The 56940-nt window shown below is 33.2% G+C and carries 67 protein-coding genes, 3 tRNA genes, 2 rRNA genes and 2 other annotated features (1 of these 74 only partly in view); of the genes, 65 read left to right on the plus strand and 7 right to left on the minus strand.

The features are described 5' to 3' along the window. The 4 genes from ACSYT2_RS14695 to ACSYT2_RS14710 all read left to right on the plus strand — a co-directional run. A 23S ribosomal RNA gene (locus ACSYT2_RS14695) occupies positions 1–80 on the plus strand; the annotation flags it as partial. 62 nt (positions 81–142) lie between these two features. Next, a 5S ribosomal RNA gene (rrf, locus tag ACSYT2_RS14700) occupies positions 143–259 on the plus strand. A gap of 5 nt (positions 260–264) precedes the next feature. Further along, a tRNA-Phe gene (locus tag ACSYT2_RS14705) sits at positions 265–340 on the plus strand. 5 nt (positions 341–345) lie between these two features. Then, positions 346–419 (plus strand) — tRNA-Cys (locus ACSYT2_RS14710). Between the two features lie 120 nt (positions 420–539). On the opposite strand, the gene ACSYT2_RS14715 is transcribed toward ACSYT2_RS14710, so the two are convergent. Together ACSYT2_RS14715 and ACSYT2_RS14720 are read right to left on the minus strand one after the other, a co-directional pair. Next, complete coding sequence (locus ACSYT2_RS14715; protein WP_430857810.1) at positions 540–1457, minus strand: S66 peptidase family protein; 918 nt, start codon at positions 1455–1457, stop codon at positions 540–542. 75 nt (positions 1458–1532) lie between these two features. Further along, positions 1533–2477 (minus strand): magnesium transporter CorA family protein, encoded by a 945-nt coding sequence (locus ACSYT2_RS14720; RefSeq protein ID WP_430857809.1) that lies wholly within the window; start codon positions 2475–2477, stop codon positions 1533–1535. 281 nt (positions 2478–2758) lie between these two features. Between ACSYT2_RS14720 and ACSYT2_RS14725 the strand changes: the two genes are divergently transcribed. Then, positions 2759–3256 (plus strand): hypothetical protein, encoded by a 498-nt coding sequence (locus tag ACSYT2_RS14725; protein WP_430857808.1) that lies wholly within the window; start codon positions 2759–2761, stop codon positions 3254–3256. A 21-nt stretch (positions 3257–3277) separates the two neighbouring features. Here the strand turns inward: ACSYT2_RS14725 and ACSYT2_RS14730 are convergent, their stop codons facing one another. Continuing rightward, entirely contained in the window at positions 3278–4432 is a 1155-nt protein-coding gene (locus ACSYT2_RS14730; protein ID WP_430857807.1) for a zinc-binding metallopeptidase family protein, read from the minus strand. A 279-nt stretch (positions 4433–4711) separates the two neighbouring features. On the opposite strand from ACSYT2_RS14730, the gene ACSYT2_RS14735 reads away from it, so the two are divergent. The 6 genes from ACSYT2_RS14735 (at position 4712) to fdxA (ending at position 8464) form a co-directional block, all read left to right on the plus strand. After that, positions 4712–5389, plus strand: coding sequence for a dTMP kinase (locus ACSYT2_RS14735; RefSeq protein WP_430857806.1), 678 nt, complete (start codon positions 4712–4714; stop codon positions 5387–5389). A gap of 408 nt (positions 5390–5797) precedes the next feature. Beyond that, positions 5798–6127 (plus strand): cyclic-di-AMP receptor, encoded by a 330-nt coding sequence (locus ACSYT2_RS14740; protein WP_430857805.1) that lies wholly within the window; start codon positions 5798–5800, stop codon positions 6125–6127. Positions 6128–6143: 16 nt separating this feature from the next. Beyond that, the gene (locus ACSYT2_RS14745; protein WP_430857804.1) at positions 6144–7073 is read left to right on the plus strand and encodes a DNA polymerase III subunit delta'; all 930 of its coding nucleotides are present in this window, start codon (positions 6144–6146) and stop codon (positions 7071–7073) included. Between the two features lie 3 nt (positions 7074–7076). After that, positions 7077–7982, plus strand: a complete 906-nt coding sequence (locus tag ACSYT2_RS14750) for a PSP1 domain-containing protein (RefSeq protein ID WP_430857803.1) — start codon at positions 7077–7079, stop codon at positions 7980–7982. 11 nt (positions 7983–7993) lie between these two features. Continuing rightward, positions 7994–8197, plus strand: a complete 204-nt coding sequence (locus ACSYT2_RS14755; RefSeq protein WP_438385105.1) for a heavy-metal-associated domain-containing protein — start codon at positions 7994–7996, stop codon at positions 8195–8197. A 96-nt stretch (positions 8198–8293) separates the two neighbouring features. Then, the gene (gene fdxA / locus ACSYT2_RS14760; RefSeq protein WP_430857801.1) at positions 8294–8464 is read left to right on the plus strand and encodes a 4Fe-4S ferredoxin; all 171 of its coding nucleotides are present in this window, start codon (positions 8294–8296) and stop codon (positions 8462–8464) included. A 21-nt stretch (positions 8465–8485) separates the two neighbouring features. On the opposite strand, the gene ACSYT2_RS14765 is transcribed toward fdxA, so the two are convergent. After that, positions 8486–9154: an MBL fold metallo-hydrolase gene (locus tag ACSYT2_RS14765; protein WP_438385106.1), complete on the minus strand. Its 669-nt coding sequence runs from the start codon at positions 9152–9154 to the stop codon at positions 8486–8488. Between the two features lie 157 nt (positions 9155–9311). Here ACSYT2_RS14765 and ACSYT2_RS14770 point away from each other — a divergent pair, with 157 nt between their 5' ends. The 7 genes from ACSYT2_RS14770 (at position 9312) to ACSYT2_RS14800 (ending at position 16640) form a co-directional block, all read left to right on the plus strand. After that, entirely contained in the window at positions 9312–9767 is a 456-nt protein-coding gene (locus ACSYT2_RS14770) for a CtsR family transcriptional regulator (protein ID WP_430857799.1), read from the plus strand. A 12-nt stretch (positions 9768–9779) separates the two neighbouring features. Then, a complete protein-coding gene (locus ACSYT2_RS14775; protein ID WP_430857798.1) occupies positions 9780–10325 on the plus strand; it encodes a UvrB/UvrC motif-containing protein in 546 nt (181 codons plus the stop codon). Continuing rightward, positions 10309–11331, plus strand: coding sequence for a protein arginine kinase (locus tag ACSYT2_RS14780; protein ID WP_438385107.1), 1023 nt, complete (start codon positions 10309–10311; stop codon positions 11329–11331). The genes ACSYT2_RS14775 and ACSYT2_RS14780 overlap by 17 nt, the downstream gene beginning before the upstream one ends. 18 nt (positions 11332–11349) lie before the next feature. Further along, complete coding sequence (locus ACSYT2_RS14785) at positions 11350–13803, plus strand: ATP-dependent Clp protease ATP-binding subunit (protein ID WP_438385108.1); 2454 nt, start codon at positions 11350–11352, stop codon at positions 13801–13803. 171 nt (positions 13804–13974) lie between these two features. After that, positions 13975–14916: a thioredoxin-disulfide reductase gene (gene trxB, locus ACSYT2_RS14790; protein WP_430857795.1), complete on the plus strand. Its 942-nt coding sequence runs from the start codon at positions 13975–13977 to the stop codon at positions 14914–14916. After that, positions 14916–15143: a glutaredoxin domain-containing protein gene (locus ACSYT2_RS14795; protein ID WP_430857794.1), complete on the plus strand. Its 228-nt coding sequence runs from the start codon at positions 14916–14918 to the stop codon at positions 15141–15143. Before trxB ends, ACSYT2_RS14795 begins: the two co-directional genes overlap by 1 nt. Positions 15144–15176: 33 nt before the next feature. After that, entirely contained in the window at positions 15177–16640 is a 1464-nt protein-coding gene (locus ACSYT2_RS14800; protein WP_430857793.1) for an NADP-dependent glyceraldehyde-3-phosphate dehydrogenase, read from the plus strand. Between the two features lie 41 nt (positions 16641–16681). On the opposite strand, the gene ACSYT2_RS14805 is transcribed toward ACSYT2_RS14800, so the two are convergent. Both ACSYT2_RS14805 and ACSYT2_RS14810 read right to left on the minus strand, forming a co-directional pair. Further along, on the minus strand, positions 16682–16909 hold the full coding sequence (locus tag ACSYT2_RS14805) for a glutaredoxin family protein (protein WP_430857792.1): 228 nt from the start codon (positions 16907–16909) through the stop codon (positions 16682–16684). 124 nt (positions 16910–17033) lie between these two features. Further along, complete coding sequence (locus ACSYT2_RS14810) at positions 17034–17201, minus strand: hypothetical protein (protein ID WP_430857791.1); 168 nt, start codon at positions 17199–17201, stop codon at positions 17034–17036. A gap of 132 nt (positions 17202–17333) precedes the next feature. Here ACSYT2_RS14810 and ACSYT2_RS14815 point away from each other — a divergent pair, with 132 nt between their 5' ends. The 4 genes from ACSYT2_RS14815 (at position 17334) to disA (ending at position 21555) form a co-directional block, all read left to right on the plus strand. Then, positions 17334–18056 carry a GntR family transcriptional regulator gene (locus ACSYT2_RS14815; protein WP_430857790.1) on the plus strand — a complete coding sequence of 241 codons (723 nt, stop codon included), beginning with the start codon at positions 17334–17336 and terminating at the stop codon, positions 18054–18056. Next, on the plus strand, positions 18053–18781 hold the full coding sequence (gene nagB, locus ACSYT2_RS14820; protein ID WP_430857789.1) for a glucosamine-6-phosphate deaminase: 729 nt from the start codon (positions 18053–18055) through the stop codon (positions 18779–18781). The genes ACSYT2_RS14815 and nagB overlap by 4 nt, the downstream gene beginning before the upstream one ends. Positions 18782–19106: 325 nt before the next feature. After that, entirely contained in the window at positions 19107–20474 is a 1368-nt protein-coding gene (gene radA, locus ACSYT2_RS14825) for a DNA repair protein RadA (protein ID WP_430857788.1), read from the plus strand. 16 nt (positions 20475–20490) lie between these two features. After that, on the plus strand, positions 20491–21555 hold the full coding sequence (gene disA, locus ACSYT2_RS14830; protein WP_430857787.1) for a DNA integrity scanning diadenylate cyclase DisA: 1065 nt from the start codon (positions 20491–20493) through the stop codon (positions 21553–21555). A gap of 191 nt (positions 21556–21746) precedes the next feature. Here the strand turns inward: disA and ACSYT2_RS14835 are convergent, their stop codons facing one another. Then, positions 21747–22142, minus strand: coding sequence for a nucleoside triphosphate pyrophosphohydrolase family protein (locus ACSYT2_RS14835; protein WP_430857786.1), 396 nt, complete (start codon positions 22140–22142; stop codon positions 21747–21749). Between the two features lie 295 nt (positions 22143–22437). Between ACSYT2_RS14835 and ACSYT2_RS14840 the strand changes: the two genes are divergently transcribed. The 43 genes from ACSYT2_RS14840 to rpsE all read left to right on the plus strand — a co-directional run. Next, positions 22438–23532, plus strand: coding sequence for a PIN/TRAM domain-containing protein (locus tag ACSYT2_RS14840; RefSeq protein ID WP_430857785.1), 1095 nt, complete (start codon positions 22438–22440; stop codon positions 23530–23532). A 16-nt stretch (positions 23533–23548) separates the two neighbouring features. Then, positions 23549–24220, plus strand: coding sequence for a 2-C-methyl-D-erythritol 4-phosphate cytidylyltransferase (gene ispD / locus ACSYT2_RS14845; protein ID WP_430857814.1), 672 nt, complete (start codon positions 23549–23551; stop codon positions 24218–24220). 77 nt (positions 24221–24297) lie between these two features. Beyond that, positions 24298–24478 (plus strand) — a binding site (T-box leader). Between the two features lie 82 nt (positions 24479–24560). After that, positions 24561–26276: a proline--tRNA ligase gene (locus ACSYT2_RS14850; protein WP_438385109.1), complete on the plus strand. Its 1716-nt coding sequence runs from the start codon at positions 24561–24563 to the stop codon at positions 26274–26276. 15 nt (positions 26277–26291) lie between these two features. Further along, on the plus strand, positions 26292–27692 hold the full coding sequence (cysS, locus tag ACSYT2_RS14855; RefSeq protein ID WP_430857783.1) for a cysteine--tRNA ligase: 1401 nt from the start codon (positions 26292–26294) through the stop codon (positions 27690–27692). Between the two features lie 47 nt (positions 27693–27739). Next, entirely contained in the window at positions 27740–28156 is a 417-nt protein-coding gene (locus ACSYT2_RS14860) for a Mini-ribonuclease 3 (RefSeq protein WP_430857782.1), read from the plus strand. 20 nt (positions 28157–28176) lie between these two features. Continuing rightward, the gene (gene rlmB / locus ACSYT2_RS14865) at positions 28177–29058 is read left to right on the plus strand and encodes a 23S rRNA (guanosine(2251)-2'-O)-methyltransferase RlmB (RefSeq protein ID WP_430857780.1); all 882 of its coding nucleotides are present in this window, start codon (positions 28177–28179) and stop codon (positions 29056–29058) included. Positions 29059–29072: 14 nt separating this feature from the next. Next, on the plus strand, positions 29073–29585 hold the full coding sequence (locus ACSYT2_RS14870; protein WP_430857779.1) for an NYN domain-containing protein: 513 nt from the start codon (positions 29073–29075) through the stop codon (positions 29583–29585). A gap of 73 nt (positions 29586–29658) precedes the next feature. After that, entirely contained in the window at positions 29659–30300 is a 642-nt protein-coding gene (gene sigH, locus ACSYT2_RS14875; protein WP_430857778.1) for an RNA polymerase sporulation sigma factor SigH, read from the plus strand. A 78-nt stretch (positions 30301–30378) separates the two neighbouring features. After that, positions 30379–30454, plus strand: a tRNA-Thr gene (locus ACSYT2_RS14880). 61 nt (positions 30455–30515) lie between these two features. Then, a complete protein-coding gene (gene tuf, locus ACSYT2_RS14885; RefSeq protein WP_430857764.1) occupies positions 30516–31709 on the plus strand; it encodes an elongation factor Tu in 1194 nt (397 codons plus the stop codon). 177 nt (positions 31710–31886) lie between these two features. Continuing rightward, the gene (rpmG, locus tag ACSYT2_RS14890; protein WP_430857777.1) at positions 31887–32036 is read left to right on the plus strand and encodes a 50S ribosomal protein L33; all 150 of its coding nucleotides are present in this window, start codon (positions 31887–31889) and stop codon (positions 32034–32036) included. Positions 32037–32087: 51 nt separating this feature from the next. After that, positions 32088–32309: a preprotein translocase subunit SecE gene (secE, locus tag ACSYT2_RS14895; RefSeq protein WP_430857776.1), complete on the plus strand. Its 222-nt coding sequence runs from the start codon at positions 32088–32090 to the stop codon at positions 32307–32309. 31 nt (positions 32310–32340) lie between these two features. Next, positions 32341–32862, plus strand: coding sequence for a transcription termination/antitermination protein NusG (gene nusG, locus ACSYT2_RS14900; protein WP_430857775.1), 522 nt, complete (start codon positions 32341–32343; stop codon positions 32860–32862). An 84-nt stretch (positions 32863–32946) separates the two neighbouring features. Further along, positions 32947–33372, plus strand: coding sequence for a 50S ribosomal protein L11 (gene rplK, locus ACSYT2_RS14905; protein WP_430857774.1), 426 nt, complete (start codon positions 32947–32949; stop codon positions 33370–33372). 52 nt (positions 33373–33424) lie between these two features. Further along, complete coding sequence (gene rplA, locus ACSYT2_RS14910) at positions 33425–34114, plus strand: 50S ribosomal protein L1 (protein ID WP_430857773.1); 690 nt, start codon at positions 33425–33427, stop codon at positions 34112–34114. 42 nt (positions 34115–34156) lie between these two features. Further along, positions 34157–34284, plus strand: a sequence feature (ribosomal protein L10 leader region). 37 nt (positions 34285–34321) lie between these two features. Further along, complete coding sequence (rplJ, locus tag ACSYT2_RS14915) at positions 34322–34825, plus strand: 50S ribosomal protein L10 (RefSeq protein ID WP_430857772.1); 504 nt, start codon at positions 34322–34324, stop codon at positions 34823–34825. A gap of 38 nt (positions 34826–34863) precedes the next feature. Further along, positions 34864–35229 (plus strand): 50S ribosomal protein L7/L12, encoded by a 366-nt coding sequence (rplL, locus tag ACSYT2_RS14920; RefSeq protein ID WP_430857771.1) that lies wholly within the window; start codon positions 34864–34866, stop codon positions 35227–35229. Between the two features lie 282 nt (positions 35230–35511). Beyond that, positions 35512–39228 carry a DNA-directed RNA polymerase subunit beta gene (gene rpoB, locus ACSYT2_RS14925; RefSeq protein WP_430857770.1) on the plus strand — a complete coding sequence of 1239 codons (3717 nt, stop codon included), beginning with the start codon at positions 35512–35514 and terminating at the stop codon, positions 39226–39228. A gap of 21 nt (positions 39229–39249) precedes the next feature. Next, positions 39250–42783 (plus strand): DNA-directed RNA polymerase subunit beta', encoded by a 3534-nt coding sequence (rpoC, locus tag ACSYT2_RS14930; RefSeq protein ID WP_430857769.1) that lies wholly within the window; start codon positions 39250–39252, stop codon positions 42781–42783. A 152-nt stretch (positions 42784–42935) separates the two neighbouring features. After that, entirely contained in the window at positions 42936–43172 is a 237-nt protein-coding gene (locus tag ACSYT2_RS14935) for a L7Ae/L30e/S12e/Gadd45 family ribosomal protein (protein ID WP_430857768.1), read from the plus strand. A gap of 60 nt (positions 43173–43232) precedes the next feature. Continuing rightward, a complete protein-coding gene (gene rpsL, locus ACSYT2_RS14940; protein ID WP_430857767.1) occupies positions 43233–43610 on the plus strand; it encodes a 30S ribosomal protein S12 in 378 nt (125 codons plus the stop codon). Positions 43611–43756: 146 nt separating this feature from the next. Then, complete coding sequence (gene rpsG, locus ACSYT2_RS14945; protein WP_430857766.1) at positions 43757–44227, plus strand: 30S ribosomal protein S7; 471 nt, start codon at positions 43757–43759, stop codon at positions 44225–44227. A 77-nt stretch (positions 44228–44304) separates the two neighbouring features. After that, on the plus strand, positions 44305–46371 hold the full coding sequence (gene fusA, locus ACSYT2_RS14950) for an elongation factor G (protein ID WP_430857765.1): 2067 nt from the start codon (positions 44305–44307) through the stop codon (positions 46369–46371). 188 nt (positions 46372–46559) lie between these two features. After that, positions 46560–47753 (plus strand): elongation factor Tu, encoded by a 1194-nt coding sequence (gene tuf, locus ACSYT2_RS14955; protein ID WP_430857764.1) that lies wholly within the window; start codon positions 46560–46562, stop codon positions 47751–47753. Positions 47754–48457: 704 nt separating this feature from the next. Continuing rightward, complete coding sequence (rpsJ, locus tag ACSYT2_RS14960) at positions 48458–48766, plus strand: 30S ribosomal protein S10 (protein WP_021876938.1); 309 nt, start codon at positions 48458–48460, stop codon at positions 48764–48766. Positions 48767–48846: 80 nt separating this feature from the next. Continuing rightward, a complete protein-coding gene (gene rplC, locus ACSYT2_RS14965) occupies positions 48847–49476 on the plus strand; it encodes a 50S ribosomal protein L3 (protein WP_430857763.1) in 630 nt (209 codons plus the stop codon). A gap of 25 nt (positions 49477–49501) precedes the next feature. After that, complete coding sequence (gene rplD, locus ACSYT2_RS14970) at positions 49502–50122, plus strand: 50S ribosomal protein L4 (RefSeq protein WP_430857762.1); 621 nt, start codon at positions 49502–49504, stop codon at positions 50120–50122. Next, positions 50122–50418, plus strand: coding sequence for a 50S ribosomal protein L23 (gene rplW / locus ACSYT2_RS14975; protein WP_430857761.1), 297 nt, complete (start codon positions 50122–50124; stop codon positions 50416–50418). The genes rplD and rplW overlap by 1 nt, the downstream gene beginning before the upstream one ends. 61 nt (positions 50419–50479) lie before the next feature. Further along, entirely contained in the window at positions 50480–51313 is an 834-nt protein-coding gene (gene rplB, locus ACSYT2_RS14980) for a 50S ribosomal protein L2 (protein WP_438385110.1), read from the plus strand. 66 nt (positions 51314–51379) lie between these two features. Then, the gene (gene rpsS / locus ACSYT2_RS14985) at positions 51380–51658 is read left to right on the plus strand and encodes a 30S ribosomal protein S19 (protein ID WP_430857759.1); all 279 of its coding nucleotides are present in this window, start codon (positions 51380–51382) and stop codon (positions 51656–51658) included. 28 nt (positions 51659–51686) lie between these two features. After that, positions 51687–52022, plus strand: coding sequence for a 50S ribosomal protein L22 (rplV, locus tag ACSYT2_RS14990; protein WP_430857758.1), 336 nt, complete (start codon positions 51687–51689; stop codon positions 52020–52022). A 17-nt stretch (positions 52023–52039) separates the two neighbouring features. Beyond that, the gene (rpsC, locus tag ACSYT2_RS14995; RefSeq protein ID WP_430857757.1) at positions 52040–52705 is read left to right on the plus strand and encodes a 30S ribosomal protein S3; all 666 of its coding nucleotides are present in this window, start codon (positions 52040–52042) and stop codon (positions 52703–52705) included. A gap of 17 nt (positions 52706–52722) precedes the next feature. Beyond that, positions 52723–53157 (plus strand): 50S ribosomal protein L16, encoded by a 435-nt coding sequence (gene rplP / locus ACSYT2_RS15000; RefSeq protein WP_430857756.1) that lies wholly within the window; start codon positions 52723–52725, stop codon positions 53155–53157. After that, positions 53157–53366 carry a 50S ribosomal protein L29 gene (rpmC, locus tag ACSYT2_RS15005; protein ID WP_430857755.1) on the plus strand — a complete coding sequence of 70 codons (210 nt, stop codon included), beginning with the start codon at positions 53157–53159 and terminating at the stop codon, positions 53364–53366. Before rplP ends, rpmC begins: the two co-directional genes overlap by 1 nt. A gap of 21 nt (positions 53367–53387) precedes the next feature. After that, positions 53388–53645, plus strand: a complete 258-nt coding sequence (rpsQ, locus tag ACSYT2_RS15010) for a 30S ribosomal protein S17 (protein ID WP_430857754.1) — start codon at positions 53388–53390, stop codon at positions 53643–53645. A 29-nt stretch (positions 53646–53674) separates the two neighbouring features. Next, a complete protein-coding gene (gene rplN, locus ACSYT2_RS15015; RefSeq protein ID WP_430857753.1) occupies positions 53675–54043 on the plus strand; it encodes a 50S ribosomal protein L14 in 369 nt (122 codons plus the stop codon). Positions 54044–54060: 17 nt separating this feature from the next. Next, complete coding sequence (gene rplX, locus ACSYT2_RS15020) at positions 54061–54375, plus strand: 50S ribosomal protein L24 (RefSeq protein ID WP_430857752.1); 315 nt, start codon at positions 54061–54063, stop codon at positions 54373–54375. Between the two features lie 23 nt (positions 54376–54398). Beyond that, positions 54399–54938, plus strand: a complete 540-nt coding sequence (gene rplE, locus ACSYT2_RS15025; RefSeq protein ID WP_430857751.1) for a 50S ribosomal protein L5 — start codon at positions 54399–54401, stop codon at positions 54936–54938. A gap of 15 nt (positions 54939–54953) precedes the next feature. Then, positions 54954–55139, plus strand: a complete 186-nt coding sequence (locus ACSYT2_RS15030) for a type Z 30S ribosomal protein S14 (RefSeq protein WP_430857750.1) — start codon at positions 54954–54956, stop codon at positions 55137–55139. Between the two features lie 32 nt (positions 55140–55171). Next, positions 55172–55570, plus strand: a complete 399-nt coding sequence (gene rpsH, locus ACSYT2_RS15035; protein WP_430857749.1) for a 30S ribosomal protein S8 — start codon at positions 55172–55174, stop codon at positions 55568–55570. 71 nt (positions 55571–55641) lie between these two features. Continuing rightward, complete coding sequence (gene rplF / locus ACSYT2_RS15040; RefSeq protein WP_430857748.1) at positions 55642–56184, plus strand: 50S ribosomal protein L6; 543 nt, start codon at positions 55642–55644, stop codon at positions 56182–56184. An 18-nt stretch (positions 56185–56202) separates the two neighbouring features. Then, on the plus strand, positions 56203–56562 hold the full coding sequence (gene rplR / locus ACSYT2_RS15045; protein WP_430857747.1) for a 50S ribosomal protein L18: 360 nt from the start codon (positions 56203–56205) through the stop codon (positions 56560–56562). A 19-nt stretch (positions 56563–56581) separates the two neighbouring features. Then, on the plus strand, positions 56582–56940 hold the 5' portion of the coding sequence (gene rpsE, locus ACSYT2_RS15050; RefSeq protein WP_430857746.1) for a 30S ribosomal protein S5. Its footprint extends 139 nt past the window's final position; 359 of the gene's 498 nt are visible here — the first part of the coding sequence; its start codon is at positions 56582–56584; its stop codon lies beyond the right edge, outside the window.

The raw sequence follows: 56940 nt of genomic DNA on the forward strand, positions 1-56940 counted from the left end.
ACACGAGGTTGATAGGTCAGAGGTGTAAGTGCAGTAATGTATTGAGCTGACTGATACTAATAGGTCGAGGGCTTGACCAAACAAATAACGAGAATACTTGATATATACTATGTGCAATTTTCAGAGAGCAATCTTTGATAAATCTAGTGATGATGGCGTAGAGGAAACACTCCTTTCCATTCCGAACAGGAAAGTTAAGCTCTACAGCGCCGATGGTACTGCATGGGAGACTGTGTGGGAGAGTAGGACGTTGCTAGGTAATGTGGCTCGATAGCTCAGTCGGTAGAGCAGAGGACTGAAAATCCTCGTGTCCCTGGTTCGATTCCTGGTCGAGCCACCAGGTATGGCGCTATAGCCAAGTGGTAAGGCAGAGGTCTGCAAAACCTTTATCCCCGGTTCAAATCCGGGTGGCGCCTCCAAACAAAAAGTCTGTAAACAAAAGTTTACAGACTTTTATTTTTTAAAAGAATTTTCAAAGAAAACTATCCACAGAAAATGTTTATAAAATAATTTTTTCAACATTTTCTGTGGATTAATTTTTATAATAAAAAACTATCTTTAATTGTAAGTTTCATATCCTCATGAGAAAAATAAGCCTTAGATCCAATTGGAATTGTTATATTGGGATAACTATGTCCAAATGGAAATCCTATTATTAAAGGAATTTTAAGTGGCTTTAATCTATCATAGATAACTTGTTCCAATGTGAAACTACGGCTATAATTTGATAGTTCACATCCAGTTAAATGGCCAATAATTATTCCATTGCACCTATGAAATTTATTACTATTTATTAGTTGGGTAAGCATTCTATCAATTGCATAAGGCGATTCATTTACTTCTTCTATTAATAATATAGAGTCACGTGTATCAATTTCATATGGGGTACCAATGGAAGAGCATATAATAGACAGATTACCACCTACTATTCGTCCAGAGAAAGAAGATGGGTGAACAAATGATATGTTATTAAAATTAATAAGATTATAGCAATAGTCTCTTTTAGAATGAGATGAAATATCTAAAAAGCTCTTCAATGTGACTTCATCATTAAAATCTGAATTAATCATTGGTCCATGGAAGGTAATTAATCCAAGGGATGAAAAGTGATTAAGTAACAAAGTAATATCGCTAAAGCCACAAAAAAATTTAGGATTTTTTTTAATAATTTTAGAATCTATATAAGGTAATGTTCTAATAGATCCATAACCACCCCTAAAAGCAATAATCCCGTCAACTGAATCATCCAAGAACATATTAGTCAGATCATTCCCCCTATTAGAATCACTTCCGGCAAGATGACCGTATCTATCGTAAAGATGATCACCTAGCTTTACTTTAAAGCCTAAGTTTGTAAAAACCTCCACTTTTTTATCGATAATAGATCTATCTTCAGGCGATGCAGGAGCAATAATTCCTATAGTAGATCCATATTTAAGACTTCGTCCTTTCAACATAAAAATACCTCCAAAAAAAGAGAGCTATAAGCTCTCTTTAGTTTTAGTATATACTATGAATTTAATATGATGTTGTTAACTGAACATATCCTTTTTAAATAGTAATAATGCCACAAGGCCACAGATTCCAATAGTAATCCCCATAACTATAAAGAATGCATATGGATTATCTGCAAATGGTAAAGCTACGTTCATACCATATATACCTGACATAATAGTTGGTATAGCCATTAATATTGTAACTGATGCAAGTACCTTCATAACTATATTTAAGTTATTTGATATAACAGAAGCAAAAAAGTCCATTGTACTTGCTAGTATGTTACTATAAATTTCAGTCATCTCAATAGCCTGCTTATTTTCTATAATTACATCTTCCAATACATCTTTATCATCTTCATACTTTTGCATTATCTCAAGCTTAAGCATTTTTTCCAATGTAATTTCATTTGCTTTTAATGATGTTGAAAAGTAAACTAATGATTTTTCAAGAGAATGCAATTGGATTAATTCTCTATTTTTCATAGATTTATGAAGTCTTTTTTCAATCATAACACTCTTCTTATCAATTTGACGTAAGTAAAGCAGATAATATGTAGATATTCTATTTAATATTTGAAGTATAAATCTGGATTTCTTAAATGTGAAGAAGGATTTAATTTTACCATTAATAAAATCAGTTAGAACCTTACTATTTTTTAAACAAACAGTTATTAGCTGCGTTTCAGTATGGATAATTGCTAATGGATAAGTATCATAGGTTAGTGAATTATCTTCCATTTCAGTAAAGGGAATATCCACTATAACTATAATATTACCATCTTCTATATCAATACGTGAAGTTTCTTCATCATCCAGAGGAGCCTTTAAGAATTCAAGGGGTACACCAGTTTTTTTGGATATTAATATAAGTTCTTCATCGGAAGGAGCAACTACATTTATCCAAGAACCATTTTCTATGTTATCTGAAAGTGTTAAGGTTGGATTATTCTCACCTACACTTTTATAAATTTGAATCATATCTTATCCTCCTATACAGTACAATATAATTATACTATTTTATAAAGGTTTGTAAAATATAAAGAAAGAATAGATATGAAAAGGTTATTATTTTGCAAACTAACAATAAGTAAAGAAATAACAAAGATTTCTTTAAAATAAGGATGTAAATCACTGTAAACAGTAAATATGGAGGTTTTATAAGGATTATTATAATATATAGACATAGCTAAAAAATAGAAATCTATGTATAATCACAAATATCGTCTGTAAAAATTCTTATAATATTTGGGGGATATGATATGATGCACAAAGAAGTTGTTGTAAGAAAGAGAACTCATGTTATTGCAATAACCTTATTACTAATTACTGTTATGTTATATATTTGCGAAGGGATAGATGCTTTAAAGATAAATAACTTATTTTTATTACAGTTAGCTAATACCTTTGTTATAGTAGTTACAGCAGCTTTTATATTAAGAGAATATATGAGTTGTAAGATATCATATAAATACTCAATAATAGCAAATAAACTTATAATAAATAAGCTATATAGAAAGCATGAAAAGAATTTAGAGAGTATAAGAATAGACGAAATAGTCTATATTGGGAAAAAGAATAAGTTACCTAAAGAATACAAGGTAAAATGTATGGGAAAATATACTTGTGATATTTTAGGTACAGAATCGTTATGTTGTGTTTATAAAAGAAATGGTAAATTATCAATGTTTAATTTTGAACCAAGTAAAGATTTGATTAATGGAATAAAGAGATATCATAAAAAGTTAAATATAGAATAGAACAAGAGAATATCTCTTGTTCTATTTTTTGCTGTAAAATTCGCTTTTAACTTCTTTTAACAGGTTTTCACTTTCTATTAAATCAACTCCTGTAAAAGCTAATGCAAGTGAAGCCTTTCTAATTTGTGAAAGTGCAAATTCTGATAGTGTAGAATTTGCAAATTCCCTTGTTCCATATTCTATACCAGAATCATCTACTATAGATATATATGGATGAATGCAAGGAAGCTTTTTACTAAGAATCCCTATACTTAAACCTGCATAAATATTTTTAGGAGCACCAATGTTTATGATTCCATTTTCTTTTAGATTATGACTAAACAGCCTATTTAAAGTTCTATTAGTTAATAGCTCTTCATTTGGTGTTTCATATAGGCAAACAGTACTTTCAATATGTGTTAGGCAAGAAACATATTTAGCGATCTCTCGTAATTTATTTTCAGCAAGTTCAGCCATTTCAGTTTCTTGTGCGCGTATATAAAACTTCGCCTCTGCTTCAAGTGGGAGTAATAGAGGTGTGTATCCACCCTTTGATAAAATAGAGTTAACTTCAACACCTTCAGGAAATCCTTTTAGTAATGAGTTAAGTATATTGAATGTTAAAAGTATAGCATCAAGTGATGTATAGCTCCCTTTATTTAAAAAACTTAAACCGCTATTGCCAATGTATTTAATACTAAGAGGAATAATAGCAGAAGACGTTCCACTTTCAGAGGTAGTTATATCAGGGTGACATTCAAGAACTACATCAATATCATCAAATGTACCTTGTTTAGTCATAGTTGCTTTTGTGCCACCGAGATATTCACCAGGACAGCCAATAAGTACTACAGATCCACCTATATTATTTATAACTTCCCCTAAAGCAATAGAAGCTGATACTGACATTGTAGTAAGAGCATTATGACCTGTTATATGTCCTTCATTTATAATAGAGTCATATTCACAGAGATAGCATATCTTTGGATAACCAGAGCCCTTTATAGCATAAAAAGAGTTAGGAATATCAAGATAGTTATCAGTTACATTAAAGTTATATTTCTTTAAAAGCTTTGAAATATAATTTGAAGACTTTTCTTCTTTATAACTTTCTTCGGGATTTTCATATAAAAATTTACATAAGTTATTTATTTCATCTTCTATGTTAGATAAGAATGAGATCATTTTTTGTTTCATTAATTAGCCCTCCATATCTGTATTTATTATTATTTTGAGCTATTATAGTGAAAAATATTTATAAAGATTGGAATGAATGTAGAAATATATATAATATTAGAATTTTTAAGAGTTAACTTTGATGTAGATATATGAGATGATATAATAAGGTAGTAAAAATTTTTGATAGTAAGTTATAATTAAAAAATATATAGAAAATAGGGGATTAGAAGTTAACTAGGTAAGATTTCAAAAGATAAATATAAAATAGATTCTTAATTTAGAAAAGGTGGTATAGGAATGCAACAAGGAAAGCTAATAATTATTGAAAGTGGTACGGATGCAAGTGGAAAAGCTACTCAAACACAAAGATTGTATGATAGGTTAGTATCAGAAGGATATAAGGTAAGAAAGATAACCTATCCTAATTATGAAAGTCCAGCATGTATGCCAGTTAAAATGTATCTAAATGGTGACTTTGGAAGCAAGCCAGATGACGTAAATGCATATGCTGCATCAACATTTTATGCAATAGATAGATTTGCGTCATATAAAACTGATTGGAAGGAATTTTATGATAATGGAGGTGTAATATTATCTGATAGATATACAACTTCAAATATGGTTCACCAAGCAGTTAAGATGGAAAAAGAAGATAGGGATCAGTATTTAGAATGGTTATATAATTTAGAGTTTGATCTGTATGGATTACCAAAACCAGACTGTGTAATATTCCTTGATATGTCTCCTGAAATGAGCCAAAAATTAATGGCAAAGAGAAAAAATAAATTTACTGGTGAAGATGAAAAAGATATACACGAAAGTAATAAAGACTATTTAGTGAATTGCTATAATAATGCTTTAGAGATAGCTAGTAGATATGAATGGCAGAGGGTTTGTTGTAATGATGGAGATACATTAAGAACAATTGAAGATATTAATGATGAAATATATACAACTATTAAAAAGTATATTTAATAGAAAGCACGGAATACCCGTGCTTTTTCTTATATATTAGGAAAATAATTAAAGGCATTATAAATTTTAAATTAATATCTTTCTCTAGAAATAGGGGCAAACTAGTATTTAGTCTAAAAGAATTAATTAAAAATAGGTATGTAGTAGTATTATAGTATTTATCTAGTGTATAATTATGAAAAAAGGTAATAATCATATATAAATGCTCTATAGAAATGGACATATTTAATTATATATATCAGAAATCATTATAATAAGGAAAATTATGCTATAAAGATTAGAGTCTTAGATAAAAGATATACCATAATGAGACATTAAGATTAAATTTACTAGGGTTTTATATAAAATATCATAATGTTTATGATAAAATGTAAATTAAGGGAAGTATTTATAGTGGAGGTTAATATTATGAAGATGGTTATAGCTATAGTTCAAGATGATGATGCCTTAGATTTATTAGATGCATTAACAGAAAAGAATTTTAGGGTTACAAAACTTGCTACAACTGGTGGTTTTTTAAAGGCAGGAAATACAACACTTATGATAGGTGTTGAAAAAGAGAAGACTGAGGAAGTAGTTAATATAATAAAGGACATATGCAAGAAAAGAACTGAGGTAGTTCCCTCTACCACACCTTTTTCAGGGAATACAGGGATTTACATGCAATCATCTATGGAGGTTGAGGTTGGAGGAGCTAATATTTTTGTAATAGATGTAGATCAGTTTATAAGAATATAAAATTGGAGGGTGAATAGTGAAAGACTTTATAGGTTTTAAAGATATAATTGACGGATTTATGAAAAGAGCTGATAAAAACACTCTTTCACATGCCCACCTTATTGTTGGTCCAGATGGGATAGGCAAGAGCATAATGGCAAGAATTTTTGCACTGAAAATTTTAGGTAAAGAAATAGATCATAATTATGTGGATATGATTCATTATAGACCTAAAAAAGCTTCATTTGGGGTAGATGAAGTAAGAGAAATAATAGAAGAAGTTACTAAGAAGCCATATGAGGGAGATAAAAAGGTAATTATTATTCATGAAGGAAGCAAATTAACAGTTCAAGCTCAGAATGCGTTACTAAAGACAATTGAAGAACCACCAACAGGGGTATATATAATTTTATTAAGTGAAAGCTTGGAAATAATGTTAGATACAATTAAATCTAGATGTCAAATATATAAATTAACTCCAATAGAGAAAGATGATATGATTAGATATATAAGTAGACTAGGGGAGTTAAATGAGGATAAAATACTAGCAGCTTTAGCATATGGTGAAGGTATACCAGGTAGAGCTGAGAAAATGCTGAAAGATGAGAATTTAGAAAAATTAAGAAGTACTATTGTGGACTTGCTCAAGGATATAGAAAAACGAAATAGTAGTACTGTATTAGATTATGAAAATAAATTTACCAGTTATAAAACTGAGAAGGAAGAATTACTAAACTTACTTGCTTCCTTTATAAGAGATATAATGGTTTATAAAGAGTTAGAAAACAAAAATATAATTATTAATGTTGATAGATTTGAAGATATATGCGAATTAGCAAATTCACTATCTTATAAAAAGTTAAATTCAATGTTAGAACATGTTAAAGAAGCGAGAGTTAATTTAATGAGTAACACAAATTATTCAATGACTATAAGTGTAATGCTTATAGGCTTTTTGGAGGGTTAATTAATGATAAAAGTTGTAGGAATAAGATTTAAAAAGGCCGGTAAAATATATTACTTCGGACCGAATGAATTAAATATAAACAAAGGTGACTATGTAGTAGTTGAAACTGCTAGAGGGATAGAATTTGGAGAATGTGTTATAGGTATCAAGGAGATTAGTGAAGAAGATATAATATCACCTCTAAAGAGTGTTTTAAGAGTTGCAGATGAAAAAGATATAGCTAAGCATAAGGAGAATAAGAGCAAAGAAGAGAATGCTCTTGAAGTATGCTTAAAGAAAATAGAAGAACATAATCTACATATGAAGCTTATAGATGTAGAGTATACATTCGATAATAATAAGGTAATATTCTATTTTACAGCAGATGGAAGAGTAGATTTTAGAGAGTTGGTTAAGGATTTAGCCACAATATTCAAGACAAGGATAGAACTTAGACAAATTGGCGTAAGAGATGAAGCAAAAATGATTGGTGGTCTAGGACCTTGTGGTAGGCCTATGTGCTGTTCATCATTCCTAGGAGACTTTGCCTCAGTATCAATTAAGATGGCAAAGGAGCAAAACTTATCTTTAAATCCAACTAAGATATCAGGTATATGTGGTAGATTAATGTGCTGTTTAAATTATGAGCAAAGCACATACGAAGATATAAGAAAGAGGTTGCCTAAGGTTGGTTCAATAGTTACAACAGAAGAAGGTAATGGAGAAGTAATAGGAAATAATACCGTTAAAGAGTCTGTTAAGGTTAAATATAAGAGAGGCGATGAAGAAATAATTCAAGAGTTTAAAATTGAAAATATAGAATTGGTTTCTGGAAGCTATGAAGACTCTGTTGATGAAAAGGATATAAGACTAGAAATTGAATCAGAAGAGGATAAGAAGCTTATAAAAAATCTTATAAATGAAAAGTAGGAGGAGATTTCATGAAATCTATAATTAGAGTTTGTGATATTAGTAAATCAGGGGATGTTGGAAATATTCAAAGGGCAATTGCCAGCAATGAGGGGGTTATTGCTTGTGAAATATCTCTTGAGAAAAAGGAAGTACAAATCATTTATAATGAAAGCTTTTTAAGCTTGGATAAGATAATTGAATCTATAGAAAATATAGGTTATATGGTAATATAGGCGAAATGTAAAATTTTATAAAGTGCTTTAAAAACAATAAAAAACGTGTTAAAATAATTATGGTGTAATTACCATAAAATTTAGGAGGTGTTTTTAATGGCATTTGTAATTAATGATTCATGTGTAAACTGCGGAGCATGTGCAGCTGAATGTCCAGTAGATGCTATAAGCCAAGGAGATACTCAATTTGTTATAGACGCAGATACTTGTATCGATTGTGGAAACTGTGCTAATGTTTGCCCAGTAGGAGCACCAGAACAAGAGTAATAATACTTAAAAAGATCGTCCTTAGACGGTCTTTTTTTCTATGCAATTTAAGCTACTTTTTTTCATTAAAATTGTTTTAGAATGTATATTAAAGTCAATATTATTTGTATCTAAAAGAGTTTCTTTTAAATTACTTATGTATTTCATAGAAGTTAAGAAGTCTTTAGGACTATCTAAGTATAATGATGAATTAGATGTTTTATAATACATAGGAATTACTACTTTGGGGTTAACTTTTTTTACTAACTTAGCTGCTTCTAGCCCGTTTAGCGTGAATTGTCCCCCTACAGGAACAAATAGAATGTCTATAGTCCCCAAAGAATTTATGGTTTCATCAGTAAGCATATGACCTAGACGCCCTAGGTGACATATATTTAAATTATCAAAAATTATTTTATATATTATATTAAAGCCTCTTTTCACTCCTAAAACCTTATCTTGATAAGAACGATAGCCTTCAATACTTGAAAAATCTAAGTTATAATCTCCAGCTTTATTAATTATTGAACACTTATTATTTTCAAGGGCTTTAGAATTTACTTCTATATGCTCATGGCTTAATGTTATTATTTGTGGATTAAGATTTAAAAGTCTTTCAGTAGGGCTTAAGTCAAAGGGATCAGTAAGTATTCTCCTACCGAGAGAATCTTGTAATAAAAATGAACATTTACCAAACCAATGAATTAACATAATAACCTCCATAAAGCTTTCTTTAAATATATTTTCCCTAAAAGTAATATAATTAAACATATGAGATATAATAAACTTGATAAAAATAAAAATAAATATTAATATATAAAGAAAAGGTCAAAGTAAGTCAAAAACAATAGTTTAAAAAGGAGATATTATGGCAAGACTTTCTGATATAATTGAGAACTTTATAAAAGATATGCTTAATGAAAATGGTGGAGATAAAGTATTGATTCAAAGAAACGAATTAGCGGATCAATTTAGATGCGCACCATCACAAATAAACTATGTATTAACAACAAGATTTACCTATGAGAAAGGGTATATTATAGAGAGTAGAAGAGGAGGAGGGGGATATATAGTAATTAAGCAAGTAAGCTATGATGGAACAGAAAGAAGAAATAGGGTGATTTATGAGGCTATAGGTGAATCTATAACTTATCATAATGCAGTTTCCTTAATTCAAAACTTATTAGATTTAAAGATGATAACGGAGAGAGAAATGGAAATCATGAAAATGGCGGTTAATGATAGAACTTTATCATCTATGGAGAATAGAAATAAATTAAGAGCAGATATATTAAAAGGAATGCTCATGGTTGTATTAGTGTAAGGGGGAATATATATGTTGTGTGAGAAGTGCAATAAAAAAGTAGCAACAATACATATAATAAAATTTATTAATAGCGAAAAAAGTAAGCTTTGGCTATGTGATGATTGTGCTAAAGAGATTTCAGACGTACCACTATTATCCTCATTAGGTAAATCAGAAAACTTATCCCTTCAAAATATTTTGGGAGGATTATTTGAATCTTTAGAGAAAAGTGGTAATAAAAGTAGCAAGATAGAAGTAGTATGTAAGAAATGTGGCCTTACCTATTCACAGTATAAGAAAAGTGGACAGCTTGGATGTAGTGAATGCTATGATAGCTTTTCAGATTCATTGAAACCAGTAATAAAAAGATTACAAGGAGATCTAGAGCATATAGGAAAGATACCAAGAAAGACAGGAAATAAATTTATAGAAAAAAAGAGAATTAATAAGTTAAGGCAAGATTTACAAAAAGCTATAATAACTGAAGAGTATGAGAAGGCAGCAATTATCAGAGATGAAATTAAACTTTTAGAAGGGGCTAAGGAAGAGGTGAATAGAAATGAGAAATTGGATTGATAGTGAAGCTTTACCAGAAGATATAGTTTTAAGTAGTAGAGTGAGGTTAGCTAGAAACTTTGAGGATTTACTATTTACAGATAAGATGGAGTTAGAGGACGCTATTAATTATGTGGATAAGGTTTATGAAATATTATCTAGAAATATGGAAGAGGAAGAATTAGAGTTAGTTAAGCTTTACGAAATGGATTATAAATCATCAAAATTCTATGTTGAAAGGGGTCTTATTAGTGAGGATCTTTTAAAAAGAAGGGATAGGAGTGCATTTGTAATTAATAGGGATGAAACTATATCAGTAATGATTAATGAAGAGGATCATCTAAGAATACAGTCTATAGCAGATGGATTAAATATTAAAGAAGCGTATATTGAATCAAATAAGATAGATGATTTTATTGAAGGGGAAATTCCATACTCATTCCATGAGGAGTATGGGTATCTTACAGCTAGACCAACAAATATGGGGACAGGAATAAAAGCATCAGTAATAATTCATTTACCAGCTATAACAATGAGTGAAGAGATTCAGAATATATCTAAGGGATTAAATCAAGTAGGTATGAATATAAGGGCTATGTACGGTGAAAGAATAAAGGCATGTGGTAATATATATCAAGTGTCTAATCAAATCACATTAGGGGTAAATGAAGAAGAAATTATTAGTAATTTAGAAGGGGTAGTATTTAATATTATTAATGAGGAGAAGAAATCTAGAGAAATCCTCATGACAAAATATAAGTATGAAATAGAAGATAAAATTTTTAGGTCTTATGGAATACTAAAAAATGCAATAATCTTAACTTATAACGAGATTTTAGATTTATCATCGAATCTAAGATTGGGTGTTGAGATGTCATTATTAAAAGTAGATAAGAAGGTTTTAAATAGGTTACTTGTAGACACAAGAGATTCAGTAATACAAAGTAAGTCAGAAAAAGTATTAAGTGATAATGAGAAGAATATAGAGAGAGCAAAGTTAGTAAAAGATATATTAGGACAAGGTTAGTTTTAGGAGGTGTTGTATATGGCATATGGGAGATTTACAGAAAGAGCTCAATTAGTTATTATGGGTGCTCAAAAAGAATCACAAAACTTTAAACATGGTTATATAGGTACAGAGCACATACTTTTAGGTATTATGGCTGAAGGTGGGTACTCTAAAGAGCTATTAAATAAATATGGAGTAGAAGCTGAAGAGATAAGAGCTTTGGTAGATGATTATTTAGGATACGGAGAAAGCGCAATGCCAAAAGGTGAGTTGTTATTGACTCCAAGAACTAAGAGGTTGTTTGATGAAAGCTTTATTGAAGCGAAAAAGTTAGGGCACAAATATGTTAGTCCAGAACACTTATTATTAGCATTAATAAGTGAAGATGAAGGGGTAGCGTATACGATACTATCTCAGCTTAAGCTTGATTTTAAGGAAATAAAGAATGACTTAGTATTATTCTTATCTGGTAAAGAGGATGATCAAGTAAAAGATAGTGGTGAAGCTATTGGAAAAGATAATAAAACACCTATGTTGGATCAATATAGTAGAGATCTAACTGATATGGCTAGAGAGGGAAGATTAGATCCTGTAATAGGAAGAGATTTAGAGAATCAAAGGGTGTTGGAGATACTATGCAGAAGAATAAAAAATAATCCGTGTTTAATAGGTGAACCAGGGGTAGGTAAAACAGCCGTGGTAGAAGGATTAGCACAAAGAATTATAGAAGGTAATATACCAGAAATATTAAGAGATAAGAGAGTAGTAAGTTTAGATTTAAGTTCTATGATTGCAGGAGCAAAGTATCGTGGAGAATTTGAGGATAGATTAAAAAAGGTTATGGAAGAAATAAGAAGTAATAAAAATATCATAGCTTTTATTGATGAAATACACACTATAATTGGAGCTGGTGGAGCTGAAGGGGCAATAGATGCATCAAATATACTAAAGCCTGCTCTTGCTAGAGGAGAAATACAATGTATAGGTGCAACTACAATAGATGAGTATAGAAAGCATATAGAGAAGGACTCAGCATTAGAAAGAAGGTTTCAACCTATTACAGTAGGAGAACCTTCAAAGGAAGAAACATTAGAAATATTAAGAGGGTTAAGAGATAAATATGAATCCCATCATAGGGTTAAAATAACTGATGAAGCATTAGAGGCATCAGTAGAATTATCTGATAGGTATATAACTGATAGATTTATGCCAGATAAGGCAATAGATTTAATGGATGAGGCAGCAGCAAAAATTCGTATAGAAAATCTAATAGCACCGCCAGACATAAAACAAATTGAAATAGATATCGAAAATTTGGTTAAAGAAAAAGAAGAGGCTATAAGAGTGCAGGAGTTCGAAAAAGCTGCAACTTTAAGGGACAATGAAAAAGAGCTTAAAGAAAAGTTAGATTATGTCAAGAGAAATTGGACTACTCAAAGTTCGGTTCAAGGACTTAAAGTAACAAGGGAGAATATAGCGAATGTGGTGTCATCTTGGACCAGAATACCTGTAGAAAAACTTACTGAAAAAGAAAGTGATAAACTTTTAAAATTAGAAGAAATTCTTCATAAAAGGGTAGTTGGCCAAACAGAAGCAGTGAAATCAGTAGCAAGAGCTGTTAGAAGAGCAAGAGTTGGTTTAAGAGATCCTAAGAGGCCAATAGGTAGCTTTATATTCTTAGGACCTACAGGAGTAGGAAAGACAGAACTTTGTAAGGCATTAGCAGAAGCTATGTTTGCTGATGAAAATAGTATTATAAGAGTAGATATGTCTGAATATATGGAAAAACACGCTGTATCTAGACTAATAGGATCCCCACCAGGATATGTAGGATATGATGAAGGCGGTCAACTAACAGAAGCTGTACGAAGAAAGCCATATTCAGTTGTATTATTAGATGAAATTGAAAAAGCTCATCCAGATGTATTTAATATTTTACTTCAAATTATGGAGGATGGAAGGCTTACTGATGGAAAGGGTAAAGTTGTAAATTTTAAAAATACAATTATAATTATGACTTCTAATGTAGGTGCGCATACTATAAAGAAACAAAAAACAATGGGCTTTGCTATTGATGATAATATAGATAATGAATATGAAAAGATGAGAGAGAATATAATGGAAGAGCTTAAGAATAAATTTAAGCCAGAATTCCTAAATAGAATCGATGATACCATAGTATTCCATAAGCTTGACAAGAAAGATATGCTATCAATTGTAGATTTAATGCTTAAGTCAATTGTAAGTAGATTAAAGGATAATAGAATTGAGTTGGAATTTAAGGATGAATGTAAGAACTATTTACTCGATAAGGGCATAGATCTTAATTATGGAGCTCGTCCGCTAAGAAGAATAATAACAAAAGAAGTAGAAGATAGGCTTAGTGAAGAATTATTAATGGGAAATGTAAATATAGGAGATAAATTATTTGTTTCTGTAGGAGAAGATAAATTAGAGTTTAGTGAATTGAAAGAACAAAGTGTAATGTGATTGTAGGTATTTTACCTTTGATTATGCTTAAAATAGATGAGTAAGGAAAGGGAATAGAAACTATAGTTACTGTCTAACAAGATATTATATAATAATTATTATTGATTAATAAGTTTATATGTGGTAGAATATAGTTAATGATTATACCCCTACCGGGTAAGGAGTGAGATTATGAGCAAAGAGATAAAAGAATTAGATTTGGTAATTTTAGGTGGAGGTCCAGCTGGATTAACCGCATCAATATATGCATCAAGGGCAAAATTAAATACTATTTTACTAGAAAATGCCATAATGGGTGGTCAAGTTAGAAATAGTTACACAATAGAAAATTATCCTGGATTTAAAAGTATAGATGGAGCTGATTTAGCTGATAAGATGCAAGAGCAGGCAGAGGAATTAGGCGCTATTATAGATGAATTTGATCCAGTAATTAGTGTTAACCTAACAGACGATGAGAAGATAGTAGAAACTGAAAGCTATATTTACAAACCTAAGTCTGTAATAATTGCTACAGGTGCAACACCTAAGAAACTACCAATTTCAAGCGAAAGTAACTTTTCTGGTAAGGGAATACATTATTGCGCAGTATGTGATGGTGCAATGTATGAAGGTAAGATAATAGGAGTTGTTGGTGGTGGTAACTCAGCACTAGAAGAAGCCATCTTTTTAACCAGATTTGCTAAAAAGGTTTATATCATAAGAAGATATGATTATTTCCGTGGAGAAAAGGCTTTAATAGAAAGTGCTACTAACAATGAAAAGATAGAAATTCTATATAATGAAGATCTTGTAGATGTAACAGGAGAAAGATTTGTAGAAAAAGCGAGATTAAAGAATACTATTACAAATGAAGAAAGAGAAATTGATATAGATGCAGTATTCGGATATATAGGTACAGAACCTAAAACTTCGGAGTTTGCAGAATACATTGATTTAACATCAAATGGTTATATTATAACTGATGAATTAATGAGAACAAAAGTGGCAGGAGTATATGCTGCAGGAGATGTTAGAAAGAAAGAATATAGACAGATTACTACAGCGGTGTCAGATGGAACAATTGCAGCGTTAGAAGCAGAAAAATTTATAGTATCAAATAGGAGTGAAGTATAATGATAAAAATATATTCAACATCATGGTGTCCAGCTTGTGTTAAAGCGAAAAAGTACTTAAATTTAAAGGGCATAGAATTTAATGAAATAAATGTTGCAGATGAACATGAAAACAGAGAAGAAGTATTCAGAGCATCAGGACAAAGAACAGTACCTGTGCTTGATATAAATGGAGAAATTATAGTTGGATTTGATAAGTCTGCTATAGATAAAGCTATCGGTAAATAAGTGGATAGATATATAAAAAAAGGGGGGATTACTATGTTTAGTAATTTGTGTTGTGAAGGAAAAGTATATAGGAACCTTATAGGTGGAAAGTGGGTTATTGCAGAAAATAGTGAGTTAATAGAAATAAATTCGCCTATTGATGGAAGCCTAGTAGGTAAAATTGGGGCCATGAGTAAAAGTGAAGTTGACAATACTCTTAAAGTTGCAAGAGAAGCTCAAAAGGAATGGAAGGGTATACCTGTCAATAAAAAGGCAGAAATTCTTCATAAGGTTGCATCTTTATTAGAGGAAAGAGTAGATGATCTTGTTGATATAATGGTTAAAGAAGTAGCTAAGGATAGGAAGAGTGCAGAGTCAGAAGTTGTAAGAACAGCAGACTTTATAAGATTTACAGCTGATACTGCTAAGAACATTACAGGAGAAAGTTTACCAGGAGAGAGTTTTCCAGGTTATAAAAGAGATAAAATATCTGTTGTAACTAGAGAACCACTAGGAGTGGTTTTAGCAATATCTCCATTTAACTATCCGGTAAATCTATCGGCATCAAAAATAGCGCCAGCGTTAATGGCAGGTAACACAGTAGTACTAAAGCCAGCGACACAAGGTAGTATATCAGCTTTATACTTAGTAAGAGTATTTGAAGAAGCAGGTTTACCAGCTGGAGTATTAAATACAATAACAGGTAGAGGTAGTGAAATAGGAGACTACGTAGTTACGAATCCAGAAGTTGACTTTGTTAACTTTACAGGTAGTACAGAAGTAGGTAAGAGAATTTCAAGTATAACTACAATGGTGCCAGTATTAATGGAGCTAGGTGGTAAGGACGCTGCTATAGTATTAGAAGATGCCGACCTAGAACTAGCAGCAAAGAATATTGTTGCTGGAGCGTTCTCATACTCTGGGCAAAGATGTACAGCAGTAAAAAGAATATTAGTAGTTGATAAGGTTGCCGATAAGTTAGTTGAAATTATTAAGACTAAGATGGAAAAGCTTAAAGTTGGAAATCCTTTAGAAGAAGATGTTGATATAGTACCTCTTATAGATGCTAAAGCAGCAGATTTCGTAGAAGAATTAATTAAGGATTCTAAGGATAAGGGAGCATCTTTAATAGTAGGTGGTAATAGAGAAGGCAATATAATATATCCTACTTTATTTGATAATGTAACTACAGATATGAGATTAGCTTGGGAGGAACCATTTGGACCAGTACTTCCAGTTATAAGAGTAAAGGATAAGGATGAGGCTATAAATATAGCAAATAATTCTGAATATGGTTTACAATCAGCGGTATTTACTAATGATATAAATGAAGCTTTCTATGTTTCAGATAGACTTGAAGTTGGTACAGTACAAGTAAACAATAAGACTGAAAGAGGCCCAGATCATTTTCCTTTCTTAGGTGTCAAAGCATCAGGATTAGGAACTCAAGGAATTCGTTATTCTATTGAGGCTATGTCAAGACCAAAGGCTGTTGTTATAAATCTAACTAAATATTAGAAAAATAAAAAACTAGAGTGTAAACTCTAGTTTTTTTTATATTATTTTGTTAATGCTGTATCTATAGCTGGTTTGTCAAAACCTACAATAACTGTACCGTTTATGTCTAAAACAGGGACACCCATTTGTTTAGATTTCTTTAGCATTTCTTCCCTAGCCATCATGTCCTCAGCAACATTAACTTCTTCAAAAGCAACGTTTTGAGATTTTAAATAATTTTTAGCCTTTACGCACCATGGGCACGCGTTTGTTGTATATACTTTAACCAATTTTGTAACCTCCTATCTGGATAATAAATATTGTTTAGTATAGATTTAATATTACAACTTTTTTAGGAAAGTTTCAATATATATCTTTAATTATAGTATATGAACAAAGGCTTCTATTTGCGCATTATTTTATTATATTTTCACTTTCGAGATTAGAATTTAATACTAGATTATCTACTTCAGTTGTCTGTGTATTAGGTACAAAGCTATCACTTATATTTTTAAGTTGTGTTTCTCTTAAAATATTTTTTCCTTGAATATTTAATGAATTAAAGGTATCTTGTGTTAACATAGAATCATCTCCTTATAAATTGTTCATAAATAGTATTTGTAAGGAAAATATTTTCTATTCTTAGAAATTAATTATATAGTGGTCTAGACAGGTTAAAATTGCTTTGATATAATTTTGATAGGAGGAGTTACCATGATAGATAAGAGCAGTCCAATTCCGGTATATTATCAATTGAAGGAAGCTATTCAAAAAAAGATAAATGCAGGAGTTTGGAAAGTTGGTCAATGTATTGATAGCGAAAGAGAACTTTCGGAAACTTATGGAGTTAGTAGAATGACGATACGTCAAGCACTAGGTGAACTCGTACAGGAAGGAATACTTGTAAGAGAGAAAGGGAAAGGAACCTTTGTTTGTGAGCCGAAAGTGAAGCAAAAAGATATGATGAGCTTCTCTGAAATAATAAAAAGAACAGGTAGAACTTTAGAAACAAAGGTTATAGAGTTTGAAAAAATAAATACACCAGAAGAGCTAAATGATACATTTTCTTTTGATGAAGTTTACAAAATAAATCGAAACAGAATTGTGGATGGTGAGTGTATAGCAAATGAGATTGTATTTATTCCAGTAGATTACTGTGGCTTTGTAGATGAAGAAAAGCTTAAAGGATCATTATATGAGGTGTTGGAGGAATTCGGATATTCGGTAGATCACTCTGAATCTTCTATAAGGGCAGTAGTAATGGATTCTTACTACAAAGAAATTTTTAGTACTGATGAAGAATTACCGCTACTACAAACTTTAAGTAAAACAATTAATAGTGATGGCAAGGTTCTCTTTATAGAGGAATCAACCTATAGATCTGATAAATATATACTAGAAGTGAATATTTCTAGACGAGAGGGGAAATTAAAGTGAAAGTAATTATAGCAAAAGATTATGAAGAAATGAGTAAATTAGCAGCAGAGGAAATGGCAAAGGTTGTAGAAGCTAAGCCAAATGCTATTTTAGGATTAGCTACTGGTGGTACTCCAGTAGGAATGTACAAAGAGTTAATTAAGATGAATAAAGAGGGTAAGATTGATTTTTCAAAGACTACAACTGTTAATCTTGATGAATATGTAGGATTAGCTGGGGATCATCCACAAAGCTATAGATTCTTTATGAATGAAAATTTATTCAATCATATAAACATAGACAAGAATAACACTTTTGTACCTAACGGTTTAGCAGCGGATATAGCTGAAGAAGGAAGAAACTACGATAAAAAGATTGATGAATTAGGTGGAACAGATATTCAATTATTAGGAATTGGTAATAATGGTCATGTTGCATTTAATGAACCAGATCAAGATTTAGTAGCAGGAACTCATTTAACTGGATTAACTCAAAGTACTATTGAAGCAAATGCTAGATTCTTTGATTCAATAGATGATGTTCCAAAGACTGCTATAACAATGGGGCTTGGACAAATAATGAAAGCTAAGAAGATATTATTAGTTGCTAGCGGAGAAGGTAAGGCTGAAGCTATCAAAGGCGTATTAAGTGGTAAGATTACTACTTCAAATCCTGCTACAATGTTACAAATGCATAGAGATGTTGTATTAATAATAGATGAAGCAGCAGCTAAGCTTGTAAAGTAATTTATTAGATTAAAGCTAACAACGGTGGGATGACTTAGATTATCCCATCTTTTTTTATATGTGAAAGTATGAAAAGAATAGATCTTATTTGTGCTAGGAAGATCTGAAGAAATATTGCAAATAAATTTTTAATTTACCATTGCTATAAAATGATTTAAGCACAACCACTTTATAGAAATTATATTATTTTAAGACATAAATTTGTTTTAGTGTAAAAATTTTTGTGATAACTATTATAAAATTGAAAATTTATGATATTATTATATAGTTAAATATATGTATATACTTGGGATAAAGAGTATATCTTCAAAGAAGAGGGGTATTTATGGCTAAAGTTAAAACAATATTTACTTGCCAAGAATGTGGATATGAATCTCCAAGATGGCTTGGGAAGTGTCCTTCTTGTAATCAATGGAATTCTTTTGTTGAAGAGATAAAGGATAATGCAACAATAGTTAAGGATAAGATAAGTAAAACAATTCTACCAGAGAATATGCCTAAGAGTATTGGTGATATTAAATCTGGTGAGAAGGAAAGATTTAAGACTGAATTAAAAGAATTAGATAGAGTTTTAGGTGGGGGATTAGTAAAAGGTTCATTAACATTAATTTCAGGAGATCCTGGGATAGGTAAATCAACCTTATTACTTCAAACTGCTAATAATATAGCCTCTAAATATGGTAAAGTACTATATGTTTCTGGAGAAGAATCAGAAGAGCAAATTAAGATTAGAGGAGATAGATTAGGTGCTAATGCAAAGGATTTATATATAGTATCAGAAACAAACTTAGATACAATAGAGGTATACATAGAGGAAATTAAGCCTGTTTTTGTAATAATTGATTCTATTCAAACTATATATAAAGAAGGGGTGACATCAGCTCCAGGAAGCGTATCACAGGTAAAAGAATGTTCAAATCAGCTAATGAGGATTGGAAAAGGAAAGAATATACCTCTATTTATAGTAGCACATGTAACTAAGCAAGGAGCTCTTGCAGGGCCAAGGGTGTTAGAGCACATGGTAGATACTGTTCTATATTTTGAAGGGGAAAGAACAGAAGAGTTTAGAATACTTAGGACTATGAAAAATCGTTTTGGAACAACTAGTGAAATTGGTGTATTCGAAATGAGGGAAGAAGGCCTTATAGAGATATATGATCCATCAAGGATGTTTTTAGAAGACACTAATTTTAATCAAGAAGGTTCTGTTGTTATAGGAATCATGGAGGGGACTAGACCTATACTAGTAGAGATACAAGGACTGGTAACTCAAACTAATGCACCTATGCCTAGAAGAACAGGAGTTGGAATTGATAATCAAAGATTAAGCTTAATTTTAGCAGTCTTAGAAAAGAAGTTACGAGTACCATTTTATAATCATGATGTATATGTTAATGTGGTTGGTGGTTTAAATATTGAGGGAACAACTGCTGACTTAGGATTAGCATTAGCATTATTATCAAGTGTAAAGAATAAGGGGATAGTACTTCCAAAGGTAGTTGTAATAGGGGAAGTAGGGCTTACTGGAGAAATTAGACCAATTAATTCAGCAGATAGATTAGTAAACGAAGCTGAAAAGATGGGATTTGAATATGCTATTGTACCATTTAGAAATAAAGATAAATTAAATAATACAAGTATTAAAATTATAGGAGTAAGTAACCTAAGAGAAGCAATAGGTAAGATATTCTAGAAGAGTGGGTGAGTGTATGAGGTTAGAAAAGGATGTAGCAATAAAAAATATATTGAAAATAATGTGCCCTGGAACAGCATTAAGAGAAGGGCTGGAAAATATTTTAAGAGCTAAGACTGGTGGATTAGTTGTGTTAGGGGATAACGAAGAAGTAATGAGGATAGTAGATGGAGGATTTTCTATTAACTCAGAGTACAATCCAGCATATGTTTATGAACTTGCCAAAATGGATGGGGCAATAGTTCTAAGTACAGATATAAAGCGTATTGTTTCTGCAAATACCCAACTATTACCTGAATCAACAATTCATACTTATGAGACTGGAACAAGACATAGAACAGCTCATAGGGTGGCTAAGCAAACAGGGACTACAGTTGTAGCTATATCTCAAAGAAGAAATATGATTACAGTTTATAAAGGTGATATTAAATATGTGTTGAGAGATAGTAGCATAATTCTAGGGAGGGCCAACCAAGCAGTGCAAACCCTTGAAAAGTATGTTGCTGTATTAGAGAGGGTAATTAACAATCTAAATTTATTAGAGTTCCAGGATCTAACAACATTATTTGATGTAGTTACCGCGATACAAAGAACTGAAATGGTAATGAGAATTGTTGAAGAAATTAATATGTACATATTAGAATTGGGGAATGAGGGTAGGCTTATTTCAATGCAATTAGAGGAATTGGTAAGGCATATAGAGAGAGATGGAATATTATTGATAAGAGATTATATAAGTGATGAATTGAATTTCAATGAGGTTTATAAAGATATACAACGATTATCACAGTCAGAGCTTTTAGATTTAGAAGTTATAGCAAAACAAATCGGGTATGGTGGAGAATCATTAGTAGATACATTAATTTCACCACAAGGGTATAGAATTCTAAGTAAGGTTCCAAGAATACCATCAACTGTAATTGAAAATTTGATAAAGCATTTTAAAAATTTCAAGAGTATCATTGAAGCTGATATAGATGAATTAGATAAGGTAGAAGGTATAGGGGAAGCCAGAGCGACTGCAATTAGAAATGGGTTAAAGAGGATAAATGAACAAGTTTCCTTAAAGAAAGAATTATAGGATGATGAGTATTCATTGTCCTTTTTTATTTTCAATATACTATACAGATTAAGCTATGTAGGAATATTAAAATATAAAAAAGATAACAATAAAGAAGGTAATATAATCTATTGGATTAAGAAAATTAAAAATAAACGAGATAATTCAATAATGAAATATCTCGCTTATTAAAAGAGTCCTAAGAAATTTGATTATCTGAAAGTGAATTTACCAAGAGTGTTAATCTTATCATTTTCTTTAATAAGGATATCATATAGATTTATATCTAAATCATTGCAGAGAGAGGTAAGATAAAAAAGATTATTACCCATTTCCCTTTCGATTATTTCACGACAAGAATTACATACTTCACCTTCTATATGAGTAGCTAAACAATCAGAAAGACCATCTATTGAATCGTTACCTAGTAGATCTTGCTTCTTTGCATTGATTTGAATACATCCACAATTCGTAACAGCTTTTACAATAGCTCTGTTGACTCTAGCACTTGATTCTGAATATTTAGTTATAATATCAAGAATACTTTTATGTCGTAATAGTGATTCGTTCACAGAGTTTTGAAACTCATCAAAAATTATATCCTTCAAGGATCTCAACTCCTTTTCATTTTAAAGGTGGACATTAAATTAAAAATAATTATAAGAATTTCCAATTTATATAGTAAACAGTTGGTAGCTACTGCTGTTTACATACTCATAATAAACAATCTTAAAATAAATTCATAGGGGGTAAAAAATTAAAAAAATCTGAATTTATTATTTATTTATGCTAGGGGTAGTTTTAATATGGTATAATTAAATAAATCCTTATAAGGCTTATTTAAAAGGATTAATGGAATGTATTATGAGAATTGTGTCAATAATCATATAAGGAGGTGAAGATATGTTAAAGAAATTAATAAGAGGTGTATTTACACTTGGTGGGGCTACTATAGGATATGTAGTTGGAGAGGCTATATTAAAAATTCCACAAGTTCAGGAGTTAAAATATCTATCTGATACTTTTGGTGCGGTATTATTTGTTATTTTTATTTGTTTGGTGTTTGGTATTATATTATATTTAGTATCTCCAGCGATATACACTGCTATAGGAAGCCTAATTGAATATGTAGAAAAGAATATGCAAAAATTAACTGTTAGTGAAATAGTTTATGGTGCGGTAGGGGCTCTAATAACATTAATAATAACTAGTTTATTAACTAGTCCATTATTAAATCTTCATAAAATATTTGGACCAATGCTAGTAATACTAATAAATATAGTAGCAGCTATTATTGGGATGGATATTATGATTAAGAAGAAGGAGGATATAACTAATATCCTGTTAAGTTTAAAAAAGAGTTCAACAGTTAAAGAGAAGAAGACTAAGAATGCATCAAAATCTATACCGAAGGTTTTAGATACATCAGTAATAATTGATGGTAGAATTTTTGATATATGTGAAACTGGATTTGTTGAAGGACCGTTAGTAATACCTAATTTTGTTTTAGATGAATTAAGACATATTTCAGATTCATCTGATGCCTTAAAAAGAAATAGAGGTAGAAGAGGTTTAGATATTCTAAATAAGATTCAAAAGGAACTAACTATTGAGACCCAAATTTGGGAAGGAGATTTTCCAAAGATTGCAGAAGTAGATAGTAAGCTACTAAAGTTAGCGCAGAACTTGAATGGTAAAGTTGTGACTAATGATTATAACTTAAATAAAGTAGCTGAAGTTCAAGGAGTGCCTGTATTAAATATTAATGAACTATCTAATGCAATTAAGCCAGTTGTAATTCCAGGAGAAGAAATGACCGTTGATGTTGTAAAAGATGGGAAAGAATCAAGTCAGGGAGTTGCTTACTTGGATGATGGAACTATGATTGTAGTAGAGGGTGGAAGAAAGTATATGAATCAAACAATAGATGTTCTTGTTACTTCAGTTCTACAAACAGCAGCAGGTAGAATGATTTTTGCTAAACATAAGGAAGGTTAAGGGAGAATAGTATTTGATGATTTCTGCGATAATTTTAGCTGGTGGTAAAGGGAAAAGAATGGGAAGTGATTTGAGCAAGCAGTTTATACTTGTTAATAAAAAACCCATTTTATACTATACAATCAAAAGATTTATAGAGTGTAGTATTATAGATAAAATAGTGTTAGTACTACCAAAAGATGAAATAGAGTATTGTAAAAAAGAAGTATTAGATAGGTATTCACTAAAGGTCCAATGTATAGTTGAAGGTGGAACGGAACGACAAGACTCTGTATATAATGGACTAATGGCAGCAGAAGGCTGTGATATAGTGTTAATTCATGATGGGGCTAGACCTTTTGTATCAAATGAAATAATAGAGAATGGAATAAATTATGCAATGAGATACGGAGCAGCAGCTCCAGGAGTAGTACCAAAGGATACCATAAAGATTAAAGATGAAGATGGGTTCTCTAAGGAAACACCAAACAGAAATTCCTTGGTAGCGGTCCAAACTCCACAAGTTTTTAAATGGAAAGTAATAAAGGATTGTCATGAAAAGATTAGAGAAGAAGATGTAGCAGTAACTGATGATACAATGGTAGTTGAGAGATATGGGAACAGGGTATTCCTATATGAAGGTGAGTACACTAATATAAAAGTAACGACTCCAGAAGATCTGTTAATTGCAGAATACTTATCTAAATAAAAGAGATTTATTGATATGTTGACATGATTTTACCGAGACGATATAATTAATATTACAAAATTTATATAATTATCATGTTTAAAGCAATGAAGAAGAATAGTAAGAATCGTCCTATCAGAGAGAAAGTCCTTTGGCTGTGAGATTTTCAAAAGATTTTGAACCAGCTTCTGAGCAATAGGTAAAAACTATCGGTTTAACACCGTTATCATTATTAGAGAACAAATTTAGGTGGTACCGCGAGCAAAATTCGCCCTAGAATATAGGGTGGATTTTTTTTATTTTAAAATAAGAAACTTAAATACGAATAAAATATGGGATTTATAAGGGAGGAATTTTTAAAATGAAAATGTCAAATATGTTAGTCTTAACATTAAGAGAAGTTCCAGCTGAAGCTGAAATAGCAAGTCATAAACTTATGCTAAGATCAGGTATGATGAGAAAAATGGCTTCAGGAGTATACAATTACATGCCTTTAGGGTTAAAGGTTTTAAAAAACATAGAGAGTATAGTAAGAGAAGAAATGAATGAAGCTGGAGCACAAGAGTTTCTTGCATCAGCAATGCTACCAGCAGAATTATGGCAAGAATCAGGTAGATGGGATGTTTATGGGGCAGAAATGTTCAGACTTAAAGATAGAAATAATAGAGATTTCTGCTTAGGACCAACACATGAGGAAGTATTTACTGATATAGCTAGAAATGAGATTAAGTCATATAAGCAATTACCAGTTAATCTTTATCAGATTCAAACAAAGTATAGGGATGAAAGAAGACCAAGGTTTGGGGTTATGAGAAGTAGAGAGTTTGTTATGAAGGATGCGTATAGCTTTGATAAGGATCAAGATGGATTAGATATTTCATATAACAAGATGCATGATGCATACGTAAAGATATTTAATAGATGCGGCCTTGATGCAAAGTGTGTAGAAGCAGATTCAGGTGCAATTGGTGGATCAAATTCAGCAGAATTTATGGTTAAATCAGAAGTTGGTGAAGATGATGTAGTGTTCTGTAATCATTGTGATTATGCTGCTAACATTGAAAAGGCTCCTTCAACTCCAGAAAAAGCTGAGAAAGAAGAGTTAAAAGAAGTTAATAAGGTTGAGACTCCAAATGCTAAGACTATTGAAGATTTAGTTAAATTCTTTAATACTAATGAAAAAAGCTTTGCTAAAACTCTAATATTTAATGCTGATGGTAAGATTGTTGCAGTAATGGTTAGAGGAGACAGAGAGGTTAATGAAGTTAAAGTCACTAATGCATTAGGTGAAGTAATTAATTTAGATATGGCAACTTCTGAAGAAGTTTATGGGGCTACATCAGCTGCAGTAGGGTTTGCAGGGCCAATTGGAATAAAGGTAGATGAATTACTAGTAGATGAAGAAGTAGCCAACATGTATAACTTTATAGTTGGTGCTAATGAAACAGGATATCATTTTGAAAATGTTAATTATGGTAGAGATTTTGAAGGGAAAGTTGGGGATTATAGAAATATAACAGCTGGTGAAGAGTGTCCAGTATGTGGCGACAAGGTTACTATTTCAAGGGGAACAGAAGTAGGTCATATATTCAAGCTTGGAACTAAGTACTCAGAAGCTATGAACGCCAACTTTATTGATGAAAATGGAAAGCAAAAACCATTCTTAATGGGGTGTTATGGGATAGGTGTAACAAGAACAATGGCATCAATAATTGAGCAACACAATGATGAAAATGGAATTGTATGGCCTTTGGCAGTGGCACCATATCATGTATCAGTGATTCCAGTGAACATAAAAGATGAAGAACAAATGAAGGTTGCAAATGAGTTATATAATTCACTAAAAGCATTAGGTGTTGATGTAGTAATGGATGATAGAAATGAAAGAGCAGGGGTTAAGTTTAAAGATGCAGAAATCATAGGTATACCAATGAGAGTTACAGTTGGTAAAAAGATATCTGAAGGTGCTGTGGAGTTTAAACTAAGAACAGGCGGAGATAACGAATTAGTTAAGATTGAAGAAGTCTGCGATAGAGTAAAAGCAGAGTTTATGAAAAATAATCTAACAATAAAGTAATTTAGGAGGAGAAGAATGAAGCTATATAATACTCTGACTAGAAAAAAAGAAGAATTTATTCCTATTACACCTGGAGAGGTTAAAATGTATGTTTGTGGACCTACTGTTTATAACTTTTTCCACATAGGTAATGGTAGAACTTTTATTATATTTGATACTATCAGAAGATACTTTGAATATAGAGGGTATAAGGTTAAATTTATACAAAACTTTACTGATATAGATGATAAAATGATTAATAAGGCTAATGCTGAAGATACTACAGTAAAAGAAGTAGGAGATAAGTATATTAGTGAGTATTACAAAGATGCAGATGCGTTAAATATAGAAAGAGCAACTGTAAATCCTAGGGCTACCGAATACATCCAAGATATAATTGAGTTTGTTGAGGGACTAATCGAAAAGGGGTATGCATACGAAGTTGATGGAGATGTTTACTTTAGTACGAAAAAGTTTGAGGAGTATGGTAAGCTATCAGGGCAGAACTTGGATGATTTGCAGGCAGGTGCGAGAATAAATGTAGATGAAAGAAAGAAAGATCCTATGGATTTTGCAATATGGAAGTCTCAAAAACCAGGAGAACCAGCTTGGGAATGTCCTTGGGGAATGGGAAGACCAGGATGGCATATAGAATGTTCATGTATGGCAAAGAAGTTATTAGGTGATACAATCGATATTCATGCAGGTGGAATGGATTTATCCTTCCCACATCATGAAAATGAAGTAGCACAAAGTGAGGCGTTAACAGGAAAGCCATTTGCAAATTATTGGTTACATTCAGCATTTTTAAATGTTAATAATCAAAAAATGTCTAAATCATTAAATAACTTTTTAACTGCAAGAGATATATTAAAAGAATATGATGCTGATGTTGTAAGGTTCTTATTATTATCAGGTCACTATAGAATACAATTAAACTTTAGTGAGGATTTATTAGAGTCAGCTAAAGCATCTGTTGAAAGATTATATAATGCTATAGGGAATTTAGAAAATTTAATTGATGAAGTATCTAGAGATGAAATGAATGATCAGGAAAAGATGTATCTAGATTCACTAAATAAATATAGAGAAAAGTTTATTGAGAAAATGGATGATGACTTTAACACAGCTGATGCGATTTCTGTGCTCTTTGAATTATCTAAGGACACAAATACTAATGTAACAATTGAATCCTCAAGAGAACTTGCTACAAAAGCATTAGAATTAATAAGAGAACTTGGTGGTACACTAGGAATACTTCAAAAGTCAACAAAGGGAAGCCTTGAAGATGAAATAGAAGCATTAATAGAAGATAGACAAAATGCCAGAAAAAACAGGGATTTTGCTTTAGCGGATAAGATAAGAGATGATTTAAAAGCTAGGGGAATAATCCTTGAAGATACACCACAAGGGGTAAGGTGGAAAAAGGTTAATTAAAAAGAAGGGGCTGCAGTTTTGCAGCCCTTATTTAAAGGAGAATACATATGTTAGAGGATTTAAGAGAAAGAGAATTCAGTAAGAATGAAGCTAGAATGTTAAACCCATTACAACTTGCTTTAGTTGGAGATGGAGTTTATGAACTTTTCATAAGAAGTTATGTATTATCATCAAACACTGAATTATCAGCTCATAAAATGCATAAGGCAGCAATCAGTTTTGTTAAAGCTAAAGCTCAATCAATGATAATGCATGTGATAGAAGATGAATTAACAGAGGAAGAAGCTTATATTTTCAAAAGAGGAAGAAATACCAAATCAGCAACAGTACCTAAAAATGCAGATGTAAGAGATTATAGGATGGCAACAGGTTTTGAATCCTTAGTTGGATATCTATATTTAGTCGGTGAGAAAGAACGGTTAAAATATGTGCTAAATAAAAGTATTGAGATTGTAAACAGTTAAGTTTATAAGGAGTGAAGTAAATGAAAAAAGAATTTAATAGAAATACAAAAAATAAAGATAGAGTAGTTAAAGGTAATAAGGAAGAAAAAAATAATAGAGAAGTAAAAGCTAAGAATAATAGAAATAAACAAATAGATATTAAAGATGTTAAAGTTAGTGAGGAAAGAGAAGATCTAATTATCGGTAGAAATGCAGTAAGTGAAGTTCTAAAGGGTGACAGAACAATAGAAGCATTATATATAGCAAAAGGTCAGATGGAAGGATCTATAAATGCAATTATTGGGTTAGCTAAGGAAAGAAAACTTGTAATAAAAGAGGTTGATAGAAAAAAGCTAGATGTAATGTGCAATGGGGCTGTACATCAAGGTGTTATAGCAATGGTTACACCTTATAAATATTTTGAAGTAGCTGATATATTAAATGCAGCTAAGGAAAAAAATGAAGATCCATTTGTAATAGTATTAGATGAATTAGAGGATCCTCATAATCTTGGATCAATAATAAGAACAGCAGAACTTTGTGGAGTACACGGTATTATTATTCCAAAGAGAAGAAATGTAGGAATAACATCAACTGTATACAAATCATCTGTTGGAGCTATAGAACACGTTAAAGTAGCGAAGGTTACAAATATTAATACTGCTATTGATGAGTTAAAGAACGCTGGGTTATGGGTATATGGTGCGGATATAGAAGGAAGAGAATATAGCTATGAAGTTGATTTCTCTGGAGCCTGTGCTTTGATAATAGGAAGCGAAGGAAGAGGAATATCAAAATTAACATTAAAAAAATGTGATAAGCTTGTTAGAATCCCAATGATAGGGAAGATTAACTCTTTAAATGCCTCTGTTGCAGGTGGTATAATGATGTATGAAGTATTAAAGGGCAGATTAAAAGAATAAATGAGGGAATCTATGTGAAGATAGTATTTGTAGATGGTTATAATGTTTTAAATAGCTGGCCAAACCTAAAAGATAATAAAAATAACAATTTTGATGGGGCTAGACAAAGTTTAATTGATATATTACATAATTATGGATCATTTAGCGATTGTAGGGTTATTTTAGTATTTGATGGCCATAAAGTAGCAGGAAATTTAGAGAATAAAGAAGAAATCAATAAGAATTTATCTATAGTTTTTACTAAGGATGGAGAAACAGCAGATAGTTATATTGAAAGAGAAGTACATAATTTAGGTAGAAGATATGAGGTTTATGTTGTTACATCTGATTGGTTGGAACAGCAGACTATATTTCAAAGAGGGGCAGTTAGAGTATCTTCATTAGAATTTTATAACGAAGTAATGGAGACGGAAGATATAATTCGTAAAAAGACTGAAAAAAATAAAGTTCCCTATAAAAATCACTTACAGGACAATATAGATTTTGATGTTTTAAAAAAGCTAGAGGAAATTCGTAGAAGTCGTTGAAATGATTTGACTTGCGAGAATTCGGTAGGGTATAATTTGAATTATACATTAGCCAAGGTTCGGAGGGGGAGAAGTGTTTAATAAAGGGTATTCAGAGGGTATTTATTCAGAATTTGAAGAGAAGTTAGATGAAGAAGTTGTATTAGAAGCTAAAAACGGGAATACTAGAGCTCAAGAATATCTTATTTCTAAGTATGAGAATTTCGTGAAGTCAAAGGCTAAGTCTTATTTTTTAATTGGAGCTGATAAAGAGGATATATATCAAGAAGGGATGATAGGGCTTTACAAGGCTATAAGAGATTTTAAGCCTGATAAACTTACATCCTTCAAGGCTTTTGCTGAATTATGTGTTACAAGACAAATAATCACTGCCATAAAGACGGCAACGAGACAAAAACATATTCCTTTAAATACTTATGTTTCTTTAAATAAGCCGATTTATGAAGAAGAATCTGATAGAACACTATTAGATGTATTAGCTGGATTTAGAATAACAGATCCAGAAGAACTTGTTATAAGTCAAGAACAGATGAATCATATAGAGGATGAGATAGCCAAGGTACTTTCTGATCTAGAATTAGAAGTACTTACATCTTACTTGGATGGAAAGTCATATCAAGAGATTGCTTGTGATTTAGATAGACATGCAAAATCCATTGATAATGCGCTACAAAGAGTTAAGCGTAAGCTTGAAAAATGCTTAGATTTAAAGTAGCTAACTTTTTGTTGACAAATAAAATAAATGGTAGTAAACTTTATAATTGGTATATTGAGAAAAAGTCAATATATGAGTGCTCACGTAGCTCAGTAGGTAGAGCGTCGCCTTGGTAAGGCGGAGGCCGTCGGTTCAATCCCGATCGTGAGCTCCACTAAGAAGAGAAATAGAAAACGCTAGGCAAAGTTTATTGAAGAATAAAGGAGGAATTTACAATGGCAAAGGAAAAATTCGAAAGAAATAAACCCCACGTAAATATTGGAACAATTGGTCACGTTGACCACGGTAAGACAACACTTACAGCAGCTATTACAACAGTATTATCAAAGCAAGGTTTTGCTGAAGCATTTGATTACGCTGCAATAGATAAGGCACCAGAAGAAAAAGAAAGAGGTATTACAATCAATACTTCACACGTTGAGTATGAAACTGCAAACAGACACTATGCTCACGTTGACTGTCCAGGACATGCTGACTATGTTAAGAACATGATTACAGGAGCTGCACAAATGGATGGAGCAATCCTAGTATGTTCAGCAGCAGATGGTCCAATGCCTCAAACAAGAGAACATATACTACTAGCATCAAGAGTTGGTGTTGACTATATCGTAGTATTCTTAAACAAGGCAGATATGGTAGACGATCCAGAATTACTTGAATTAGTAGAAATGGAAGTAAGAGAATTATTAAGCGAATACAACTTCCCTGGAGATGATATTCCAGTAGTTACAGGTTCAGCTTTAAAAGCATTAGAAAACCCAACAGACGAAGAAGCAACTAAGTGCATCATGGAATTAATGGAAGCAGTAGATAGCTACATTCCAACTCCAGAAAGAGCAACAGATAAGCCATTCTTAATGCCAGTAGAAGATGTATTCACAATCACTGGTAGAGGAACAGTTGCAACTGGTAGAGTTGAAAGAGGAGTTCTTCACGTAGGAGACGAAGTAGAAGTAGTTGGATTAAGTGAAGAAAAGAAGAAGGTTGTAGTAACTGGAATCGAAATGTTCAGAAAGTTATTAGACGAAGCGCAAGCAGGAGATAATATCGGAGCATTATTAAGAGGTGTTCAAAGAACTGATATCGAAAGAGGTCAAGTACTTTCAAAGCCAGGTTCAGTACACCCACACAAGAAGTTCGTAGGTCAAGTATACGTACTTAAGAAAGAAGAAGGTGGTAGACATACTCCATTCTTCGATGGATACAGACCACAATTCTACTTCAGAACAACAGACGTTACAGGATCAATCAAATTACCAGATGGTATGGAAATGGTTATGCCTGGAGACCACATCGATATGAACGTTGAATTAATCACTCAAGTAGCAATGGATGAAGGATTAAGATTCGCTATCAGAGAAGGTGGAAGAACTGTAGGTTCTGGTGTTGTTACTAGCATAACAGAATAAGAATTTACCTTTAATAGAGGACTGGGTATTAATACCTAGTCCTTTACAAAGGAACATCATATTGACAGTAGACAACTTTTATGATAATGTCATAAAGTAAATCATAATTACGTAATTAGTTGAAACAGTAAGAGAATTGTCTCTTAAAATATATACGAATAACTGGAGGTGCAGACCGTGAGAGTAAAGATAACTTTAGCATGCACAGAGTGTAAACAAAGAAACTACAACTCAATGAAGAACAAGAAGAATAACCCAGACAGATTAGAAATGCAAAAGTATTGCAGATTCTGTAAGAAGCACACTCTTCATAGAGAAACTAAATAATTAGCAATTAAGTGAAGACACATACTTACAAAATTTAAGGATGTGAAAAAAATGGCTGTAAATAGTAATGTAAAAGCTACTAAAAAAGGTGGCATATTAAACTTTATTAGAGGGATTAAGTCTGAAATAAGAATAATATCTTGGCCTTCTAAGAAAAATACTAAAAAGGCATTAATTGCAGTTGCTATAGTCTCACTAATATACATTGTTTATGTTGGTGGATTAGATTATATTTTTCAAAACCTCTTTGAAGTGATTTTGAAACTTAAGTAAGGGAGGTTTGGGTGATTATCACCGAAAGAATATGAGTGAAAGAGCAAGATGGTATGTAGTGCATACATATTCTGGATATGAAAATAAAGTTAAGGCTACTATTGAGAAGACTATCGAAAACAGAAACCTTCAAGAATTGTTACTTGATATTCAAGTTCCGATGGAAGAAGTCGTTGAAGAAAAAGATGGTAAGCAAAAAGTTTCCTTAAAGAAAAAATTCCCGGGATATGTACTAGTAAAAATGTTGATGTCAGACGAATCTTGGTATGTAGTTAGAAATACAAGAGGAGTTACTGGTTTCGTTGGACCTGGATCAAAACCAGTTCCACTTACTGATGAAGAGGTTGAATCTATGGGAGTTGTTGAACTACCACAGGATATCGATTTAGAAGTAGGAGAAAGTGTGAGAGTAATCTCAGGGCCTTTAAGAGAATTTGTTGCTTTAGTTCAAGAAATAAACATTGAAAAGCACAAGATAAAGGCATCAGTAGATATGTTCGGCAGAGAAACTCTAGCTGAATTAGACTTTAATCAAGTTGAGAAGTTAGTTTAGTAATTTACATAAATTATAAGACTAATGTTAATTAAGTGGGAGGACTTTAAGTCCGTAATCACCACCGTATAGGAGGAATAACAAATGGCTAAGAAAGTAACTGGAATGATAAAACTTCAACTTGCAGCAGGTAAGGCAACACCAGCTCCACCAGTTGGTCCAGCATTAGGTCAACATGGTGTAAACATAATGGGATTCTGTAAGGAGTTTAACGCTAAAACTGCAAATCAAGCTGGATTAATAATACCAGTAGTAATTACAGTTTACCAAGATAGATCTTTTAGTTTCATCTTAAAGACTCCTCCAGCTGCAGTACTAATCAAGAAAGAATTAGGATTAGAAAGCGGTTCAGGAGTACCAAACAAAACTAAGGTTGGTAAGATAACTAAGGAACAAATAAGAAAGATCGCAGAATTAAAGATGCCAGATTTAAATGCTGCTACAATCGAGACTGCTATGAGCATGATCGAAGGAACAGCTAAGAGTATGGGCGTAACTATCGAAGAGTAATTCATAAAAATGTGGGAGGTCAAGGCCGCTATTACCACGAAGGAGGCTTATTATGGGAAAAAAATATGTTGAAAGTGCAAAGTTAATAGATAAAAATGCTTTATACACTCCTGCAGAAGCTTTAGAGCTTACTGTAAAGACTGCAAAGGCTAACTTCGATGAAACTATCGAGTTACACGTAAGACTTGGTGTAGATCCAAGACATGCAGATCAACAAGTTAGAGGAGCAGTTGTTTTACCAAACGGAACTGGCAAGACTGTTAAAGTATTAGTGTTTGCTAAAGGAGATAAGGCTAAGGAAGCTGAAGCAGCAGGAGCAGATTTTGTTGGAGCAGAAGAATTGGTTCAAAAGATCCAATCAGAAAACTGGTTCGACTACGATGTAGTTGTAGCTACTCCAGATATGATGGGTGTTGTTGGTAGAATAGGTAGAGTATTAGGACCTAAGGGATTAATGCCAAACCCAAAATCAGGTACAGTAACATTTGATGTTGCTAAGGCAATTGCAGATATTAAAGCTGGTAAGGTTGAGTACAGAGTAGATAAAACTGCTATAGTACACTGCCCAATCGGTAAAAAATCATTTGGAGCTGGAAAGTTACAAGAGAACTTCCACACTCTAATGGAAGCTTTAATTAAGGCTAAACCAGCAGCAGCTAAGGGACAATACGTTAAATCAGTAACTGTTTCAAGTACTATGGGACCTGGAGCAAAGGTTAACCCAACAAAAGTTTTAGAATAGTATTGACTTAATATAATTAAGCTGATATAATCTAATTCGTTGTGAAAAATGAATAATATTCCGTAGACAGTAGGTGCGAAAGCATAATGTAAATCATCCTACCGAGGGTAGAATATAATGTTTATTATAGGTCTTCCATTGTCTACGGGAAGACCTTTATTAATACAATAAAGCAGTTAAAAACTGTGAGGAGGTGGACACACAGTAATGAACAAGAATAGAGAATTAAAGCAAGCAAAAGTTGCTGAAATTAAGGAAAAATTAGAAAAGTCACAATCTGTTATTCTTGCTAGCTATCAAGGTCTTACTGTTGAACAAGATACTCAACTAAGAAAGAACTTAAGAGAAGCAGGTATAGAATATAGAGTTTACAAGAATTCTTTAGTGACATTAGCAGCAAAGGAATTAGGTTTAGACGGTATTGAAGAATACTTAGAAGGACCAGTTTCAATAGCATTCGGTTATGAAGATGCTACTGCTCCAGCAAGAGTTTTAAATGACTTTGCTAAGGACCATAAGAAACTTGAATTAAAAGCAGGTATTGTTGAAGGACAAATCTTTGACAAAGAAAAGGTTACACAACTTGCTTCAATACCATCAAAAGAAGTTCTTATTGCGAAACTTCTTGGAAGTATCAAGGCTCCATTATCAAACCTTGCATACTTATTAAATGCAATAAAAGAGAAAAAAGAAGCTGACTCAGCTGAATAATTAAAACATGTTTAAGTAATTTTGGAGGTGCAATTAAAATGACAAGAGAAGATATCATTCAAGCTATAAAAGAAATGAGCGTTTTAGAATTAAATGAATTAGTAACAGCTTGCGAAGAGGAGTTCGGTGTTAGCGCTGCTGCTCCAGTTGCAGTTGCTGGTGGTGCTGTTGCAGGTGCTGCAGCAGAAGAAAAGACTGAGTTCGATGTAGTATTAGCAAGTGCTGGTTCTCAAAAGATCAAGGTTATAAAAGTAGTTAGAGAAATTACTGGATTAGGATTAAAGGAAGCTAAGGAAATAGTTGACGGAGCTCCTAAGACATTAAAAGAAGCTGTAGCTAAAGAAGAAGCTGAAGACATCAAGGCTAAATTAGCTGAAGTTGGAGCTGAAGTAGAAGTTAAGTAATTTTACTTAATATAAAAAAGGTGCTATATTAGCACCTTTTTTATTGCCTAAAACTATATAATAAATTTCAATGTGATTATAAAAAAATATTGACATTAAAATGTTGATATGGTAGTATCATTAAATGTACTATTTATTATGGATAATTATAATATAATGGTAAAAAACGTATAACCGTCAAAAAAATGGTTATACTAAGATGATGATGTTCTCCGAAAACATAAAAGTCCTTAGGGAAAGTGTGTTTTTGGTTATTTTAGTTTATACAAGGGGTGAAAATTCATGGTACATCCTGTCCAAGTTGGAAAAAGAACAAGAATGAGTTTTGGTAAGGTTAATGATGTAATTGACATGCCAAACCTAATTGAAGTACAGTTAGATTCCTATGAATGGTTCTTAAGAGAAGGGCTTCATGAAGTATTTCATGATGTTAATCCTATAAGCAATTTCACAGGTAATTTAGTGCTTGAATTTGTTGACTACAAACTTGATATGGAAAATATCAAGTACTCAGTGGAAGAGTGTAAAGAGAGAGATACTACTTATGCTGCACCACTAAAGGTTTCTGTAAGATTACAGAATAATGAAACAGGAGAAATAAAAGAGCAAGAAGTGTTTATGGGAGATTTCCCATTAATGACTGAACAAGGTACTTTTATTATTAATGGTGCTGAAAGAGTTATCGTAAGCCAATTAGTAAGATCGCCAGGAGTTTACTATAGTTATAGTAGAGATAAGAGTGGTAAAAAGCTATTCTCATCAACTGTTATACCTAATAGAGGAGCTTGGTTAGAGTATGAAACAGATTCTAATGATATTATATACGTAAGAATCGATAAAACAAGAAAGCTTCCAATAACAATACTTGCTAGAGCGATGGGTATAGGAAATGATCAGGAACTACTTGATTATTTTGGTGAAGAAGAAAGATTCAGAGCTTCAATAGAAAAGGATAATACAAAGACTAGAGAAGAAGCTTTATTAGAAATTTATAAGAGATTAAGACCAGGGGAACCTCCAACGGTTGATAGTGCAATATCATTAATAGATTCACTATTCTTCGATGCGAAGAGATATGATCTATCAAGAGTAGGAAGATATAAGTTCAATAAGAAACTTGCATTAAACTTGAGAATTGCAAATCAAGTGGCAGCAAGTGATATAGTGAACCCGTCAACTGGGGAAGTAATGGTAGAACAAGGCCAAAAAATCAGCAGATTAATGGCAGAAGAAATTCAAAATGCTGGAGTAAATTCAGTAGATGTTTTAGTAGAAGATAAAACTATTAGAGTAATAGGAAATCATTTTGTAGATATAAATAAACATATCTCATTTGATATATCAGATTTAAACATAAAAGAATTAGTTCATTACCCAACTCTAAAAGAAATTCTTGATAATTTCTCTGATATTGATTCAATAAAGGAAGAAATTAAGAAGAATATAGGTAGATTAGTACCGAAACATATAATAAAAGATGATATATTCGCAACAATTAGTTATGAAATAGGATTAGCATATGGAATAGGTAATGTTGACGATATTGATCACTTAGGTAATAGAAGATTAAGATCTGTAGGAGAGCTTTTACAAAATCAATTCAGAATTGGTTTATCAAGAATGGAAAGAGTAGTTAAAGAAAGAATGACTATTCAAGACCAAGAAGCAATCACTCCTCAAATGTTAATTAATATAAGACCAGTAGCTGCAGCTATTAAAGAATTCTTTGGTAGTTCACAGTTATCACAATTCATGGACCAAATCAATCCTCTTTCTGAGTTAACTCATAAGAGAAGATTATCAGCATTAGGACCAGGAGGTCTTTCAAGAGAAAGAGCTGGTTTCGAAGTAAGAGACGTTCACCATTCTCATTATGGTAGAATGTGTCCTATAGAAACGCCAGAAGGCCCAAATATAGGTCTAATTAACTCATTAGCAACATTTGCCAGGGTAAATGAGTATGGGTTTATAGAAACACCATATAGAATAGTTGATAAAGAAAATGGAAAGGTAACTGATGAGATAAGATACTTCACAGCTGACGAAGAAGATCAGTACTTAGTAGCACAAGCTAAGGAACCATTAGATGAAAATGGTCACTTTGTAGATAAGAAAATTACAGTTAGAAATCAAGAAGATATATTTGTTGTTCCAGCACAAGATGTTGATTTAATGGACGTATCTGCTAGACAAATTGTTTCGGTTGCAACAGCAATGATACCTTTCCTTGAGAATGATGATGCATCAAGAGCACTGATGGGTTCAAACATGCAACGTCAGGCAGTTCCTTTATTAAAGCCACAGGCACCGATAGTTGGTACTGGTATAGAGTTTAAGGCTGCTGTTGACTCAGGAGTTCTTCCAAAAGCGAAGAATGCAGGTGTTGTTACTTATGTAAGTGCAAGCGAAGTAAGAGTAAAGAGAGATTCTGACGGTGGTACTGATACTTATAGATTACTTAAATTCACAAGAAGTAACCAAGGTATGTGTATAAATCAAAGACCTATAGTTGAAACTGGTGAAATAGTATTTAAGAACCAAGTGTTAGCAGATGGACCATCTACAGATTTAGGAGAAATCTCATTAGGTAAGAATATCAGAATGGGATTCATAACTTGGGAAGGTTATAACTATGAGGATGCTATGCTTATCTCTGAAGAATTAGTAAGAGAAGATGTATTTACTTCAATTCATATAGAAGAATACGAATGTGAAGCAAGAGATACTAAGCTTGGACCAGAAGAAATAACAAGAGATATTCCTAATGTAAGTGAAGATGCGCTTAAAGATGTAGACGAAAGAGGAATAATAAGAATTGGTGCTGAAGTAAGATCAGGGGATATTCTTGTTGGTAAGGTTACTCCTAAGGGAGAAACAGAACTGACTGCTGAAGAAAGATTATTAAGAGCTATCTTTGGTGAAAAAGCAAGAGAGGTTAGAGATACTTCATTAAGAGCTCCTCATGGTGAAGCTGGTATAATAGTAGATATCAAGGTATTTACTAGAGAAAATGGCGATGATTTAAATCCAGGAGTTAACGAGCTTGTAAGATGTTATATAGCTCAAAAGAGAAAGATTTCAGTTGGAGATAAGATGGCGGGACGTCATGGTAATAAAGGGGTTATTTCAAGAGTACTTCCAGAAGAAGATATGCCTTTCTTACCAGATGGTAGACCACTACAAATATGCTTAAATCCATTAGGAGTTCCTTCTCGTATGAATATTGGTCAGGTACTTGAAGTTCACTTAGGTTGGGCAGCGAGTCAACTTGGTTGGCATATAGCTACACCAGTATTTGATGGAGCAACAGAAAGTGATATCGAAGAATGTCTTGAAAAGGCAGGATACAATGCAAATGGTAAAACTGTTTTATATGATGGTAGAACAGGAGAAGCATTTGATAATGAAGTTACAGTTGGAATAATGTATATCTTGAAACTAGCTCACTTAGTTGATGATAAGATACATGCTAGATCAACTGGTCCATACTCATTAGTAACTCAACAACCACTTGGAGGTAAAGCTCAATTTGGTGGTCAAAGATTTGGTGAAATGGAAGTTTGGGCACTAGAAGCTTATGGAGCAGCTCATACACTACAAGAAATTTTAACTGTTAAGTCAGATGATGTTGTTGGTAGAGTTAAAACGTATGAAGCGATAGTTAAGGGTGAAAATATCCCAGAACCAGGGGTTCCAGAATCATTTAAGGTTCTTATAAAAGAACTTCAAGCCCTTTGTTTAGATATAAAAGTTTTAAATGAAGAGAATGAAGAAGTTCAATTAAAAGAACTTGCAGAAGACGATATGGAAAATATAGAAGTTAATATAGAGGGGACTGAAGAACTTATTTCATCGCCAGTAGTTGAACTAGATGAAAGTTTTGAAGTAGCCGAAGAAGAATCAGAAATAGATGGAGATCAAGACGAAGATTTTGAAAGCTTCCAGTTAGACGGATTAAAAGAGGATTTAGAACTTGATGATTTTAATGACGAACACTAATTTTGAAGGGAGGATATACCCTTGTTTGAATTGAATAATTTTGATGCTATACAAATTGGCTTAGCATCCCCTGAACAAGTAAGAGAATGGTCAAGGGGTGAAGTTAAAAAACCAGAAACAATTAACTACAGAACATTAAAGCCAGAAAGAGATGGTCTTTTCTGTGAGAGAATATTTGGACCAATGAAGGATTGGGAATGTCACTGTGGTAAGTATAAGAGAGTAAGATATAAGGGTATCGTCTGCGACAGATGTGGCGTAGAAGTTACTAAAGCTAAAGTAAGAAGAGAGAGAATGGGGCATATAGAACTTGCTGCCCCAGTATCTCATATTTGGTATTTCAAAGGGATTCCATCAAGAATGGGATTAATCCTTGATATGTCACCAAGAGCGCTTGAAAAAATATTATATTTTGCTTCATATGTAGTTATTGATCCAAAGGAAACTCCGCTATTAAAGAAGCAACTTCTTAATGAAAAGGAATATAGAGAAGCAGCAGATAAATACGGAGAAGAAAGTTTCGTAGCAGGTATGGGAGCTGAAGCAGTACAACAACTTCTTGGTGAGATTGACTTAGAAGGACAATCAATAGAATTAAAAGAAGATTTAAAAACTAGTACTGGTCAAAAGAAAGTTAGGGTAATAAGAAGACTTGAAGTAATAGAATCATTTAAAAAGTCTGGCAATGATCCAAGATGGATGATTATAGATGTTATACCTGTAATTCCACCAGATTTAAGACCTATGGTTCAATTAGATGGTGGAAGATTTGCTACATCAGACTTAAATGATCTTTATAGAAGAGTAATCAATAGAAATAACAGACTTAAGAAGTTATTAGATTTAGGTGCGCCTGACATAATTGTTAGAAATGAAAAGAGAATGCTTCAAGAAGCAGTTGATGCTTTAATAGATAATGGAAGAAGAGGAAGAGCTGTTACAGGTCCTGGAAACAGACCTCTTAAATCATTATCAGATATGCTTAAGGGTAAGCAAGGTAGATTCAGACAAAACTTACTTGGTAAGAGAGTTGACTACTCTGGTAGATCAGTTATCGTTGTAGGGCCTGAATTAAAAATGTATCAATGTGGACTTCCGAAAGAAATGGCTATAGAATTATTTAAGCCATTTGTTATGAAAAAGCTAGTTGAAGATGGAGTTGCTCATAATATAAAGAGCGCTAAGAGAATGGTTGAAAGAGTAATGCCACAAGTATGGGATGTACTTGAAGAAGTTATTGCAGATCATCCAGTTTTACTTAACCGTGCTCCTACGTTACACAGACTTGGAATTCAAGCTTTCCAACCAGTATTAGTAGAAGGTAGAGCAATAAAACTTCATCCACTTGTATGTACAGCATATAACGCGGATTTCGATGGAGACCAAATGGCTGTCCATGTACCACTATCGGTAGAAGCACAAGCTGAAGCAAGATTTTTAATGTTAGCTGCAGGAAATATATTGAAGCCTTCTGATGGTAAACCAGTTTGTGTACCAACACAGGATATGGTTTTAGGTTCATACTATCTAACAATGGATAAGGATGGAGCTAAGGGGGCAGGAAAGCATTTCTACTCTAAAGAAGAAGCTATAATGGCTTATGAAGTAAAAGAAATAGCTATTCACGCAGAAATCTTTGTTAAGATGACTAGAGTAGAAAATGGAGTTCAATCTTCCGGAATAATTAAAACAACAGTAGGTAAAATTATATTTAATGAATCTATTCCACAAGATTTAGGATTTGTTGATAGAAGCAAGGAAGATGAAAAATTCAACTTAGAAGTTGACTTCTTAGTTACAAAGAAATCTTTAGGAACTATAATAGATAAGTGTTATTTAAAGCATGGACCAACAGATACATCAATAATGCTTGATAAGATAAAAGCATTAGGATACCACTATTCATCAATAGGAGCTATTACAGTAGCAGCATCAGATATGATCGTTCCAAAAGCTAAGTACGATCTATTAAAAGATGCTGATGAAACAATTGAAAAAATTGAAAAGATGTATAAAAGAGGTTTCATATCAGATGAAGAAAGATATGAAAGAGTTATAGAAAAGTGGACCAAGACAACTGAAGAAGTAGCTGATACTTTAATGGCAAGCTTGGATAAATTTAATCCAATATATATGATGGCTGACTCAGGAGCCAGAGGTTCTAAGTCACAAATCAAGCAATTAGCAGGTATGAGAGGACTTATGGCAAGTCCATCTGGTAAGATTATAGAGTTACCAATCAGAGCATCATTTAGAGAAGGCCTTGACGTACTTGAGTACTTCTTATCAACTCACGGTGCGAGAAAAGGTAATGCTGATACTGCATTAAAAACAGCAGACTCTGGTTACTTAACTAGAAGACTTGTTGATGTTTCACAAGATGTTATCGTAAGAGATGAGGATTGTGGTACTGATGATGGTATGGTAGTAGCTGAGATTAAAGAAGGTAATGAAGTAATCGAAGGCTTAAAAGAAAGACTGACAGGTAGATATCTTGCAGAAGATGTTTTACACCCAACTAGTGGGGAGTTAGTTGCAGAAAAGAACTCATATGTTGACTCAGATATGGCAGAAGTGATAGTAGCTACAGGCATTAAGAAAGTAAAGATTAGATCAGTATTTACATGTAATTGTAAAATTGGTGTATGTGCTAAATGTTATGGTATGAACATGGCTACTGCTAAAAAGATTAACATAGGTGAAGCAGTTGGTATAATAGCTGCACAATCTATAGGAGAGCCTGGAACGCAGCTTACAATGAGAACATTCCATACTGGTGGTGTTGTCGGTGCTGATATAACTCAAGGTCTTCCAAGAGTAGAGGAATTATTTGAAGCTAGAAAGCCTAAGGGTCTTGCTATAGTTAGTGAAATAACAGGTACAGTAAGAGTCGAGGATACTAAGAAGAAGAGAATAGTTCACGTTATGAGTGCTGATGGAGAAGAAAGAAGTTACGATATTCCTTTCGGTTCAAGATTAAAGGTAAGCAACGATGATCTTATTGAAGCTGGAGATGAAGTAACAGAAGGTTCAGTTAATCCGCATGATATTATGAATATCAAGGGTGTTGATGGAGCTAGAAGATATCTTCTTTCAGAAGTACAAAAGGTTTATAGACTTCAAGGCGTTGATATTAACGATAAGCATTTAGAAGTTGTTGTAAGACAAATGACTAGAAAAGTTAAGGTAAGTGATTCTGGAGATACAGAACTACTTCCTGGAACTATGATAGATATATTTGATTTTGAAGAAGCAAATGCTAAAATAAGAGAATTAGGTGGAGAAGAGGCTAAGGGTGAACAAGTTTTACTTGGTATTACAAAAGCAGCTTTAGCAACTGATAGTTTCTTATCAGCAGCATCATTCCAAGAAACAACAAGAGTACTTACAGAGGCTGCAATTAAAGGTAAGATTGACCCACTTGTTGGTCTGAAAGAAAATGTAATCATTGGTAAGCTAATTCCAGCAGGAACAGGCATGATGAGATATAGATCTGTAAGGCTTGATGTAGAGGATGATTTAATAGAAGATGAGGCTGCGAATACGGCAGAATAATACAATGTAATTTTATTGACATGTGTATGCTTAAATGATAAAATACGAATGTGTGATTTTTAGAAATACACTACAGTATGATTGTCTAAATGATTTCATGAAGATGAAGCTAATTACTTTGTCTTCATGAGTTTACTATGAGGAGGGATCCCATGTTAGACAGACTTGTAGGAAAAAAAGTTATTGGTATAAAACAATGTACGAAAGCTATCAAAAATGGCGAAGGCAAAGTTTTATACGTAGCAAAAGATGTAGATTGTAAGTTAATCGCACCCTTAATGGATTTAGTGGATGAACATAATATTAGAATTGAATCCGTTGAGACAAAGAAAGAATTGGGCAGAATATGTGGAATAGAAGTAGAATCTTCTGTTGCATTATTGCTGTAATTAAACTTGTTTTATCTTTTTATAATTTAAATAGATAAATAAAATTCAGGAGGTGAAAAAATGCCAACTATTAGCCAATTAGTAAGAAAAGGAAGAAAAGTAGCTGCTACAACTTCAAATTCACCAGCACTTAAGGATTGTCCTCAAAGAAGAGGTGTTTGTACTGTAGTTAAGACTACTACTCCAAAGAAGCCTAACTCAGCGTTAAGAAAGATTGCAAGAGTAAGACTTACAAATGGATATGAAGTTACTGCATACATTGGTGGTGTAGGACACAACTTACAAGAACATAGTGTTGTTCTAATAAGAGGTGGTAGAGTTAAGGACCTTCCTGGTGTTAGATACCATATTGTAAGAGGTGCATTAGACTGCGCTGGAGTAGCTAACAGAATGCAAGGAAGATCAAAGTATGGAGCTAAGAGACCTAAGAAAAAATAGGCTCTTAACCAAATGTAGTGCTTATCTTCAGCGTTTACATAGATTTATAAGTTAAGTTTATATAGATGAAGAAGTTAGCACTTTGCGGTATGAAAGAATACCGAGTACCGATGAACTTAAATTAGTATGTTAAGGAGGGAAGAAAAGTGCCAAGAAAAGGACATATAGCAAAGAGAGATGTATTACCAGATCCAATGTACAAGTCAAAGGTTGTTACAAAGCTTATAAACGGTATAATGGAAGATGGTAAAAAGGGAGTAGCACAAAAAATATGCTACGATGCATTTGAAATTATGGCGGAAAAGACTGGTAAGGATGCGTTAGAAGTTTTTGAAGAAGCAATGAACAACATAATGCCTTTACTAGAAGTTAAAGCTAGAAGAATAGGTGGAGCAACTTATCAAGTTCCAATAGAAGTTAGAGCTGAAAGAAGACAGACTCTAGGTATCAGATGGATGCTAGCTGCTGCTAGAAAAAGAGGAGAAAAGCTTATGTGTGAAAGATTAGCTGGAGAATTATTAGATGCAGCTAATAACACAGGCGCCGCTGTTAAGAAGAGAGAAGATACTCACAAGATGGCAGAAGCAAACAAGGCTTTCGCTCACTACAGATACTAATAGAAAAACTGTTTTGGTTCTTTTACCAAAACAGTTTTCTCGAATTTAATAATAACTCGTTGAGAGGAGGAATATAAATGGCTAGAAAATATCCTTTAAATATGTTCCGTAACTTCGGAATAATGGCTCATATTGATGCCGGTAAAACTACGACAACTGAGCGTATACTGTTCTATGCTGGTAAGACACATAAAATAGGAGAAACTCATGAAGGTGCTTCACAAATGGACTGGATGGAACAAGAAAAAGAGAGAGGTATAACAATTACTTCTGCTGCTACAACTTGTTTCTGGAAAGATCATGAATTAAATATCATTGATACTCCAGGTCACGTAGACTTCACAGTTGAAGTTGAAAGATCATTAAGAGTTCTTGATGGAGCTGTTACAGTTCTTGATGCTAAGAGTGGAGTTGAGCCACAAACTGAAACTGTTTGGAGACAGGCAGATAAGTATGGTGTACCAAGAATGATATATGTTAATAAGATGGATGCTACAGGTGCTGATTTCTTTAGATGTATTAACACTGTAAGAGATAGATTAAAAGCTAATGCAGTTCCAATACAAATACCAGTAGGTGCAGAAGATCAATTTAAGGGAATGATAGACTTAATAAGAAACGTTGCTATTATGTACTATGATGATCTTGGTGTTGACATGAGAGAGGAAGAAATTCCTGCAGAATTAAAAGACCAAGCAGAAGAGTATAGAGGAGCAATGATAGAAGCTATTGCTGAAACTGATGAAGAGTTAATGATGAAATATCTTGAAGGTGAAGAAATCACTGAAGAAGAACTACATGCATCATTAAGAAAAGCTACAATAGCTAATGAAATCTACCCATGTATTTGTGGATCATCTTACAAGAATAAGGGTGTTCAACAAATGATTGATGGTGTTGTTGCTTACTTACCATCACCAATAGATATACCTGCAGTTGATGGAACAAATCTTGAAGGAGAAGCAGACACAAGAGAAGCTTCAGATGAAGCACCAATGTCAGCTTTAGCATTTAAGATTGCTACTGATCCATTCGTAGGTAAGCTTGCGTTCGCTAGAATTTATTCAGGTGTTATGGAAAGTGGTTCTTATGTTCTTAACTCAACAAAGGGTAAGAAAGAAAGAATCGGTAGACTTGTTAAAATGCATGCTAACCATAGAGAAGAAGTTGAATCATTAGAAGCTGGAGAATTAGGAGCAGTTATAGGTCTTAAGAACACTACAACTGGTGATACTTTATGTGCTGAAAATAATCCAATAATTCTAGAATCAATGGAATTCCCAGAACCAGTTATAAATATAGCTATAGAGCCAAAAACTAAAGCTGGTCAAGAAAAGATGGGATTAGCATTAGCTAAGCTTGCAGAAGAAGATCCAACATTTAAAACTTGGACTGATCAAGAAACAGGTCAAACAATCATCGCTGGTATGGGTGAGCTTCACTTAGATATCATAGTTGATAGACTTCAAAGAGAGTTCAAGGTTGAGTGTAACGTTGGAGCTCCACAAGTATCATATAAAGAAACAATTAGAAAAGCTGTTAAGGCAGAAGCTAAGTATGCTAAGCAATCTGGTGGTAAGGGACAATACGGTCACGCTGTTATTGAAATGGAACCAACAGAAGGCGAATACACATTCGAAAATGCAGTTGTTGGGGGAGCTATTCCAAAAGAATATATTCCAGCAATAGATGCAGGTATACAAGAAGCAGCTAAAACTGGTACAATCGCTGGGTATAACGTTATTAACTTTAAGGTTAAGTTAGTACACGGTTCATACCATGAAGTCGATTCATCGGAAATGGCATTTAAAATTGCTGGATCAATGGCATTCAAAAATGCTATGGCAAAAGCAGAACCAGTACTACTTGAGCCTACAATGAGGGTTGAAGTTACTGTTCCAGAAGAATACATGGGTGATGTTATAGGTGACATTAACTCAAGAAGAGGTAGAATGGAAGGAATGGAAGCTGTTAATGGTGCTCAAGTTATTAGAGCCTTCGTACCATTATCAGAAATGTTCGGTTATGCTACTACTTTAAGATCAAGAACTCAAGGAAGAGGAGTTTACGCTATGGTATTCGACCACTTCGAAGAAGTTCCAAAGAGTATTCAAGAAAAAATTGCTGGCGAGAGAAGCAAGTAATTTATATAAATAAGGTGCTACTTAAATGTAGCACTGTACCTTGGGCTTGAGGGAAGTTACGCCGATGGAGTCGCAAGACGATGAAGTAGGAAAAGTTCAATAATAAAACTAGATATTGGAATCTATATAAGTTATAATATTGACGAAAAGGTTCTTTAATTAATTGTTTATACAAGGAGGAATTTACAATGGCAAAGGAAAAATTCGAAAGAAATAAACCCCACGTAAATATTGGAACAATTGGTCACGTTGACCACGGTAAGACAACACTTACAGCAGCTATTACAACAGTATTATCAAAGCAAGGTTTTGCTGAAGCATTTGATTACGCTGCAATAGATAAGGCACCAGAAGAAAAAGAAAGAGGTATTACAATCAATACTTCACACGTTGAGTATGAAACTGCAAACAGACACTATGCTCACGTTGACTGTCCAGGACATGCTGACTATGTTAAGAACATGATTACAGGAGCTGCACAAATGGATGGAGCAATCCTAGTATGTTCAGCAGCAGATGGTCCAATGCCTCAAACAAGAGAACATATACTACTAGCATCAAGAGTTGGTGTTGACTATATCGTAGTATTCTTAAACAAGGCAGATATGGTAGACGATCCAGAATTACTTGAATTAGTAGAAATGGAAGTAAGAGAATTATTAAGCGAATACAACTTCCCTGGAGATGATATTCCAGTAGTTACAGGTTCAGCTTTAAAAGCATTAGAAAACCCAACAGACGAAGAAGCAACTAAGTGCATCATGGAATTAATGGAAGCAGTAGATAGCTACATTCCAACTCCAGAAAGAGCAACAGATAAGCCATTCTTAATGCCAGTAGAAGATGTATTCACAATCACTGGTAGAGGAACAGTTGCAACTGGTAGAGTTGAAAGAGGAGTTCTTCACGTAGGAGACGAAGTAGAAGTAGTTGGATTAAGTGAAGAAAAGAAGAAGGTTGTAGTAACTGGAATCGAAATGTTCAGAAAGTTATTAGACGAAGCGCAAGCAGGAGATAATATCGGAGCATTATTAAGAGGTGTTCAAAGAACTGATATCGAAAGAGGTCAAGTACTTTCAAAGCCAGGTTCAGTACACCCACACAAGAAGTTCGTAGGTCAAGTATACGTACTTAAGAAAGAAGAAGGTGGTAGACATACTCCATTCTTCGATGGATACAGACCACAATTCTACTTCAGAACAACAGACGTTACAGGATCAATCAAATTACCAGATGGTATGGAAATGGTTATGCCTGGAGACCACATCGATATGAACGTTGAATTAATCACTCAAGTAGCAATGGATGAAGGATTAAGATTCGCTATCAGAGAAGGTGGAAGAACTGTAGGTTCTGGTGTTGTTACTAGCATAACAGAATAATTTATATATTTTAAGAGTAAAGGAGACGTCCTTTACTCTTATTTTTTTATTAAAGAATAGTAATTAACCAAAATAACAGTAAAAAAACATAGAAGTTTTAAATAAAAACTATATTCATTAATAGTATAAGGAAGCTATTTAAGTTTATGTAGGAGTCAAAAGATATAAGGTGGGTGTAGTATAAAAGGGATGAGGAAAAGTAGAAGGAAGTTTATATGAAATAAAACTGAAAATGGCATAAGGGAATAGAGTTAAGAAAAAGATCACTTAATCTGTATTTAATTCAAATTATGGAATTGAGGGAATGAAATTTTATTAATGAGGGAAAACTATAAAAAAGGACAGTTTTTACTAGTAAAAAGATTAAAAAAAGTGGTTGAATTAAAATTAAATAGGATTTAAAATAAAACAAGTAAGAAAAAAGTGCCTTATAAAATCATATAAATAAAAAATAAATATTATGATGAAAAAAACTTGAAAACACAATATAAAAATAGTATAATAAAGAAGTTGCAGAGCAAACAGCGATGAATCAAGAGGTTGCCGGACTTCCGGGTAATTCTTGATGAGTATGTCTGGATCTAGAATCCGACGACAGGGATTCTATAATTTTGTCTAAAGTGATGAAACACCAGGAACAGTTTATAGAATAACCGCTGTTGTGCGTTCGAAGTAAAGCGTACATGAAAAGGAGGGAAACCAAGATGTCAAAACAAAAAATAAGAATCAGATTAAAGGCTTTTGATCACACAATATTAGATCAATCTGCTGAAAAAATCGTAGAAACTGCTAAGTCAACAGGAGCAAAGGTTGCTGGTCCAGTACCATTACCTACAGAAAAAGATGTTGTTACAATATTAAGAGCAGTTCATAAGTATAAGGACTCTAGAGAGCAGTTCGAAATAAGAACTCACAAGAGACTAATCGATATCGTTAATCCATCACCAAAGACTGTTGATGCATTAATGAGATTAAATCTACCAGCTGGTGTAGATATCGAAATCAAGCTTTAATAGCAAATAGTTTTAGAATAGACATTGGACTATTATGATTGTTTAACAATCCGCTAATCAGTTTAGGAGGTGTAAATACAATGAAAAAAGCTATCATAGGAAAAAAGATAGGGATGACTCAAATATTCGATGAGAATGGTAAGGTGGTTCCTGTAACAGTTGTAGAGGCTGGCCCATGCGTTGTTGTTCAAAAGAAGACAATGGAAAAGGACGGTTATGAAGCAATACAAGTTGGTTTTGGAGATGTAAGAGAAAAATTAGTTAACAAGCCAGCTAAGGGACATTTTGCAAAGGCAGGAGTTTCATTAAGAAGAACTCTTAAGGAATTCAAGCTAGAAAACGCAAGCGAATATGAAATAGGCCAAGAAATAAAGGCTGATGTATTTGCTGCAGGAGATAAGGTAGACGTATCTGGTATTTCTAAAGGAAAGGGATTCCAAGGCGTAATCAAGAGATGGAATGCATCAAGAGGACCTATGTCACACGGTTCTAAGTTCCACAGAGCAGTAGGTTCAATGGGAGCTTCATCAGATCCATCAAAAACATTCAAGAATAAGCACATGCCAGGACATATGGGTGGAGTTAATACAACAGTATTAAACCTAGAAGTTGTAAAAGTAATAGCTGAAAAGAACTTAATACTAATAAAGGGTGGAATCCCTGGGCCAAACAAGGCTAAAGTAGTAATAAGAAACACAGTTAAGGCTTAATTTCTGGAAGAAAGGAGGAAACAGAATGCCTACAGTAGGATTATTTAATAAAGAAGCAAAGCAAATTGGAGATATCGAATTAAACGAAAATATCTTCGCTGTTGAAATAAACGAGCATGCAATGCATCAAGTAGTAGTAGCATTACTTGCTAACAAGAGACAAGGAACTCAATCAGCTAAAACAAGAGCTGAGGTAAGAGGAGGCGGAATCAAGCCTTGGAGGCAAAAGGGAACTGGTAGAGCTAGACAAGGTTCAATCAGAGCTCCACAATGGATTAAGGGTGGTATTGTATTCGCACCAAAGCCAAGAGATTATAGAATGTCAATTCCTAAAACAATGAGAAGAGTTGCTATGAAATCTGCTTTAACTAGTAAGGTTCAAGATAACGAAATGATCGTTGTTGAAGATTTAGCATTTGAAGGAATTAAGACTAAGCAAGTTGCTGAGATGCTTAAAGCTTTCGAAGCTAAGAAGACATTAATCGTAACAGCTGAATCTAACGAAGTAGTTTACAAATCAGCTAGAAATATAGAAGGAGTTACTGTAATTCCTGCAAACAACATCAACGTTTATGATTTACTAAAGTATAGTAAAGTAATCATGACTAAGGATGCTGTATCAAAGATTGAGGAGGTGTACGCATAATGAATTTAACAAGCCATGATATAATCAGAAAGCCTGTTATAACTGAAAAGACTATGACAGCTATGGCCGAAAATAAGTACACTTTCATAGTTCACATGAACTCAAACAAATCTCAAATAAAGAGAGCTGTTGAAGAAGTTTTTGGCGTTAAAGTAGATAACGTTCAAACACTAAGAACTATGGGAAAAACTAAGAGAATGGGCGTACATGTAGGAAAGAGATCTGACTACAAGAAAGCTATCGTAACACTTGCTAAAGACAGTAAGGGAATCGAATTCTTCGAAGGATTACAATAGTAAATTAAGGTGATTTATTGGTGTGATACACCAGATAAGCTGTAAGAAGGAGGGAAATTAAATGGCAGTTAAGAAGTTTAAACCGACTACCCCATCAAGAAGAGAAATGACTATGCCAACATTTGAAGAAATAACTACAAATGTTCCTGAGAAATCACTTCTTGTTTCATTAAAGAAAACTGGTGGTAGAAATGCTCAAGGTAAAATAACTGTTAGACACCACGGTGGTGGCGCTAAGAGAAAATATAGAATTATAGATTTCAAGAGAAATAAGGATGGTGTTCCAGCAAAAGTTGCTACTATAGAATACGATCCAAATAGAACAGCATACATTGCTTTAGTAGTATATGCAGACGGTGAAAAGAGATACATAATTGCTCCTGCTGGATTAAAGGTTGGAGATGTTATAGTATCTGGAGCAGATGCTGATATTAAAGCTGGTAATGCTCTTCCGTTAAGAAATATTCCTGTTGGTACAGTAGTACACAATATCGAATTACAAGCTGGAAAGGGAGCTCAGTTAGTAAGATCTGCTGGAAACTCAGCTCAATTAATGGCTAAGGAAGGTAACTATGCAACATTAAGATTACCTTCAGGAGAAATGAGATATGTTAGAATCGAATGTAGAGCTACTATAGGTTCAGTATCAAACTCAACTAACGATATCGTTAATATCGGTAAAGCTGGTAGAAAGAGACATATGGGATGGAGACCTACAGTTAGAGGTTCTGTAATGAACCCTTGCGATCACCCTCACGGTGGTGGTGAAGGTAAGTCACCAGTTGGTAGACCAAGTCCAGTAACTCCATGGGGTAAACCTGCACTTGGATACAAAACAAGAAAGAATAAGAAGTATTCAGATAAATTCATCATTAAAAAGAGAAACGCTAAATAGTCTGAAGAGAATAAATATTCTCTTCGAGGCTAGTTAGATGTATGTTAATGAAGGGAGGCAGTGCTAGTGAGTAGATCAACTAAAAAAGGACCTTTTATCCATGAAGGATTATTAAAAAAGGTAGAAGAAATGAATGCAAGTGGAGAAAAGAAGGTTGTTAAGACTTGGTCAAGATCTTCAACAATATTCCCACAAATGATAGGTCATACAATTGCTGTTCACGATGGAAGAAAGCATGTTCCTGTATATATATCAGAAGATATGGTTGGACACAAGCTTGGAGAGTTCGCATTAACAAGAACTTATAAGGGTCACGTGGATACAGATAAGAAATCAAAGAGATAATACAGTAGCCTGGAAAGGAGGAACATAAATGGAAGCTAGAGCTATAGCTAAGTATGTAAGAATGTCTCCAATTAAAGTAGGAGTTGTTCTTGATTTAATAAGAGGAAAGAATGTTAAAGAAGCTTTCGCTATTTTACAATATACTCCAAGAGAAGCGGCAGTAGTTATTAACAAAGTATTAAAGTCAGCTGTTGCTAACGCAGAAAACAATTTTGCTCTTGATACTGATAAGTTATATGTATCAGATGCATTTTGTGGTCAAGGTCCAACACTAAAGAGATTTAGACCAATGGATCATGGTAAAGCATTTAAAATACTTAAAAAAACAAGCCATATCACAATAGTGGTTAAAGAAAGAGCTTAGAGAAGGAGGGAAAATAAGTGGGTCAAAAAGTACATCCTCACGGACTTAGAGTAGGCGTTATCAAGGATTGGGATTCAAAGTGGTATGCAAATAAAAAAGATTTTGCTGATAACCTAATCGAAGATAACAAGATAAGAGAATTCGTTAAAAAGGAGCTTTTCTCAGCAGGAATTTCAAAGATCGAAATTGAAAGAGCTGCTAAAAGAGTAAAGTTAAATATACACACTGCAAAACCTGGTGTTGTAATCGGCAAAGGTGGATCAGGAATCGAAGCTTTAAAGGTTAAATTAGCTAAGATTATAAGTGGAAAAAACATCTTAATCAACATAGTTGAAGTTAAGAATGCTGAAGCAGATGCTCAATTAATGGCAGAAAATATTGCTGCACAATTAGAAAAGAGAATCTCATTCAGAAGAGCTATGAAGCAAACTATACAAAGAGCTATGAAGCACGGAGTAAAGGGTGTTAAGACTGCTTGTGCAGGAAGACTTGGTGGAGCAGAAATAGCTAGAACAGAACAATACAATGAAGGAACAATTCCACTACAAACATTAAGAGCAGACATAGATTATGGTTTTGCTGAAGCAGACACAACTTACGGTAAGATCGGAGTTAAGGTTTGGGTTTATAATGGAGAAGTACTTCCAACTAAAAAGGTTGAGAAGGAAGAAGCGAACGCATAAGAAAGGAGGAATAGATCATGTTAATGCCTAAAAGAGTAAAGCATCGTAAGGTACAACGTGGTAGAATGAAAGGTAAGGCTACAAGAGGGAATTTCCTTGCTTACGGAGATTTCGGTATTCAAGCTACTACTTGCGGTTGGATTACAAGCAATCAGATAGAATCTGCGAGAATTGCAATTAATAGATATATCAGAAGAGGTGGAAAACTTTGGATAAAGATTTTCCCAGATAAGCCAGTTACTGAAAAACCAGCTGAAACAAGAATGGGTTCAGGTAAAGGTTCACCAGAATATTGGGTAGCAGTAATTAAGCCTGGTAGAGTTCTATTCGAATTATCAGGAGTAAATGAAGAAGTTGCAAGAGAAGCAATGAGACTTGCATCACACAAACTTCCTGTAAAGACTAAGTTCGTTACAAGAAGAGATTTTGAGGAAATGGGTGGTGAAGAATAATGAAGGCTAGAGAATTAAAAGAGTTAAGAGCAAATAATCCTCAAGATTTAACAGCAAAATTAGGAGATCTTAAAGCTGAGTTATTCAACTTAAGATTCCAATTAGCTACAGGACAATTAGAAAATCCTATGAGAATAAGAGAAGTGAAGAAATCTATAGCCCAAATAAAAACCATCTTAAGAGAAGAAGAGCTAAAGGTTCAACAGTAATCTGGAAGGAGGTATTCTTTAATGGAAGAAAGAGGACTAAGAAAGAAAAGAATTGGTAGAGTTGTTTCTGACAAAATGGATAAAACTATCGTAGTTGCTGTTGAAACTAAGGTAAGACATCCACTATACGGAAAAACAGTTAATAGAACTACTAAGTTTAAGGCTCATGATGAAAATAATGAAGCTAACGTTAATGATAGAGTGTTAATAATGGAGACTAGACCATTATCTAAAGATAAGAGATGGAGACTTGTTGAAATAGTTGAAAAAGCTAAATAGCTTTTAAGGACTGAAAGGAGGGTAATTCAATGATACAACAACAAACCTTATTAAAGGTAGCAGATAACTCAGGTGCTAAAGAAATAATGTGTATCAGAGTTTTAGGCGGATCTAAAAGAAAGTTCGGTAACATTGGAGATGTAATAGTTGCTAGCGTTAAAAGTGCAACACCAGGTGGAGTTGTTAAAAAAGGTGACGTAGTAAAAGCTGTTATAGTTAGATCTGTAAAGGGATTAAGAAGAGCAGATGGTTCATACATTAAGTTTGATGAGAATGCTGCAGTTATAATAAAAGATGATAAGCAACCAAGAGGAACTCGTATTTTCGGGCCAGTTGCAAGGGAGCTAAGAGATAAAGAATTCAATAAGATATTATCATTAGCACCTGAAGTTCTATAATAGAGGAGGTGTCTAACTTGAAGGTACATGTAAGAAAGAACGACACAGTTGTGGTTATTTCAGGAAAAGATAAAGGTAAAACTGGAGAAGTTTTAAAAGTTTATCCAAAGACAGGAAAAGTCCTTGTTCAAGGCGTTAACATAGTTAAGAAGCACCAAAAGGCTACTAAGAACCAAGCTGAAAGTGCTATTATAGAAAGAGAAGCTGCTATAAACAGCTCAAAGGTAATGTTATATTGTACAAAGTGCAAGACTGCTACTAGAATCAGCAATAAGTTATTAGAAGACGGAGCTAAGATTAGAGTATGCAAGAAATGTGGAGAAACATTCTAGATTCTGAAAGGAGGTAACTCAATATGACAAGACTTCAAGAGAAGTATGAAAAAGAAATTATATCAGCAATGATTGAAAAGTTCGGATATAAAAACGTAATGGAAGTTCCAAAACTTGAAAAGATAGTAATCAATATGGGTGTTGGAGAAGCTAAGGAAAATCAAAAAGTATTAGAATCAGCAGTTAGCGACTTAACTTTAATCGCTGGTCAAAAGCCAATATTAACAAGATCAAAGAAATCAATTGCTAACTTTAAGATAAGAGAGAACATGGCTTTAGGATGTAAGGTTACATTAAGAAAGGCAAAGATGTATGAATTTGCTGATAAGCTAATGTCAATCGCTTTACCTAGAGTTAGAGATTTCAGAGGTGTTTCTAGTAAAGCATTTGATGGAAGAGGAAACTATTCCCTAGGAATTAAGGAACAATTAATATTCCCGGAAATAGAGTACGATAAGATCGATAAAGTAAGAGGAATGGATATAATCTTCGTAACAACAGCTAAAACTGACGAAGAAGCAAGAGAATTATTAAGATTCCTTGGAATGCCATTCGCTCAATAATAAGGAGGGAAAACCGTGGCACGTAAGGCTATTATTGAAAAGTGGAATAAAACCCCTAAATATCAAACAAGAGCTTATACAAGATGTAGAATATGTGGAAGACCACATTCAGTACTTAAAAAATTCGGTATTTGCCGTATTTGTTTTAGAGAACTTGCTTACAAGGGTCAAATCCCTGGCTGTAAGAAGGCAAGCTGGTAATATCGAAGTTATAGCGAAAGGAGGCACATTAAATGGTTATGACAGATCCTATAGCAGATTTGCTAACACGTATCAGAAACGCAAATGCTGTGAGACATGAAGTAGTAGAGGTACCTTCTTCAAATGTTAAGAAGGCCGTTGCAAATATATTATTACAAGAAGGATACATCAAAGAAATTGATGAATACAATGATGGAGTTGTTCCAATGCTAAGAATTGCTCTTAAGTATGGATCAAACAAAGAAAGAGTTATAACTGGTATCAAGAGAATATCTAAGCCAGGATTAAGAGTTTACTGTAAAAAAGATGAAACTCCAAAGGTTCTTAATGGATTAGGAATCGCTGTAATTTCAACTTCTAACGGACTTATGGTTGATAGAGAAGCTAGAAAGATGGGATTAGGTGGAGAAGTACTTTGCTACGTTTGGTAATATCTTAAGTAGAAAATAACTAAGTAAATAGATCAAATAAATGTACGACAAGAAATACAGGAGGTGCAATTATGTCAAGAGTTGGTAGATTACCAATAGCTATACCTGCTGGTGTAACTGTAGCTATAGCAGCAGATAATGTTGTTACAGTTAAGGGCCCAAAAGGCGAACTAGTAAAAGCTATGCACAAAGACATTAATATAGCGGTTGAAAACAACGAAGTAGTTGTAACTAGACCTAGTGATGTAAAAGAGCACAGAGCTCTTCACGGATTAACAAGAGCACTTATTAACAACATGGTAGTTGGAGTTAATGAAGGTTACCAAAAGACTTTAGATTTAGTTGGTGTTGGTTATAGAGCTCAATTACAAGGAACTAAGCTTGTAATGAACCTTGGATTCTCTCATCCAGTTGAAGTAGAACCAATGGAAGGAATTACTTTTGAAACTCCTGCTGCAACTAAGGTTGTAATCAAGGGAATCGATAAGCAAATAGTTGGAGCACAAGCTGCTGATATAAGACGTTGGAGAAAGCCAGAACCATATAAAGGTAAGGGTATTAAGTTCGAAGGCGAAGTTATCAGACGTAAAGAAGGTAAAACTGGTAAGAAATAATAGAAAGGAGTGAGCTTTATGTTCAAGAAGGCTGACAGAAAAACAAAGAGACTAAGACGTCACCTTAGAGTCCGTAAGAAAGTTTTCGGTACTCCTGAAAGACCAAGACTTTCAGTATACAGAAGTGAAAAGAATATATATGCACAAATAATAGATGATATAAATGCTGTAACTATAGTTGCTGCTTCAAGCTTAGAAAAAGATTTCGCAGCTAAGGGCGGAAACAAAGAAGGAGCTAAATTAGTAGGAGAACTAGTTGCTAAGAAGGCTCTTGACAAGGGAGTTACTGAAGTTGTATTTGACAGAGGTGGATACATTTACCACGGTAGAGTACAACAATTAGCTGAAGCTGCTAGAGAAGCAGGCTTAAAGTTCTAATAAATAAGGAGGGAAATAAATGAGAATCGATCCTAGTACACTAGACCTTAAAGAAAAGGTTGTTTATATAAACAGAGTTACTAAGGTTGTTAAGGGTGGTAGAAACTTCAGATTCAGCGCACTTGTTGTTGTCGGTGACGAGAACGGACACGTTGGCGTTGGTATGGGTAAGTCTATCGAAATCCCAGTAGCAATTAGAAAAGGAATAGAAGATGCTAAGAAGAACTTAGTTAAAGTTGCAATGGTTGGAACAACTGTTCCTCATGAAATATATGGAACTTTCGGAACTGGTAAGGTTCTTATAATGCCAGCTAAGGAAGGTACAGGAGTTATTGCTGGAGGTCCAGCAAGATCAGTACTTGAACTAGCAGGATTAAA

The organism is Clostridium zhoujianii, assembly GCF_051590805.1.
GTDB lineage: Bacteria > Bacillota > Clostridia > Clostridiales > Clostridiaceae > Clostridium.

Bases quoted from the DNA above. Each gene is read 5' to 3' on its own strand.
- rplP (WP_430857756.1), top strand. From the start codon at position 52,723: ATGTTAATGCCTAAAAGAGTAAAGCATCGTAAGGTACAACGTGGTAGA.
- tuf (WP_430857764.1), top strand. From the start codon at position 30,516: ATGGCAAAGGAAAAATTCGAAAGAAATAAACCCCACGTAAATATTGGA.
- ACSYT2_RS14840 (WP_430857785.1), top strand. From the start codon at position 22,438: ATGTTAAAGAAATTAATAAGAGGTGTATTTACACTTGGTGGGGCTACT.
- ACSYT2_RS14850 (WP_438385109.1), top strand. From the start codon at position 24,561: ATGAAAATGTCAAATATGTTAGTCTTAACATTAAGAGAAGTTCCAGCT.
- ACSYT2_RS14725 (WP_430857808.1), top strand. From the start codon at position 2,759: ATGATGCACAAAGAAGTTGTTGTAAGAAAGAGAACTCATGTTATTGCA.
- rpsL (WP_430857767.1), top strand. From the start codon at position 43,233: ATGCCAACTATTAGCCAATTAGTAAGAAAAGGAAGAAAAGTAGCTGCT.
- nusG (WP_430857775.1), top strand. From the start codon at position 32,341: ATGAGTGAAAGAGCAAGATGGTATGTAGTGCATACATATTCTGGATAT.
- ispD (WP_430857814.1), top strand. From the start codon at position 23,549: ATGATTTCTGCGATAATTTTAGCTGGTGGTAAAGGGAAAAGAATGGGA.
- secE (WP_430857776.1), top strand. From the start codon at position 32,088: ATGGCTGTAAATAGTAATGTAAAAGCTACTAAAAAAGGTGGCATATTA.
- trxB (WP_430857795.1), top strand. From the start codon at position 13,975: ATGAGCAAAGAGATAAAAGAATTAGATTTGGTAATTTTAGGTGGAGGT.
- ACSYT2_RS14755 (WP_438385105.1), top strand. From the start codon at position 7,994: ATGAAATCTATAATTAGAGTTTGTGATATTAGTAAATCAGGGGATGTT.
- ACSYT2_RS14800 (WP_430857793.1), top strand. From the start codon at position 15,177: ATGTTTAGTAATTTGTGTTGTGAAGGAAAAGTATATAGGAACCTTATA.
- rplR (WP_430857747.1), top strand. From the start codon at position 56,203: ATGTTCAAGAAGGCTGACAGAAAAACAAAGAGACTAAGACGTCACCTT.
- ACSYT2_RS14935 (WP_430857768.1), top strand. From the start codon at position 42,936: ATGTTAGACAGACTTGTAGGAAAAAAAGTTATTGGTATAAAACAATGT.
- cysS (WP_430857783.1), top strand. From the start codon at position 26,292: ATGAAGCTATATAATACTCTGACTAGAAAAAAAGAAGAATTTATTCCT.
- rplB (WP_438385110.1), top strand. From the start codon at position 50,480: ATGGCAGTTAAGAAGTTTAAACCGACTACCCCATCAAGAAGAGAAATG.
- ACSYT2_RS14770 (WP_430857799.1), top strand. From the start codon at position 9,312: ATGGCAAGACTTTCTGATATAATTGAGAACTTTATAAAAGATATGCTT.
- ACSYT2_RS14815 (WP_430857790.1), top strand. From the start codon at position 17,334: ATGATAGATAAGAGCAGTCCAATTCCGGTATATTATCAATTGAAGGAA.
- ACSYT2_RS14715 (WP_430857810.1), bottom strand. From the start codon at position 1,457: ATGTTGAAAGGACGAAGTCTTAAATATGGATCTACTATAGGAATTATT.
- rplD (WP_430857762.1), top strand. From the start codon at position 49,502: ATGCCTACAGTAGGATTATTTAATAAAGAAGCAAAGCAAATTGGAGAT.
- ACSYT2_RS14765 (WP_438385106.1), bottom strand. From the start codon at position 9,154: ATGTTAATTCATTGGTTTGGTAAATGTTCATTTTTATTACAAGATTCT.
- ACSYT2_RS14775 (WP_430857798.1), top strand. From the start codon at position 9,780: ATGTTGTGTGAGAAGTGCAATAAAAAAGTAGCAACAATACATATAATA.
- ACSYT2_RS14780 (WP_438385107.1), top strand. From the start codon at position 10,309: ATGAGAAATTGGATTGATAGTGAAGCTTTACCAGAAGATATAGTTTTA.
- rplA (WP_430857773.1), top strand. From the start codon at position 33,425: ATGGGAAAAAAATATGTTGAAAGTGCAAAGTTAATAGATAAAAATGCT.
- ACSYT2_RS14860 (WP_430857782.1), top strand. From the start codon at position 27,740: ATGTTAGAGGATTTAAGAGAAAGAGAATTCAGTAAGAATGAAGCTAGA.
- ACSYT2_RS14720 (WP_430857809.1), bottom strand. From the start codon at position 2,477: ATGATTCAAATTTATAAAAGTGTAGGTGAGAATAATCCAACCTTAACA.
- ACSYT2_RS14750 (WP_430857803.1), top strand. From the start codon at position 7,077: ATGATAAAAGTTGTAGGAATAAGATTTAAAAAGGCCGGTAAAATATAT.
- fdxA (WP_430857801.1), top strand. From the start codon at position 8,294: ATGGCATTTGTAATTAATGATTCATGTGTAAACTGCGGAGCATGTGCA.
- rplF (WP_430857748.1), top strand. From the start codon at position 55,642: ATGTCAAGAGTTGGTAGATTACCAATAGCTATACCTGCTGGTGTAACT.
- rpoB (WP_430857770.1), top strand. From the start codon at position 35,512: ATGGTACATCCTGTCCAAGTTGGAAAAAGAACAAGAATGAGTTTTGGT.
- rplE (WP_430857751.1), top strand. From the start codon at position 54,399: ATGACAAGACTTCAAGAGAAGTATGAAAAAGAAATTATATCAGCAATG.
- rpsJ (WP_021876938.1), top strand. From the start codon at position 48,458: ATGTCAAAACAAAAAATAAGAATCAGATTAAAGGCTTTTGATCACACA.
- rplC (WP_430857763.1), top strand. From the start codon at position 48,847: ATGAAAAAAGCTATCATAGGAAAAAAGATAGGGATGACTCAAATATTC.
- rlmB (WP_430857780.1), top strand. From the start codon at position 28,177: ATGAAAAAAGAATTTAATAGAAATACAAAAAATAAAGATAGAGTAGTT.
- ACSYT2_RS14785 (WP_438385108.1), top strand. From the start codon at position 11,350: ATGGCATATGGGAGATTTACAGAAAGAGCTCAATTAGTTATTATGGGT.
- rpsH (WP_430857749.1), top strand. From the start codon at position 55,172: ATGGTTATGACAGATCCTATAGCAGATTTGCTAACACGTATCAGAAAC.
- ACSYT2_RS14810 (WP_430857791.1), bottom strand. From the start codon at position 17,201: ATGTTAACACAAGATACCTTTAATTCATTAAATATTCAAGGAAAAAAT.
- ACSYT2_RS14735 (WP_430857806.1), top strand. From the start codon at position 4,712: ATGCAACAAGGAAAGCTAATAATTATTGAAAGTGGTACGGATGCAAGT.
- ACSYT2_RS14740 (WP_430857805.1), top strand. From the start codon at position 5,798: ATGAAGATGGTTATAGCTATAGTTCAAGATGATGATGCCTTAGATTTA.
- disA (WP_430857787.1), top strand. From the start codon at position 20,491: ATGAGGTTAGAAAAGGATGTAGCAATAAAAAATATATTGAAAATAATG.
- rplV (WP_430857758.1), top strand. From the start codon at position 51,687: ATGGAAGCTAGAGCTATAGCTAAGTATGTAAGAATGTCTCCAATTAAA.
- fusA (WP_430857765.1), top strand. From the start codon at position 44,305: ATGGCTAGAAAATATCCTTTAAATATGTTCCGTAACTTCGGAATAATG.
- ACSYT2_RS14730 (WP_430857807.1), bottom strand. From the start codon at position 4,432: ATGAAACAAAAAATGATCTCATTCTTATCTAACATAGAAGATGAAATA.
- tuf (WP_430857764.1), top strand. From the start codon at position 46,560: ATGGCAAAGGAAAAATTCGAAAGAAATAAACCCCACGTAAATATTGGA.
- rplK (WP_430857774.1), top strand. From the start codon at position 32,947: ATGGCTAAGAAAGTAACTGGAATGATAAAACTTCAACTTGCAGCAGGT.
- radA (WP_430857788.1), top strand. From the start codon at position 19,107: ATGGCTAAAGTTAAAACAATATTTACTTGCCAAGAATGTGGATATGAA.
- rplJ (WP_430857772.1), top strand. From the start codon at position 34,322: ATGAACAAGAATAGAGAATTAAAGCAAGCAAAAGTTGCTGAAATTAAG.
- rplN (WP_430857753.1), top strand. From the start codon at position 53,675: ATGATACAACAACAAACCTTATTAAAGGTAGCAGATAACTCAGGTGCT.
- rpsQ (WP_430857754.1), top strand. From the start codon at position 53,388: ATGGAAGAAAGAGGACTAAGAAAGAAAAGAATTGGTAGAGTTGTTTCT.
- rplL (WP_430857771.1), top strand. From the start codon at position 34,864: ATGACAAGAGAAGATATCATTCAAGCTATAAAAGAAATGAGCGTTTTA.
- ACSYT2_RS14795 (WP_430857794.1), top strand. From the start codon at position 14,916: ATGATAAAAATATATTCAACATCATGGTGTCCAGCTTGTGTTAAAGCG.
- rpmC (WP_430857755.1), top strand. From the start codon at position 53,157: ATGAAGGCTAGAGAATTAAAAGAGTTAAGAGCAAATAATCCTCAAGAT.
- rplW (WP_430857761.1), top strand. From the start codon at position 50,122: ATGAATTTAACAAGCCATGATATAATCAGAAAGCCTGTTATAACTGAA.